Annotated in this window: 52 protein-coding genes and 1 pseudogene (2 of these 53 running past the window's edge); 31 read left to right on the top strand and 22 right to left on the bottom strand. The window is 62.8% G+C overall.

The genetic code is table 11. The features are described from left to right. The 3 genes from J2Y41_RS14720 to J2Y41_RS14710 all read left to right on the top strand — a co-directional run. Nucleotides 1–1,382 carry the 3' portion of an aldehyde dehydrogenase family protein gene (locus J2Y41_RS14720; RefSeq protein WP_309929547.1) on the top strand. Its footprint begins 130 nt before the window's first position, so only the last 1,382 of its 1,512 coding nucleotides appear in the window; the start codon falls outside the window, past its left edge; its stop codon occupies nt 1,380–1,382. Beyond that, entirely contained in the window at nt 1,383–3,023 is a 1,641-nt protein-coding gene (locus tag J2Y41_RS14715; RefSeq protein ID WP_224166205.1) for a GMC family oxidoreductase, read from the top strand. A gap of 379 nt (nt 3,024–3,402) precedes the next feature. Then, nucleotides 3,403–5,022 carry an APC family permease gene (locus J2Y41_RS14710; protein WP_309929543.1) on the top strand — a complete coding sequence of 540 codons (1,620 nt, stop codon included), beginning with the start codon at nt 3,403–3,405 and terminating at the stop codon, nt 5,020–5,022. A 69-nt stretch (nt 5,023–5,091) separates the two neighbouring features. Here J2Y41_RS14710 and J2Y41_RS14705 read toward each other — a convergent pair whose 3' ends face one another. Then, complete coding sequence (locus J2Y41_RS14705) at nt 5,092–6,312, bottom strand: acyl-CoA dehydrogenase family protein (RefSeq protein ID WP_224095078.1); 1,221 nt, start codon at nt 6,310–6,312, stop codon at nt 5,092–5,094. Between the two features lie 137 nt (nt 6,313–6,449). Here J2Y41_RS14705 and J2Y41_RS14700 point away from each other — a divergent pair, with 137 nt between their 5' ends. From J2Y41_RS14700 to J2Y41_RS14690, 3 genes are all read left to right on the top strand, one after another. After that, complete coding sequence (locus J2Y41_RS14700) at nt 6,450–8,168, top strand: AMP-binding protein (RefSeq protein ID WP_309929539.1); 1,719 nt, start codon at nt 6,450–6,452, stop codon at nt 8,166–8,168. 24 nt (nt 8,169–8,192) lie between these two features. Then, complete coding sequence (locus tag J2Y41_RS14695; protein WP_224095074.1) at nt 8,193–8,702, top strand: MarR family winged helix-turn-helix transcriptional regulator; 510 nt, start codon at nt 8,193–8,195, stop codon at nt 8,700–8,702. Nucleotides 8,703–8,817: 115 nt separating this feature from the next. Then, complete coding sequence (locus tag J2Y41_RS14690) at nt 8,818–9,720, top strand: hypothetical protein (RefSeq protein ID WP_309929536.1); 903 nt, start codon at nt 8,818–8,820, stop codon at nt 9,718–9,720. A gap of 448 nt (nt 9,721–10,168) precedes the next feature. Here J2Y41_RS14690 and J2Y41_RS14685 read toward each other — a convergent pair whose 3' ends face one another. Then, the gene (locus tag J2Y41_RS14685; protein ID WP_309929534.1) at nt 10,169–11,440 is read right to left on the bottom strand and encodes a VCBS repeat-containing protein; all 1,272 of its coding nucleotides are present in this window, start codon (nt 11,438–11,440) and stop codon (nt 10,169–10,171) included. Between the two features lie 255 nt (nt 11,441–11,695). Here J2Y41_RS14685 and J2Y41_RS14680 point away from each other — a divergent pair, with 255 nt between their 5' ends. Continuing rightward, nucleotides 11,696–12,373, top strand: coding sequence for a TenA family protein (locus tag J2Y41_RS14680; RefSeq protein ID WP_224095066.1), 678 nt, complete (start codon nt 11,696–11,698; stop codon nt 12,371–12,373). A gap of 63 nt (nt 12,374–12,436) precedes the next feature. Here the strand turns inward: J2Y41_RS14680 and J2Y41_RS14675 are convergent, their stop codons facing one another. The 8 genes from J2Y41_RS14675 to J2Y41_RS14640 all read right to left on the bottom strand — a co-directional run bounded on the left by J2Y41_RS14675 (nt 12,437) and on the right by J2Y41_RS14640 (nt 19,502). Continuing rightward, nucleotides 12,437–12,604: a hypothetical protein gene (locus J2Y41_RS14675; RefSeq protein WP_224095064.1), complete on the bottom strand. Its 168-nt coding sequence runs from the start codon at nt 12,602–12,604 to the stop codon at nt 12,437–12,439. An 87-nt stretch (nt 12,605–12,691) separates the two neighbouring features. Then, nucleotides 12,692–12,988 (bottom strand): DUF4190 domain-containing protein, encoded by a 297-nt coding sequence (locus tag J2Y41_RS14670; RefSeq protein ID WP_224095062.1) that lies wholly within the window; start codon nt 12,986–12,988, stop codon nt 12,692–12,694. Between the two features lie 129 nt (nt 12,989–13,117). Next, nucleotides 13,118–13,897: an enoyl-CoA hydratase gene (locus tag J2Y41_RS14665; protein ID WP_224095104.1), complete on the bottom strand. Its 780-nt coding sequence runs from the start codon at nt 13,895–13,897 to the stop codon at nt 13,118–13,120. A gap of 39 nt (nt 13,898–13,936) precedes the next feature. Next, nucleotides 13,937–14,860, bottom strand: coding sequence for a 3-hydroxyisobutyrate dehydrogenase (gene mmsB, locus J2Y41_RS14660; protein WP_224095060.1), 924 nt, complete (start codon nt 14,858–14,860; stop codon nt 13,937–13,939). A gap of 71 nt (nt 14,861–14,931) precedes the next feature. Beyond that, on the bottom strand, nt 14,932–16,002 hold the full coding sequence (locus tag J2Y41_RS14655) for an enoyl-CoA hydratase/isomerase family protein (RefSeq protein ID WP_309929530.1): 1,071 nt from the start codon (nt 16,000–16,002) through the stop codon (nt 14,932–14,934). Beyond that, entirely contained in the window at nt 16,002–17,501 is a 1,500-nt protein-coding gene (locus J2Y41_RS14650) for a CoA-acylating methylmalonate-semialdehyde dehydrogenase (RefSeq protein WP_224167443.1), read from the bottom strand. Before J2Y41_RS14650 ends, J2Y41_RS14655 begins: the two co-directional genes overlap by 1 nt. A 168-nt stretch (nt 17,502–17,669) precedes the next feature. Next, nucleotides 17,670–19,067 carry a deoxyribodipyrimidine photo-lyase gene (locus tag J2Y41_RS14645; protein WP_224166196.1) on the bottom strand — a complete coding sequence of 466 codons (1,398 nt, stop codon included), beginning with the start codon at nt 19,065–19,067 and terminating at the stop codon, nt 17,670–17,672. 93 nt (nt 19,068–19,160) lie between these two features. Beyond that, entirely contained in the window at nt 19,161–19,502 is a 342-nt protein-coding gene (locus tag J2Y41_RS14640) for a hypothetical protein (protein WP_224166195.1), read from the bottom strand. Between the two features lie 299 nt (nt 19,503–19,801). On the opposite strand from J2Y41_RS14640, the gene J2Y41_RS14635 reads away from it, so the two are divergent. Continuing rightward, on the top strand, nt 19,802–21,961 hold the full coding sequence (locus tag J2Y41_RS14635) for a glycogen debranching N-terminal domain-containing protein (RefSeq protein WP_224166194.1): 2,160 nt from the start codon (nt 19,802–19,804) through the stop codon (nt 21,959–21,961). Nucleotides 21,962–22,103: 142 nt separating this feature from the next. Here J2Y41_RS14635 and hxlA read toward each other — a convergent pair whose 3' ends face one another. Next, nucleotides 22,104–22,727, bottom strand: coding sequence for a 3-hexulose-6-phosphate synthase (gene hxlA / locus J2Y41_RS14630; RefSeq protein ID WP_224095053.1), 624 nt, complete (start codon nt 22,725–22,727; stop codon nt 22,104–22,106). Between the two features lie 110 nt (nt 22,728–22,837). Next, the gene (hxlB, locus tag J2Y41_RS14625) at nt 22,838–23,428 is read right to left on the bottom strand and encodes a 6-phospho-3-hexuloisomerase (RefSeq protein WP_224095052.1); all 591 of its coding nucleotides are present in this window, start codon (nt 23,426–23,428) and stop codon (nt 22,838–22,840) included. A 148-nt stretch (nt 23,429–23,576) separates the two neighbouring features. Between hxlB and J2Y41_RS14620 the strand changes: the two genes are divergently transcribed. Then, nucleotides 23,577–24,869 (top strand): LuxR C-terminal-related transcriptional regulator, encoded by a 1,293-nt coding sequence (locus tag J2Y41_RS14620; RefSeq protein WP_309929524.1) that lies wholly within the window; start codon nt 23,577–23,579, stop codon nt 24,867–24,869. Between the two features lie 8 nt (nt 24,870–24,877). On the opposite strand, the gene J2Y41_RS14615 is transcribed toward J2Y41_RS14620, so the two are convergent. The 5 genes from J2Y41_RS14615 to J2Y41_RS14595 form a co-directional block, all read right to left on the bottom strand. Continuing rightward, on the bottom strand, nt 24,878–25,501 hold the full coding sequence (locus tag J2Y41_RS14615) for an MBL fold metallo-hydrolase (RefSeq protein WP_224166192.1): 624 nt from the start codon (nt 25,499–25,501) through the stop codon (nt 24,878–24,880). Further along, nucleotides 25,501–26,604, bottom strand: a complete 1,104-nt coding sequence (locus tag J2Y41_RS14610) for an S-(hydroxymethyl)mycothiol dehydrogenase (protein ID WP_309929523.1) — start codon at nt 26,602–26,604, stop codon at nt 25,501–25,503. Before J2Y41_RS14610 ends, J2Y41_RS14615 begins: the two co-directional genes overlap by 1 nt. Before the next feature lie 65 nt (nt 26,605–26,669). Beyond that, nucleotides 26,670–26,894: a hypothetical protein gene (locus tag J2Y41_RS14605; RefSeq protein ID WP_216922220.1), complete on the bottom strand. Its 225-nt coding sequence runs from the start codon at nt 26,892–26,894 to the stop codon at nt 26,670–26,672. A gap of 6 nt (nt 26,895–26,900) precedes the next feature. Next, nucleotides 26,901–27,815: a pyridoxal 5'-phosphate synthase lyase subunit PdxS gene (gene pdxS, locus J2Y41_RS14600; protein WP_309929518.1), complete on the bottom strand. Its 915-nt coding sequence runs from the start codon at nt 27,813–27,815 to the stop codon at nt 26,901–26,903. A 165-nt stretch (nt 27,816–27,980) separates the two neighbouring features. Further along, the gene (locus J2Y41_RS14595; protein ID WP_224095049.1) at nt 27,981–28,661 is read right to left on the bottom strand and encodes a GntR family transcriptional regulator; all 681 of its coding nucleotides are present in this window, start codon (nt 28,659–28,661) and stop codon (nt 27,981–27,983) included. A 120-nt stretch (nt 28,662–28,781) separates the two neighbouring features. On the opposite strand from J2Y41_RS14595, the gene purU reads away from it, so the two are divergent. From purU to J2Y41_RS14525, 14 genes are all read left to right on the top strand, one after another. Continuing rightward, nucleotides 28,782–29,696, top strand: a complete 915-nt coding sequence (gene purU / locus J2Y41_RS14590) for a formyltetrahydrofolate deformylase (RefSeq protein WP_224095047.1) — start codon at nt 28,782–28,784, stop codon at nt 29,694–29,696. Nucleotides 29,697–29,746: 50 nt separating this feature from the next. Continuing rightward, complete coding sequence (locus tag J2Y41_RS14585; RefSeq protein WP_224166190.1) at nt 29,747–32,239, top strand: FAD-dependent oxidoreductase; 2,493 nt, start codon at nt 29,747–29,749, stop codon at nt 32,237–32,239. Between the two features lie 124 nt (nt 32,240–32,363). Then, complete coding sequence (locus J2Y41_RS14580; RefSeq protein ID WP_309929513.1) at nt 32,364–32,990, top strand: cyclodeaminase/cyclohydrolase family protein; 627 nt, start codon at nt 32,364–32,366, stop codon at nt 32,988–32,990. Continuing rightward, nucleotides 32,987–33,877, top strand: coding sequence for a bifunctional 5,10-methylenetetrahydrofolate dehydrogenase/5,10-methenyltetrahydrofolate cyclohydrolase (locus J2Y41_RS14575; protein ID WP_224166189.1), 891 nt, complete (start codon nt 32,987–32,989; stop codon nt 33,875–33,877). Before J2Y41_RS14580 ends, J2Y41_RS14575 begins: the two co-directional genes overlap by 4 nt. 2 nt (nt 33,878–33,879) lie before the next feature. Beyond that, nucleotides 33,880–34,719, top strand: coding sequence for a methylenetetrahydrofolate reductase (locus J2Y41_RS14570; RefSeq protein ID WP_224166188.1), 840 nt, complete (start codon nt 33,880–33,882; stop codon nt 34,717–34,719). Beyond that, on the top strand, nt 34,674–36,992 hold the full coding sequence (locus J2Y41_RS14565; RefSeq protein ID WP_224166187.1) for an FdhF/YdeP family oxidoreductase: 2,319 nt from the start codon (nt 34,674–34,676) through the stop codon (nt 36,990–36,992). The genes J2Y41_RS14570 and J2Y41_RS14565 overlap by 46 nt, the downstream gene beginning before the upstream one ends. A gap of 148 nt (nt 36,993–37,140) precedes the next feature. After that, nucleotides 37,141–37,563, top strand: a complete 423-nt coding sequence (locus tag J2Y41_RS14560; protein WP_223947734.1) for a heme-binding protein — start codon at nt 37,141–37,143, stop codon at nt 37,561–37,563. A gap of 142 nt (nt 37,564–37,705) precedes the next feature. Then, nucleotides 37,706–38,923 carry a formaldehyde dehydrogenase, glutathione-independent gene (gene fdhA / locus J2Y41_RS14555; protein WP_224095036.1) on the top strand — a complete coding sequence of 406 codons (1,218 nt, stop codon included), beginning with the start codon at nt 37,706–37,708 and terminating at the stop codon, nt 38,921–38,923. A gap of 26 nt (nt 38,924–38,949) precedes the next feature. Then, entirely contained in the window at nt 38,950–40,284 is a 1,335-nt protein-coding gene (locus tag J2Y41_RS14550) for a molybdopterin molybdotransferase MoeA (protein ID WP_396133544.1), read from the top strand. Continuing rightward, nucleotides 40,272–41,153, top strand: coding sequence for a formate dehydrogenase accessory sulfurtransferase FdhD (gene fdhD, locus J2Y41_RS14545; protein WP_224166186.1), 882 nt, complete (start codon nt 40,272–40,274; stop codon nt 41,151–41,153). The genes J2Y41_RS14550 and fdhD overlap by 13 nt, the downstream gene beginning before the upstream one ends. 191 nt (nt 41,154–41,344) lie before the next feature. Next, nucleotides 41,345–42,151 carry an IclR family transcriptional regulator gene (locus tag J2Y41_RS14540; protein ID WP_224095032.1) on the top strand — a complete coding sequence of 269 codons (807 nt, stop codon included), beginning with the start codon at nt 41,345–41,347 and terminating at the stop codon, nt 42,149–42,151. Nucleotides 42,152–42,435: 284 nt separating this feature from the next. Further along, entirely contained in the window at nt 42,436–42,573 is a 138-nt protein-coding gene (locus J2Y41_RS14535) for a hypothetical protein (RefSeq protein WP_224166185.1), read from the top strand. A 37-nt stretch (nt 42,574–42,610) separates the two neighbouring features. After that, nucleotides 42,611–44,632: a BCCT family transporter gene (locus J2Y41_RS14530; RefSeq protein WP_224095027.1), complete on the top strand. Its 2,022-nt coding sequence runs from the start codon at nt 42,611–42,613 to the stop codon at nt 44,630–44,632. Nucleotides 44,633–44,643: 11 nt separating this feature from the next. Continuing rightward, nucleotides 44,644–44,829 carry a hypothetical protein gene (locus tag J2Y41_RS14525; protein ID WP_309929503.1) on the top strand — a complete coding sequence of 62 codons (186 nt, stop codon included), beginning with the start codon at nt 44,644–44,646 and terminating at the stop codon, nt 44,827–44,829. A 103-nt stretch (nt 44,830–44,932) separates the two neighbouring features. On the opposite strand, the gene J2Y41_RS14520 is transcribed toward J2Y41_RS14525, so the two are convergent. After that, nucleotides 44,933–45,610: a fasciclin domain-containing protein gene (locus J2Y41_RS14520; protein ID WP_224095024.1), complete on the bottom strand. Its 678-nt coding sequence runs from the start codon at nt 45,608–45,610 to the stop codon at nt 44,933–44,935. A gap of 245 nt (nt 45,611–45,855) precedes the next feature. Between J2Y41_RS14520 and J2Y41_RS14515 the strand changes: the two genes are divergently transcribed. Next, a complete protein-coding gene (locus J2Y41_RS14515; protein WP_224166183.1) occupies nt 45,856–47,628 on the top strand; it encodes a cytochrome c biogenesis protein DipZ in 1,773 nt (590 codons plus the stop codon). A 93-nt stretch (nt 47,629–47,721) separates the two neighbouring features. Here J2Y41_RS14515 and J2Y41_RS14510 read toward each other — a convergent pair whose 3' ends face one another. Next, the gene (locus tag J2Y41_RS14510) at nt 47,722–48,096 is read right to left on the bottom strand and encodes a VOC family protein (protein WP_309929500.1); all 375 of its coding nucleotides are present in this window, start codon (nt 48,094–48,096) and stop codon (nt 47,722–47,724) included. Nucleotides 48,097–48,300: 204 nt separating this feature from the next. Between J2Y41_RS14510 and J2Y41_RS14505 the strand changes: the two genes are divergently transcribed. Next, nucleotides 48,301–48,873 (top strand): GNAT family N-acetyltransferase, encoded by a 573-nt coding sequence (locus tag J2Y41_RS14505; RefSeq protein ID WP_309929498.1) that lies wholly within the window; start codon nt 48,301–48,303, stop codon nt 48,871–48,873. 66 nt (nt 48,874–48,939) lie between these two features. Here J2Y41_RS14505 and J2Y41_RS14500 read toward each other — a convergent pair whose 3' ends face one another. Further along, nucleotides 48,940–49,725 carry an IclR family transcriptional regulator gene (locus tag J2Y41_RS14500; RefSeq protein WP_309929495.1) on the bottom strand — a complete coding sequence of 262 codons (786 nt, stop codon included), beginning with the start codon at nt 49,723–49,725 and terminating at the stop codon, nt 48,940–48,942. A 176-nt stretch (nt 49,726–49,901) separates the two neighbouring features. Between J2Y41_RS14500 and J2Y41_RS14495 the strand changes: the two genes are divergently transcribed. From J2Y41_RS14495 to J2Y41_RS14485, 3 genes and pseudogenes are all read left to right on the top strand, one after another. Next, nucleotides 49,902–50,618, top strand: a complete 717-nt coding sequence (locus J2Y41_RS14495; protein ID WP_309929493.1) for a CoA transferase subunit A — start codon at nt 49,902–49,904, stop codon at nt 50,616–50,618. Nucleotides 50,619–50,655: 37 nt separating this feature from the next. Then, nucleotides 50,656–51,354 (top strand): CoA transferase subunit B, encoded by a 699-nt coding sequence (locus J2Y41_RS14490; protein WP_309929491.1) that lies wholly within the window; start codon nt 50,656–50,658, stop codon nt 51,352–51,354. Next, a pseudogene (locus tag J2Y41_RS14485) lies at nt 51,351–52,564 on the top strand (acetyl-CoA acetyltransferase). The gene J2Y41_RS14490 and the pseudogene J2Y41_RS14485 overlap by 4 nt, the downstream one beginning before the upstream one ends. A 96-nt stretch (nt 52,565–52,660) precedes the next feature. Here the strand turns inward: J2Y41_RS14485 and J2Y41_RS14480 are convergent. Then, nucleotides 52,661–53,401, bottom strand: coding sequence for an ankyrin repeat domain-containing protein (locus J2Y41_RS14480; protein ID WP_309929489.1), 741 nt, complete (start codon nt 53,399–53,401; stop codon nt 52,661–52,663). Nucleotides 53,402–53,411: 10 nt separating this feature from the next. Continuing rightward, on the bottom strand, nt 53,412–53,990 hold the full coding sequence (locus tag J2Y41_RS14475) for a heme-binding protein (protein ID WP_309929487.1): 579 nt from the start codon (nt 53,988–53,990) through the stop codon (nt 53,412–53,414). 208 nt (nt 53,991–54,198) lie between these two features. Here J2Y41_RS14475 and J2Y41_RS14470 point away from each other — a divergent pair, with 208 nt between their 5' ends. The 3 genes from J2Y41_RS14470 to J2Y41_RS14460 form a co-directional block, all read left to right on the top strand. Beyond that, nucleotides 54,199–55,530 carry a sensor histidine kinase gene (locus J2Y41_RS14470; RefSeq protein ID WP_309929485.1) on the top strand — a complete coding sequence of 444 codons (1,332 nt, stop codon included), beginning with the start codon at nt 54,199–54,201 and terminating at the stop codon, nt 55,528–55,530. Next, entirely contained in the window at nt 55,527–56,153 is a 627-nt protein-coding gene (locus tag J2Y41_RS14465; protein WP_224166174.1) for a response regulator transcription factor, read from the top strand. Before J2Y41_RS14470 ends, J2Y41_RS14465 begins: the two co-directional genes overlap by 4 nt. A gap of 70 nt (nt 56,154–56,223) precedes the next feature. Then, on the top strand, nt 56,224–56,605 hold the 5' portion of the coding sequence (locus J2Y41_RS14460; RefSeq protein WP_224095008.1) for an HdeD family acid-resistance protein. The gene runs 185 nt beyond the window's last position; only the first 382 of its 567 coding nucleotides appear in the window; its start codon is at nt 56,224–56,226; its stop codon lies off the right edge, out of view.

Here is a 56,605-nt window from a genome sequence, read left to right as displayed (position 1 = left end):
AGGCTGGCCGCGAAGATGCTGAGCGCGCCATCTCGGCAGCCCGTGCAGCCTTTGACTCCGGCGTCTGGTCCTCTGTTCCGGCGCCCGATCGCGGTGCATTTCTGCTGAAGGTCGCCGCGGAACTGCGCGAACGCCGGGAGAAGTTCGCCCGCGCTGAATCGCTGGACACGGGCAAGCGGATCATCGAAAGCCGTATCGACATCGATGACATCGCTGCCTGCTTCGAATATTTCGGAAGGCTCGCCGGGCAGTCGGCAGGCCGCATAGTCGATGCTGGGGACAACGCCGTCGTCAGCAAAATCGTCTACGAGCCCGTTGGTGTCTGCGGCTTGATCACGCCGTGGAACTACCCGCTGCTGCAGGCTGCATGGAAGATCGCTCCCGCGTTGGCCGCTGGCTGCACCTTCGTCCTCAAACCCGCCGAGCTGACTCCTTCCACGGCAATCCTTGCCATGCAGTTGCTTAAGGACCTTGGCCTGCCCGACGGCGTCGCCAACCTCCTGACAGGCCCCGGTTCCAAAGCGGGCGCACCCCTTTCAGAACACCCCGACATTGACCTGGTCTCCTTTACCGGCGGCCTGGAAACCGGCAAACGCATCGCAGCGGCGGCCGCCGGAACCGTCAAGAAGGTCGCCCTGGAGCTTGGCGGCAAGAACCCCAATGTCGTATTTGCCGACGCTGACTTCGACGCCGCCGTCGACAATGCGTTGAACGGCGCGTTTGTGCACTCGGGCCAGGTCTGCTCTGCGGGGGCGCGGTTGGTTGTGGAGGAATCCATCGCCGAGCGCTTCGTCGACGAGCTGGTCCGCAGGGCAAAGGACATCCGCCTCGGCGGCCCCTTCGACGATGACGCCGAAACCGGACCACTCATCTCTGCAGAGCACCGCGACAAGGTCCACGAGTACGTCCAGCGCGGCATTGAAGAAGGCGCGCGACTGCGGACCGGCGGTGCCGCGCCTGAAGGGGAGAAGTACGACGCCGGTTTCTACTACCAGCCGACCATCCTGGACCGCGTCCAACGAGGAATGTCGGTTGTGGTTGACGAAGCCTTCGGCCCGGTAGTGACCGTGGAGACCTTCCGCACCGAAGACGAAGCCGTAGCCACCGCGAACGACACCATTTACGGACTGGCCGGCGCCGTCTGGACCCAGGACGCCGGCAAGGCGCAGCGGGTAGCAGGCCGTCTGCGGCACGGCACCGTTTGGATCAACGACTACCACCCTTACCTTCCGCAGGCTGAATGGGGCGGCTTCGGCCAGTCCGGCGTCGGCCGCGAGCTCGGTCCCACCGGCCTCGCTGAATACCAGGAAGCAAAGCACATCTACCAGAACACCAACCCGCAGGTAACCGGCTGGTTCGCTGACCGCAGCAAGGAGAAATAGATGCACACCGAGAACATCGAGAACCTCAAGGACCAGGGGTTCGACTACGTCGTCATTGGCGGCGGCTCGGCCGGGGCCGCTGTAGCCGCACGCCTGAGCGAGGATCCTTCCGTTTCCGTGGCACTTGTTGAAGCCGGTCCGGATGACCGCGGCCTCCCCGAGATTCTGCAGCTTGACCGCTGGATGGAACTGCTGGAGTCGGGATATGACTGGGACTACCCGGTGGAACCGCAGGAGAACGGCAACTCCTTCATGCGCCACGCCCGCGCCAAGGTCATGGGCGGCTGCTCCAGCCACAACTCCTGCATCGCTTTCTGGGCGCCCCGCGAAGACCTGGACGAGTGGGAGTCAAAGTACGGGGCCACCGGCTGGAACGCTGCGGCCGCCTGGCCGTTGTACCAGCGGCTGGAAACCAATGAGGATGCGGGCCCGGACGCTCCCCACCATGGCGACTCGGGGCCCGTGCACCTGATGAACGTTCCCCCGGCGGATCCCACCGGCGTCGCGCTCCTTGATGCCTGCGAGCAGGCCGGCATCCCCCGCGCTAAGTTCAATGACGGCAGCACTGTGATCAACGGGGCAAATTTCTTCCAGATCAACCGCCGTGCGGACGGGACGCGTTCCTCCAGCTCCGTCTCCTACATCCACCCCATCATCGAACGTGAAAACTTCACGCTGCTGACCGGCCTGCGGGCGCGCCAACTGGTGTTCGACGCGGACAAGCGCTGCACCGGCGTCGACGTCGTTGACTCGGCTTTCGGCCGGACCCACCGGCTCACAGCGCATCGCGAGGTGATCCTCTCAACCGGAGCCATCGACTCGCCCAAGCTCCTCATGCTGTCCGGCATCGGCCCGGCCGCGCATCTGGCCGCACACGGCATCGACGTGGTGGTCGATTCCCCCGGCGTCGGCGAGCACCTCCAGGACCACCCGGAAGGCGTGGTGCAGTTCGAGGCCAAGCAGCCCATGGTGCAGACCTCCACCCAGTGGTGGGAGATTGGCATCTTCACCCCCACTGAAGAGGGCTTGGATCGTCCGGACCTGATGATGCATTACGGCTCTGTCCCGTTCGACATGAACACCCTTCGGCACGGCTACCCCACCACGGAAAATGGCTTCAGCCTCACCCCGAACGTCACCCACGCCCGTTCCCGCGGAACCGTCCGGCTGCGCAGCCGGGACTTCCGCGACAAGCCGATGGTAGACCCCCGTTACTTCACGGATCCGGAGGGCCACGACATGCGGGTCATGGTTGCCGGCATCCGCAAGGCACGGGAAATCGCTGCGCAGCCTGCCATGGCCGAGTGGGCCGGCCGGGAGCTCTCCCCTGGTATCGAGGCACAGACGGACGAGGAACTGCAGGATTACATCCGCAAAACGCACAACACGGTGTACCACCCGGTCGGTACTGTCCGGATGGGTCCCGTGGACGATGACATGTCACCGCTGGATCCCGAGTTGCGGGTCAAGGGCGTTACCGGCCTTCGCGTTGCCGACGCCTCCGTCATGCCGGAACACGTCACTGTCAACCCCAACATCACCGTCATGATGATTGGTGAGCGGTGCGCGGACCTCATCAAGGCCAGCCGGACGGTTGAATCAACGACGGCGGAGGCGGACTTCAGCTTGACCCCCGCCTGAGGCGCGATTGCCAGTGAAAGCACCGGTGGAGGGTGCGTTCAGCGCCCCCACCGGCGTTTTCCATGCCCACGTTTCAGCGCCCGCGAGCACTTACGCCTTGAATGGGCGCCCGCATTATCTTGAACATTTGTTCATAGACAAGTCTTGAACGCCTGTTCAATCTGAACTAACCTCTTCTTATGACCCACGCCACACCTATACGGTCGCGGCTTGGCGGGCAGGCCTGGACTTCGACCACCTCGAAGGCCCAGCCAGCCCCGTTACAACCATGGGGGAACAGCCGGAGGCACATAGTGGTGCCCGGCCTATTGATTTCGACTGCGACCAATGGCGGCCGCAGGTCATCACCATTCGGTGCACGTCTGAGTTAGGAGTTCGAATGTCAGAACCCAGCAAATTAGGACCCTGCAAGAGCGATGCAAGCGGCATGGACGAGTTTGGCTATGCGCAAACCCTTGACCGCAGCATCGGTAAGTTCGCCAGCTTCGCCGCCGGCGTCAGCTACATCTCCATCCTCACCGGCGTTTTTCAACTCTTTTACTTCGGCTTTTCCACGGCTGGGCCTGCCTATGCGTGGTCATGGCCCATCGTCTTCGTCGGCCAGCTGATGGTGGCACTGTGCTTTGCGGAACTGGCCGGCCGCTACCCGGTGGCTGGATCTGTCTACAACTGGGCCAAACGGCTCTCAAGCGGAACATGGGCCTGGCTGGCGGGCTGGTTGCTCCTGCTTTCCTCGATCATGGCGCTGGGATCAGTTGCCTTGGCCCTTCAAATTACCCTGCCGCAGATCTGGAGCGGCTTCCAGCTCGTGGGCGATGGAACCGGGCCTTACGACTTCGCCGTCAACGGCGTCATCCTTGCCAGCATCATGATCGGCATTTCCACACTCATCAACGCTTTCGGTGTGAAACTCATGACCATGATCAACAGCGTGGGCGTATTCGTGGAGCTGGTTGCGGCCGTCCTGCTGATAGCGGCGCTGATTTGGCATTCAGTGCGCGGACCGGAAGTCCTCCTGGATACGGCCGGATTCGGCGAAGAACATCCCCTGGGCTTCTTCGGGGTGTTCATGATTGCCGCCATGGCCTCCGGCTACGTCATGTACGGGTTCGACACCGCCAGCTCCCTGGGCGAGGAAACCAAGGACCCCAAGCGCACGGCTCCCAAGGCTATCCTGCGTGCCGTTACGGCGTCCTTCCTCTTGGGAGGCCTGCTCCTCCTTGGCGGGATCCTGGCTGCGCCCGACCTGTCCGATCCCAAGCTGGGAGCTGCAGACGGCGGACTCCAGTACATCGTTCTTTCGGTGCTGGGAGGCCCCTTCGGCAAGGCCTTCCTGGTTTGCATCGTGGTGGCCGTAGTGGTCTGCACGCTGGCCGTGCATGCAGCAGCTATCCGCATGATGTTCGCCATGGCCAGGGACAACAACCTTCCCTTCAGCCGCCAGCTCAGCAAAGTGCACCCCACCCGGAAAACCCCCACAGTGGCCGCCATCGTCATCGGTGCAGTGGCAGTGATCCCGCTGATCGTCAACATCTCCCAGCCGGCCATCTTCACCATTCTTTCCAGCATCAGCATCGTCCTGATCTACCTCTCCTACCTGCTGGTCACCGTTCCGATGCTGCGGCGCCGGTTCCTTAAGAAGTGGCCCCTGAAGGACGACGGATCAGAACCGGGATTCAGCCTAGGCAAATGGGGCCTGCCCGTGAACATCCTGGCAGTGCTCTGGGGCGGCGCGATGACGGTGAACCTGATCTGGCCACGGCCGGAGATCTACAACTCAGTACCGCCCTTCGAGTGGTACCTGCAGTGGGGCGGCGTCATGTTCGTTGCTGCGGTGATCATCGGCGGAACGCTCCTTTACCGCCTCCGTATCAGGCACCGGACAGGGGTTTTGGCCGAGCACGCCGCTGCGGCCCCCTCTCCCGAACCAGCCTCCGCGCAGCCAAACTCCGCCGAGCCAAATTCCCCCGAACCTGTCCAGGTCCTAACCCAAAGTTGATAGCAGTCTGACACTGAGGGCATCTCTTCGCTTGCGTTCCAGGAGCGAAGAGATGCCCTCAGTGTCGTTCTAGACGAATGCCGACTTTCCCGTGACGGCCCTGGCCACGATCATGGAGTTGATCTCGTAGCTGCCTTCGTAGGTGTACAGGATTTCGGCGTCGCCGAAGAGCTTGCCCATCTCGTAATCCGTGGTGATGCCGTTCCCGCCCATCAGGGACCGCCCCATAGCCACCGACGAGCGCGCCAAACGCGTTGTGGTCGCCTTGCACATCGCGGCCTGCACCATTTCCAGCTTCCCCGCCTGCTGGATGCGGGCCAGTTCCACCATCAAGGACAGGGAGGCATTGGCGTTGCCCAAAATGTCCGCGAGTTGCTGCTGGATGAGCTGGAACCGGGCCAATTCCTTGCCGAACTGTTTACGTTCCAAGGCGTAGGACCTGGCAATATCGAAGGCCGCCAATTGGATGCCCGCCGCCTGCCACCCCACCCAGGCCCGCGAGTCCCGCAGCAGGTCATTGGCCCGCGAGAATGCCGTGGCGCCGGGCAGCAGGTTATCCGCAGGAATCCGGACGTCGTCCAGCGTGATGTCCGCATTCTGCATGATGCGGAGGCCGATCTTATTGGTGATCTTGGTGGCCGAGTATCCTGCCCGGTCCGTCTCCACAATGAAGCCCTTGATCTGGTGATCAGACACGTCACGGGCCCACACCAAGGCGAAGTCGGCGATTGTCCCCGCTCCGATCCAACGCTTGGCACCGTTGATGACCCATTCGCCGCCGTCGCGTCGCGCCGTCGTCGAGAGTCCTCCGGCGATGTCCGAACCGTGATCCGGTTCCGTGAGCGCGAAGGCGCCCAACTGCGTGAAGGCCTCCAGCCCGGGCAGCCACTTCCGCTTTTGTTCGGGAGAGCCGAGTTCATGGATCATGCCGACGATGAGTTCGTTATGGATGCCTACGAGCGCGGACAGCGACACGTCTGCCCGGGCAATCTCGGTGTACATGAGGCCCTTGAACAGCTTGGAGGAGCCGTCGGTCTGCAGCCCGCCGAGCCCGTACTTTGCCATCTCGGCCAGGAGCCCGAACGGGAACTCTTCGCGGTTCCAATATTCGATGCTGGCAGCGCGGATCCGCGTTTGGAGGAACTCCCGCACCTCCGCGTACCGCTCCTGCTCCCCCGCAGGAAGCAGGTCCACTACATGCATCAGGTCCGCCTCCGGATAAGGAGGGAGGACTTTCCGTGTCGGTTCGCCGCTGGTAACGGTGCCGGCAGCTGCTTTTTCGTCGAGCATTTGACCCCTTCGTCATGTCCAACGCAGGCTCTTCCAAACCCTTGGATGTCCTAGTATATTGCAAGGTGATGTGGACCACTAGGCGGGGTGCTCCGGCGACGGCGCCGAGGCACTAATCCCCCAGCGAAAGGCGGACTATGACAGTCACAGAAGACTTCCGTGCGGCCCGTGACCGGCTGCTGGAACTGCGCGAGGATTACAGGCAGGCCCACAGGGAATTCGAATGGCCACGTTTTGACGAATTCAACTTCGCCCTCGATTGGTTCGACCAGATCGCTGCGGATCCGGAACGGGGAAACAAACCGGCACTGGTCATCGTGGAGCAGGACGGCAGTTCCACACGTCGCACATTTGCGGACCTTTCGCGACGGTCCTCCCAACTCGCCAAGTGGCTGCGCAGCGAGGGCGTCAAACGCGGGGACCACATGATCATCATGCTTGGCAACCAGGTGGAGCTTTGGGAGCTCATGCTTGCCGGCATCAAGCTGGGCATCGTCATGATCCCCACCACCACCCTCATGGGCGCCCGGGATCTCCAAGACCGCGTAGAACGGGGCGGGGCCAACTGGGTGGCCGTGGGTAGCGCCAACATTGGGAAGTTCGCGGACGTGGCGGGCGATTACACGCTCATCGAGGTCGGCGCGGACCACGCCAACGCCCAGGCGCTGCAGTACGCGGATTCGTACGACGCCGGCACGGACTTCACGCCGGACGCCCCCACCAAAGCGGACGAGACACTGCTCCTCTACTTCACGTCCGGCACCACTTCGAGGGCCAAGCTCGTGGAGCACACCCACACCTCCTACCCCGTGGGCCACCTTTCCACGATGTACTGGATCGGCCTTGAACCCGGCGACGTGCACCTCAATGTCGCCTCCCCCGGCTGGGCCAAGCACGCCTGGTCCAACGTCTTCACACCCTGGATCGCCGAGGCCTGCGTCTTCATCTACAATTACGAACGCTTCAATGCGGCCGCCCTCATGGACCAAATGGGTCGCGAAGGAGTCACAAGCTTCTGCGCGCCGCCCACCGTCTGGCGCATGCTCATCCAGGCGGACCTCACTCAGCTGGCCTCGCCGCCCCGGAAGGTGGTGTCCGCCGGCGAACCGCTGAATGCGGAAGTCATCGGCCAGGTGGAGGAAGCGTGGGGCGTCACCATCCGCGACGGTTTCGGCCAGACCGAATCCACCGTCCAGATCGCGAACACGCCAGCACAGCCGGTGAAGATCGGTTCCATGGGCCGGCCGCTGCCCGGATATGACGTCGTCCTGGTCGATCCGCTCACCGGCAAGGAAGCCGACGACGGCGAACTCTGCCTGCGCTTGGACCCCCGGCCCGTGGGGCTCATGAAAAGCTACTTCGGTGACGAAGCGAAAACAGCAGAGGCGTTCCGCGACGGCTACTACCACACCGGCGATATGGCCAGCCGGGACACCGACGGCGTCATCACCTATGTGGGCCGGGACGACGACGTCTTCAAATCCTCCGACTACCGTTTGTCCCCCTTCGAACTCGAAAGCGTACTGATCGAACACCCCGCCGTGGCGGAGGCCGCCGTCGTACCTTCGCCCGACCCGGTGAAGCTGTCGGTGCCGAAAGCGTTTGTGGTGCTCGCCGCCGGCTACGAACCCGGACCCGCCGTTGCCGAGGACATCCTGCGATACTGTCGCGAGCACCTGGCGCCCTTCAAACGGATCCGGCGTCTCGAATTCGGCGAACTGCCCAAGACCATTTCAGGCAAGATCAGGCGTGTGGAACTTCGCGGCACGGAAGTGGCGCGGCACGGACGCGGACCGTTGCCGGCAGGCCTCGGCCTGGAATACACCGAGGAAGAGTTCCCGAATCTGAAAGACTAGCCACCCGAGCAACGAAGGAGGCCCATGGGCACCCCACTCCCCCGCGACCCCATCGCCGACGCCCAACGCAACTGGGAACGGCACGGTTGGGGCGATGTCGCCGCGCCCATGGCAGCCATCACCGCGATCATGCGCACCCAGCAGATCCTGCTCGCGCGCATCGAGACGGTCCTCAAACCGTTCGGCCTGACCTTCGCACGCTACGAACTCCTCGCGCTGCTGAGTTTCGCCCGCAGCGGCGCGCTCCCCATGAACAAGGCGAGTGCGCTGCTGCAGGTGCATCCCACCTCGGTGACCAACGCCGTCGACCGTCTCGAAAAGGCCGGCCTGGTGGCCCGCTCCCCGCACCCCACCGACGGCCGCACCACCCTGATCGAGCTCACTGCCGAGGGCCGCACCCTCGCCAAGAAGGCGACGGCGGCACTCAATTCCGAGGTTTTCGGCAAGTCAGGCTTCGGGGCCGACGACGTCGATCACCTTATCCGCGTCCTTGGCACCTTCCGCAGGGATGCCGGCGACTTTACGGAGGAGTGACTCGACGCGCCAACGGGCGTATCCTAAAGCTCCATTGCCGCAGTGGGGGGTGGAGCGTTTGGCCAAGAACCCGGGACAACGCCGCAGCATACTTCTGCGCCCTTTCCTCCTTGCCATGCTTGCCTCATCTGCATGGATGCTGTGGTTGACCGGCCCTTCAGCAGCCGCCGCGGATATCCTTCCCGTCATACCTCCGCTACCCAGCAGCACCACGCCGCTAACGCAGACTCTGCAGGCGCCCTCGGTCACATCGTTGGCCGATTCTGTGGACCCAGCGGCTCCCGATCTTGATCCGCTCGCCGAGGCTTCCGCAGTTCCCGTGCTGCCTGCGGCTCCCGAGCTGCCTGAGGCTCCCGCGCTCCCTACGGTAACCGTCCCCCAGGTTCCGGATATCTCTCAGGTTCCGGTCGTCGGCCAGCTTCCCGAGGTACAGAAACTTCCTGTGGTGGAGGGAGTCCTGGAGCTCCTGCCCGAAGTCTCAGACGTACTTCCCGTGCCCGCGGTGCCCGCGCTGCCGGAAGTGCCTGGCTTGCCCGATGTGCCGGACTTGCCCGGGCTTGCCGACCCTCCGCTTCCTCCAACGCCGGCGCCCGCGCCCAACCCGCTCGACGGCGTCGCCCCGCCTGAGGTTTCGACCTCCCCGGCAGCCACAACCTCACCGTCGGGCGCTCCGACGCTGCCACTCGCCGTCGTACTCCAAACCACGCAAGCAGCGGCGCCCTTGCTCGGAGGCCCCAGCCTCCCGCAGCCCATACCGACCTTTGATCCAGCAGGGGTTCCGCCCGCCGCGATGCTCGCACCCGGCAGCCCGGTTCCCGGCGCACCGCTTTATCCGGTACCGGCGCCAAGCACCGCAGGCGTGTCCGGAGCGGGCGGCTCAAGCACGTCCGCCCCCGGGGCGTCCGACATCCCGGAGGTCCTCTCGCCGCTGCCGCCTCCGAGAGCCGGTCCAGTGACGGACCCGCAGCGAACGGCATCACCACAACCCTCGTTCGATCCCGGGTCCCGACCTGACTGATGCGGTGGCTCCTGCTTTGGCAGGCACCACCACCTGCGCCAACCGACGCAGGCATAAGACATCAGTCAGGAGGCACCCATGCTTCGCAAAATCCAGGTCCCTGTCCGCAATCACGCAAAGGCATCCGCCAGCCGACGTATCGGTTTTTGGCCCGACTTGGTCGGCAACTGGCCGGACCCGATGCACGCGGAAAGGAGCCGGATAGTCTGCTGAGGGGCGGCACACCGCCCAGGAAATAACGACGCCGGCCGGATGGTCAGTCTGACTGTCCGGCCGGCGTCGTGCTGTCCGAAGGCGCACGTTTCCGACAAGGCTTCATGGGCTCCCGGGACCACCTTCCCCATATTGATGGGCTTGCTGACCGAACTAATTACCGGACGGGTGCGGGCTCGGGATGACGGTTAGGACGGCGAGCCATTTCTCTCGGGCATCCCTTTCGAGTGGGCTATCAGATCAAGGAGCGGAAGATGTCCCAGCCGGTGCCGATGGTTTCGGCGGTGGGAACGAAGCCGGTGTACTTGAGCAGGTCTCCGTTCGGGTTGATGGCGATGGTGTCGTTCCGTGTCACCGTGTGCCCCCAATGTATTGCCTCGCCCAGGTTGTGGGTGAAGCTGCCGGCGCCGATGATTTCCGACATGACCTCCCAGCCGGGACCCCAGGTATTAGCCCCTTGCCAGCCTCCTTGGCCGTCTGATCTGTAGTGGTGCATGTAGCCGGCGTGGTCACGTCCGAGGATGTCCACGGCACCGTCGCCGCTTAGGTCGCCGGAGGCAATGATCTTGTCGAAGACCTGCCAGCCGGTGCCCACAACGTCCGGCTGCTTCCAGCCGCCTTCACCGTCGCCGGGGTACAAGTGGAGATCGCCCCGTGCATCGCGGGCGAGGACATCGTTGTTGCCGTCCCCGTCAAAGTCACCCGGACCCACGATCGTGTCGAACATGTTCCAGCCCGTACCGACGACAGATCTGTCCAGCCAGCCTCCGTGGCCATCGCCCGGGTATTGGTAGAGGTCGCCCTCCGCGTCGCGGGCAAGGATGTCGTTGTTGCCGTCCCCATCGAAATCGCCAGGTGAGAAAACGATGTTGAAGATGTTCCATCCGGTGCCCACGAGCCTGGGCTGGTCCCAGTGCGCAGTCTCGTAGCTGGGGCACACTCCGGCGTCGCACGATCCGAGGGTGTAAGTGTAGGTCCGGGGATACAGGACCAGTTCCCCGGTGTCCGTGCGGCCCAACAGCTCGAAGTTTCCTCGCCCGGTCCAGCCCATGGCCCGGTTGGACGCCGCAATGGGCTCTGTCTCCTTGCTGTGCAGCAGCGTGTTCTCATCGCCCCTTAGGGAGTCGCCGCACTGTTGCTTCTCCGGAGTCGTCGCGTAGACGTTGAAGGAGAGGCGGTTCCCGCGGTCTTCCGGCAGAATTTTTAGGGGTTCCACTTGGCGTTCCGCCGGAAGGGGTGTGCCGTTGCTCAGCCATTCAATCGTGTAACCATCCGGCGCTGCCCCGGTCTTGTCGCAGCCCGAGAATTCCCCCGGCGCACCCATCCTCAGCTCTGATCCCACGAACGGCATTCCCACCATGGACACAACTCCGTCCATATCAATATGGTGGAGCGGTTGGGCGCCTGCCGCCGTCGCCGGGACACCGCCGCTGCTTGCCAAACCGATCACGAGAAGCGCAGCCACGGCACTCCGCCGTGCTACACGCTTGAAACCGTTTGCGATCATATTTCCCCCTTGAAGACCTGTCGCAGACCTTCCGCCTGAACGGCATGTTTCCGCCAAGGCTACATGAGCGCCCGGGACCCTTTTCGGAAGCGAGCCATGGCTTAGGAATCGGATTATGGGCAGACGCTAAGAATTGGAGCACTACCCCCTCTGGCCTTTGAGCCGTGTGGGCGACGCCTGTCGCGCCGCGTCATTCAGCCGTAACCACCACCGTCGGCTGCTAGCGTGCAGTCCTGACACTTCAGGAGGAAACACGTGGGCTTTGCCGAAGAACTCAAGAAGGACTGCATCAACAATTGGGACGCCGCAATCAACCATCCGTTTGTGGATCAGTTGCTCGGCGGGAGTCTTTCCGACGACGACCTTCGGCGCTACCTTGTGCAGGACTACCAGTTCTGCGATGCCTTCATAGCGCTCCTCGGGCAGGCTGTGGCGTCTGCTCCATCCTTGTCCTCACGGTTGGTGTTCGCGCGGGTCCTGGGAGCATTCGCATCGGACGAGAACACGTACTTCCAAGACTGCTTCGATGAACTGGACGTTGCGGACGCTGACCGGATCGGGCCTGTTTTGGGAGCCGTGACCCGGGACTTTGATTCCCTCATGCGCAGCGCCCTGGCTACCCGCTCCTATCCGGACGTCCTGGCTGTCCTCCTTGTTGCCGAGTGGCTTTACGGGGACTGGGCCGCGCGGGCCCGAGATCCTGAACTGTGGCCAGCCGCGCCAAAGCACTCGGAGTGGATCCGCCTCCACAATAATCCCGAGTACAACGCCTGGGTGACGTGGCTACGGGAGGAGTTCAACGCCGTCGAGCCTGTAGATCCGGAAGTTCGCGACCGCGTTACGGAGACGTTCCGCGAGGCTGTGCGTTTGGAGCTCGCGTTCTTTGATGCCGCCGTTGTCCCGTCAGGCGCCCCGTCATCCGTCCCGGCTTAGAGAGCAACAAGTGGCTGTCCCTATGAAAGAGGCGGCAACTGCAGTGGCGTGACGCGAAAAGAGTTAGTGAATGTGGGATGCGAACGCAGAGCTGAGGGCGAAATATGAGACCACAGCCCCCTCCGGCTCAACTTGCTCGCGCGCGTAGGAGCATGCCACAGCGATGTCGTCCAGGTCGGTCCAGTGCCAGCTGTCCGGGCAGTGGTGGTTATCGCAGAATTGCCACGTCATTTCGTTCCTCAGTCATCGCCCTGTTTGTCCTTATATAGGACCGCTCCGGGGCGGGATCGTGACGAGGAAAGTATGGTGACCTGCGTCCTACTGGCGGGTCACTGAAAACGAAAAGATGAGAGCCGACACGAGGGCCAGGGCGGCAATACCGTAACCGACAACCAAGGCTGCAATCGCGAAGGGCCGTCCGCGTTCTCCACGTTGCTGGATCTGGTTGAGGGCGACGTGGCCTGCGCCCACAACGAAGACTGCGATGACGGCCATCCCGGCGAAGAACAGACCCACGAGGGCCAGCACTGCCATCGCTGCTGCCACGATGGCTTGGCGGTTGATCGGTTGGACGGATGCTTCCGTTTGGCCGGTTTGAACGATCTCCGTTGACATGTTCTCTCCCCATTTGTCGGTGCCAACGAGTCTATCCTCGCGCATGCCATAACTGCGTTGCGGGGCCCACTCTGCGCGCTTCGCGTCGGATTTGAAGCGCAGAGCAGGCCCCGCAACGTAAAGAAACTCCTAGCGGTGCTTGAACTCGGGCTCCCGCTTCCCGCTGAATGCGGCCATGCCTTCCTTCTGGTCCTCGGTGGCGAACAGCGAGTGGAATACCCGCCGTTCGAAGAGCACTCCCTGGGCCAGACCCATTTCAAAGGCGGCATTGACGGCTTCCTTGGCCACCATGGCCGTGGGCTTGGACTTGGAAGCGATGACCTCGGCGGCTTTCACAGCTTCGTCAATGACTTCAGCTGCGGGGACAATCCTGGACACAAGGCCTGAGCGTTCAGCTTCCTCGGCGTCCATGAAACGGCCTGTCAGGACCATGTCCATCGCTTTGGCCTTCCCCACGGCACGGGTGAGCCGCTGGGAGCCGCCCATGCCGGGGATGACACCCAGGTTGATTTCCGGTTGGCCGAACTTGGCGTTGTCCCCGGCAATGATGAAGTCCGCCATCATCGCCAGTTCGCAGCCACCACCCAGGGCAAAGCCGGAGACGGCAGCAATGACGGGGATCCGGAGCCGGGTGAGGTCCTCCCAGCGGCGGAACCAGTCCGCCGCATACATTTCCATGTAGCTCTTGGAGGACATCTCCTTGATGTCGGCGCCTGCCGCGAACGCCTTGGCGGATCCCGTGATGACCACGGCGCCGATGCCAGGATCGGTGTCCATTGCGGTGACTGCGTCCACAAGTTCGTTCATGAGTGCTGTATTCAGCGCATTCAACGCTTCCGGCCGGTTCAACGTCACCAAACCCACGCGGCCCCGACGTTCCACCAGGATGTTCCCGTACTGCTCCGTCATGCTCTCCCTCTCACTCAACGTCGTCATGTACAGAATCTCTCACACAGACTTGTCGCGTATGTCCGTGATGATGCCTGAGAAGTCGCGTCCGGCACCCTCGCCCGCGGCGTAGGCATCGTAGATCCGGGATGCCAACGGTCCCATTTCCGCTGCAACTCCAGTGCTTTCCAACGCATTGACGGCCAGCCGAAGATCCTTGGCCATCAGTGCCCCCGCAAAACCGGGCTGGTAGTCGCGGTTGGCGGGGCTGGTGGGGACAGGACCGGGAACAGGACAGTTGGTGGTCAGGGCCCAGCACTGTCCGGAGGCGTTGGAAGCGACGTCGAACAGTGCCTGGTGGGTGAGTCCAAGTTTCTCCCCGAGCACGAAGGCCTCTGCGACGGCAATCATGGAAACGCCCAGGATCATGTTGTTGCAGACCTTGGCCGCCTGCCCTGCACCGTGGTCGCCGCAGTGCACGATCCTCTTGCCCATGAGTTCCAGGATGGGTTTGACGGTCTCAAAATCCTCAGGCAAAGCGCCCACCATGAAAGTCAGGGTGCCGGCCTCGGCGCCCACCACGCCACCGGAAACCGGCGCATCCACGGAACGGTGGCCAGCGTCAACAGCAATGACGGCCGCCTCCCGCGCCTCGTCAACGTTGATGGTGGAACAATCCAGGAACAAGGTATCCGGTGCGGCTACTGACAGCAGCCCGGGCCCGTCAACCCCGCGGTACGCATCCAACACGTGCTTGCCGCTAGGCAACATGGTCAACACCACGGCCGCGCCGTCCACGGCTTCCTGCGCCGTGGATGCCATGGGAATTCCGTGGGCCTTGGCGGCCTCGACGGCGGCCGGCACAGGGTCATAACCGATCACATCGTGTCCGGCTTTGATCAGGTTGGCCGCCATAGGCCCGCCCATATGGCCGAGTCCGAGGAAAGCGATGAGTCCCGTTGCCGATGCTGCGTTCTCTGTCATGTCGTCTCCTTCAACTGGCTAACAAACTGGCTGGACAAGCGGCTGGACATGCGGGCTGCACAACCCGGCGGTCACGTGGCGTCAGCGCCCAAGGCGGCGAGCCCCAGCTCGCGGTCGCCGAGCGGCGCAAAGTAGCCCTCGACGTCGGACTCGCGCACCTCAGCCAAAGTGGGAGGCTTCCACTGCGGGTTCCGGTCCTTGTCCACCACCTGTGCACGGATCCCCTCCCGGAAATCAGGCCCGGCCAGGCAGCGCAGTCCCACCCGGTATTCCTGGTCCAGCGCTTCCTCCAGCGACATCCCCGGCACACGCCGCAAGGATGCCAAAGTGACCTTCACAGATGTGGGCGACTTCGTCTCAATGGTGTCGGCCGCAGAAGCTGCCTCGGGCGAAGATTCCCCCAACGAGCGCAAACTCCGTACGATCTCCTCCGCGTCGTCATAGGCGTAGGCGGCATCGATCCACTCCCGCTGGCCAGCGATGGCCGAGTCCGGCGCCGCTTGGGCAAAACGCCCGACGGCGGCCTCCGCCGTCGAGCTTTCCAGCGCCTCTGCCAGCGCCGCGAGGTTTTCGGACGGCACAAAGTGATCCGCGAGGCCAAGGAACAAGGCATCGGCCCCGGAGAGGTGCGCGCCCGTCAGCGCGGCGTGGGTTCCCGTTTCCCCCGGCGAGCGCGACAACAAAAAGGTGCCGCCGACGTCGGGCACGAACCCAATGGTGGTCTCGGGCATGCCTGTACGCGTCCGCTCAGTAACAATGCGCACCGAGCCGTGCGCCGAAACCCCCACGCCGCCGCCCAGCACCAACCCGTCCATGAAGGCGACATAGGGCTTGGGGTAACGGGCAATGAGCGAGTTCAGCCGGTACTCGTCGGCCCAGAACTCCGCCGTTTCCGTTCCGCCGTGCAGCATGTCCTTGTAGATGGCAACAATGTCTCCGCCGGCGCATAGCCCGCGGTCGCCAGCGCCGCGCACCAGGACGGTTGCTACGGCGTCGTCGTCAGCCCAGGCAGCCAACTGCTGGAGCATGGCTTTCACCATTCCCGCGCTGAGGGCGTTGACTGCCCGGGGCCGGTTGAGCGTTACGATGCCAAGATGGCCGCGGCGCTCAAAGAGAACTTCGTCTGTGTCCAAAGCCCCCATCAGCTACCTGCCGGCATGATGAAGCTGGCGCCCTGTCGAATGCCGGAAGGCCACCGCGACGTCACCGTCTTGGTCTTGGTGTAGAAGCGGAAGGCGTCGGCGCCGTGCTGGTTGAGGTCGCCGAAACCGGATGCCTTCCAGCCGCCGAAGGTGTAGTACGCGATCGGTACAGGAATGGGGACGTTGATGCCCACCATGCCCACTTCGACGCGGCTGGCGAAGTCGCGGGCGGAGTCGCCGTCGCGGGTGAAAATTGCGACGCCGTTGCCAAACTCGTGCTCACTGCAGAGCCTTAGCGCTTCGTCGTAGTCAGCCGCGCGCAGCACGCTGAGGACGGGGCCGAAGATCTCTTCCTTGTAGATCTTCATGTCCTTGGTGACGTTGTCGAAGAGCGTGGGACCAACCCAGAAGCCGCCGTCGTAGCCTTCCACTGTGAGTCCACGGCCATCGGTGACCAGGGTTGCGCCTTCGTCAACGCCGGACTGGATGTAGCCTTCGATTCTTTCCTTCGCGGAGGCAGCAACCACAGGCCCGAAGTCCGAGTCCTTGTCCAGGCTGTGGCCGACTTTGAGGTGTTTGACGCGCTCGGTCAGCTTGGCCACCAGGGCATCGGCAGTCTGCTGGCCAACGGGAACCGCAACGGAAATCGCCATGCAACGTTCACCGGCGGAACCGTAGCCCGCGCCAATCAGGGCGTCGGCGGCCATGTCCAGGTCTGCGTCGGGCATGATCACCATGTGGTTCTTTGCCCCGCCGAAGCATTGTGCGCGCTTGCCGTGCGCAGCCGCGGTGGCGTAGATGTACTGGGCGATCGGCGTGGAACCAACGAAGCCAATGGCCTTGACGCGCGGATCCTCAAGCAGGGCGTCGACGGCTTCTTTATCACCGTTGATCACGTTGAAAACGCCGTTGGGAACACCGGCTTCGCTGTACAGCTCGGCAAGCCGCAACGGAACGGAGGGATCCCGTTCGGAGGGCTTGAGGATGAAAGCGTTGCCGGCTGCGAGCGCGGGGCCCGACTTCCAGAGGGGGATCATGGCTGGGAAGTTGAACGGCGTAATACCGGCAACCACGCCAAGCGGTTGGCGCAGAGAGTGCACGTCAATGCCCTGCCCCGCGTTGTCCGAGAACTCGCCCTTGAGCAGGTGCGGCGCCCCTGCGGAGAATTCGACTACCTCGATGCCGCGCTGGATGTCTCCCTTGGCGTCGGCGAACGTTTTGCCGTGTTCGGAGGACAGGAGCTTTGCGAGCTCGTCAATGTTCTCGTTGACCAAGTCAACAAACTTCAGCAGGATGCGTCCCCGGCGTTGCGGGTTCATCGCCGCCCATTCGAGCTGGCCCTTCTCGGCATTTGCAATCGCGTTGCGGACCTCGTCCGCGCTGGCCAGCGGAAGCCGCGCCTGCACTTCGCCCGTGCAGGGATCGAAGACATCGCTGAACCGTCCGGACGTGCCGTCGATCCTCTGGCCGTCTACGTAGTGTGAAAGCTCGCGCACCATGGTGGAATGCTCCTTTGCATCGTGAATGACTGCCGTGCGGCTGGTTCCAGTAATCGGCAGGAACGCCTCAGCGACTGTGAGCCAGGTCATCTCTGAACCGAATATACTCGGACTTCCTACTAATTTCCAGAGGCGGTTTTTCGGACCCTGTCCAACAGCGCACAGTAGCTAGTGCACCTCTTTGAGTCCCTTGTAGGCGTCCAGCGCATCCTGCCGGGTGGTCTTGAGATCCACGATTTCCTCCGGGTAATCCGGTGTGCCGAACTCCTCGATCCAGCGGGCTATGTACTTGCCCTGGGGATCGAATTTGGTGCGTTGCGCCTGCGGATTGAAGATCCTGAAAAACGGCGAAGCGTCCGCCCCTGAGCCCGCCACCCACTGCCAATTCGCAGGGTTGGATGCCGGGTCAGCGTCCACCAAGGTGTCCCAGAACCACTGCTCGCCGAGTTGCCAATGTATGCCCAGGTTCTTCACCAGGAAGCTGGCCGCGACCATCCTCACCCGGTTGTGCATCCACCCTGTCTGCCAGAGTTGCCGCTGCCCGGCGTCCACCAAGGGGAAACCCGTGCGGCCCTGCTGCCAGGCCCGAAGCTCCTCTGCTGCAGACTCGTGACCTTCTTGAGCATTCGCGGGGCGGGAGCCATCGCCATCCGGCCAAGCCCACGGGAAGTGGTCGAACTCTTTGCGCAGGTTCGCTGTGGCCAGGTCCGGGTTATGGAAGTACTGGTGCCAACAGAACTCACGCCAGCCGAGTTCGGAGGCGAAAATACCTCTGCTTTCCGAGCTATTGGAAGCCAGGGCATGCCACACCTCGAACGGGCTGAGCTCACCCCAACGCAGGTATGGCGAAAGACAACTGCTGCCATCGACGTCCGGTCGATTACGGCCTTCGCTGTAATTTGCGAGTCCGTCCGCCACGAATTGCCTAAGCCGCTGGTGTCCGGCAGCAGATCCCGGCGTCCATGCCTCCCCCAACCCTGTGGACCAGTCAGGGTTGGTAGGCAACAGGTGCCACGATTCCAACGAATCACAGCCTGTCAGTTCGCCCGCGTAGCCGTGGCCGGACGCCGGCACAGCCAACGGGTCCCGGAAGTCCTGCGCTGAAACGGTCCGCCAAAAAGGAGTGAAAACCTTGTACTGCCCGCCGGTCTTGGTGGTGACTTCCCACGGCTCATGAAGCAGGGACGCTTGAAAACTCTCCACATGCATGCCGGCCTCACGAGCCCACGTCTTGATCCCGGCGTCCACCATCCGCTCAGCGGGGCCGTACCGGCGGTTCCAGAACAGCGCGCCGGCGCCGACCGCCGTCGTGATCTCCTGAACAACCGCGGCAGCCGGTCCCCGACGCAACAACAGCGGTATTCCGAGCGCCGCGAGATTGTCCTTCAGCGCGGCCAACGAGTGGTGGAGCCACCAGCGTGCGGCACCGCCGTGCGGCCGGATGCCGGGCGATTCTTCGTCCAGGACGTAGAGTGCCACCGCCGCGCCATCATCGACGGCGGCACGCAAGGCGGGGTTGTCCCTGACCCTCAGGTCGTCGCGGAACCAGACGATGGATGGCCTCAAATTACTACCCTCTTCCGAATCGGCATACAGCTGATGCCCCTGGGAAGGCATCCTAAGGGCATCAGCTGAACAACAAACCCGGAACTCAGGGGGTTACCTCAATGAGGGAACCGAGTCCTCATTTATTTGGCTGAATTCGGGGGCGCTGGTGTCGGTTTCACTCCAGACGGGGACACTGTTCATCACGTAGTCCCTGGCTGCGGGACCCACCATGTTCAGGCCGGAGTAGATGCGCTGGCCATGATTCTTCCTGGCGCGCAAGCCTTCAAGTTCAAGGGCGGTCCTGAAAGCGGAATCGGGAATGGGCACTTTGCGTCCGAGGACGCACCAACTGATGTAGAGGCCGTAGAGGGTGTCGAAATCCAGACCCTGCTCGGTGTCGTCGTCAAACACCACACAGTCACTGAGGAAACTACTGATTTGGGTGTCGGTCATTGCGGGGCCTCCGGTGGCGGAAGTAAAAACGGGCCGCCGGGCTGCATCAGCGAATGTCCTGTTCACCCACTATAGTCCTCCTGGGGTTCGCCTGTACCGGAAAGTAGGTTAACTCTGGATGCATTCTCTGCGGCGACACCGTCAAACGAACCTTCAACCCTCTGGTGCCCACCGCCGCATCGGCGTAGCTTCGGATACGTCCACACATGCGGCTGCACACCGGCCCCTCGGGCGAGCCAGGCAACGGTTTGCGTGGGCACTGTGGCTGATTGACTGTTCCGCTGATTGGAGGCACAGACGTGGCTGGATGGAATGCCGATACTGCCGCCGGGCCCCTTGGTTCCGGCACGGTCACTCTGGTGGAAGGCTCGTCATTCTGCATTTCTGCCGCCAACGGAGACATCCGCCCTGAGCTACCGCAGGGTGTCTTCCATCTGGACACCCGGATCCTCTCCAAGTGGGAACTGACGGTCAACGGACAACCACTTGAGCCACTGGCCGCGGAGACCAAGGAACCTTACCGGGCGCTCTTTGCCTCCCGGGTGCCCCGTTCCGATGGATACGCGGACAGTCCGCTGCTGGTGGAGCGGCTGCGCGAGGTCGGGGCCGGAATCCTGGAGAAGATCACAGTCCGGAACTACTCCACCAAAGCGGCGGATTGCCGGATCCTGTTGACGGTCGAGTCTGACTTCGCGGACCTTTTTGAGGTGAAGGAGGCCAGGATTACCCGCCACTGGACCGAGACCCGGCTTCCTGAAGGCAATTCACTGGAAATTCGCGGCAAATGGGAGGGTTTCCGAAAAAGCGTCGTCATCCAGGCTGAAGGTGCGGGTGCCGGAGCAAAGGCGTTGGGCTTCACCGCGAAAATTCCCCCTTTTGGGAGCTGGAGTACCCGCGTGAGCGTGGTGCCCACCGTTGATGGAGCCGGCACGCCGGTGCCGTTCACCCATCCAGCCCAGGGTGAGCTCTCCCCCAGCGACAGGCGCAGGCAGGAGTGGGTAGCCAGGATCCCTGCCTTGCAAATCAGCAACCACTCCATCGAGAGCACGCTCCGCCGCAGCTATGAGGACCTGGGCGCCCTCCGGATCCAGGACCCGGAACATCCGGACAGGGTGGTGGTTGCTGCCGGCGCGCCGTGGTTCATGACGTTGTTTGGCCGCGACTCGCTGTGGGCTTCGGAAATGGCCCTGCCGGTGGACCCGTCACTGGCCTTGGGCACGCTGCGAACGTTGGCCGACCGCCAGGGAACGGTGGTGGATCCGGTCAGTGAGGAAGAACCGGGCAAGATCCTCCACGAGGTGAGGCTCGACGTCTCCAGCGGCCTCGCTCTCGGCGGAAAGTCCGCGTACTACGGCAGCGTTGATGCAACCCCACTCTTCGTGGTTGTCCTGGGATCGGTCAGCCGCTGGGGATTCTCTAAGGACACTATCGCCGCCCTCCTGCCGAACGCCGACCGCGCCCTTGAGTGGATCCGTGATTACGGCGACCGGGACGGCGATGGCTTCGTGGAGTACGCGCGGCCCAACGAGCACGGGCTCATCAACCAAGGATGGAAGGACTCCTGGGACGGCATCAACTTTGCCGATGGCACCCTCGCTGAACCGCCCCTGGCGCTATGCGAAGTCCAGGCGTACGTGCACGGCGCCTATACGTCCCGGGCCTGGATGGCGTACGACGCCGGCGACCTCACCTTGGCTGCCGAACTTCAGGAACGCGCTGATCGCCTCAAGCAGAAGTTCAACGAAGAGTTTTGGCTTCCGGACAAGGGCTATTATGCCGTTGCATTGGACCGCGACAAGCGGCCTGTGGACGCATGCGCCTCCAACATGGGCCACACCATGTGGTTTGGCTTGATGGATGAGGACAAGGCCCCCTCTGTTGTGGAGCACCTGATGTCCCCGGAGATGTTCAGTGGTTGGGGAATCCGGACGTTGGCAAGCAACATGGGCGCCTACAACCCGGCCAGTTACCACAACGGCTCAGTCTGGCCGCACGACAATGCGCTGATTGTCCAAGGACTGCTGCGATACGGATTTGTGGAGGAAGCACAACGGATTGCCACAGCCTTGCTGGAAGCCGCCGAGTATTCAGGCGGCCGGCTCCCGGAACTCTTCTGCGGATTCGACCGGAAACAATTCAGCGAACCAGTTCCGTATCCAACCGCCTGCTCACCCCAGGCATGGGCTGCCACAACGCCCATTCAGCTGGTGATGGGCCTCATGCGCTACGACGCCCACATATCGTTGGGCGGCGTCTGGCTGGATCCTGTTTTGCCGTCGTCCTTCGGAGACCTCCACATCGGCAACGCCCCCATGGGAAGCGACCGCATCACCATCGACATTGTCGGATCGAAGCCCACGGTCCAAGGCCTGCCGGATGGCTTGACGTTCCGCCATGCGCAGCGGCCTTGGCTCACGGAGCTACTGGAACAAGCACACCTACGGGGCCCGGAAACCTGAGGTCCGACAAAACTGAGGGCCGGAAAAGTGGGGCCCATGTGGGGCCCATGTGGGGCCCAAAAAAGCGAGCCGCCCGGAAAGTCCCTTTCAAAGGATACTTCCCGGGCGGCTTCAAGCGGGGTCAGTGAGTGGGCAACAGGCCTTACTGGATGGCTGCTTTGAGTTCCTTGGCGGCCAGTTCCGGATCAAGGGCGCTGTAGATGGCGCTACCGGCCACGGCTACGTCGGCACCGGCCAACTGCACGGCCTGGATGGTGGAGAGGTTGACGCCGCCTGCAACCGAGAACGGTACACGGGCTTCTTCACCGGCGTTAAGGAGTCCGCGAAGATCGAAGCCAGGCTGGGCTTGCTCGTCCAGGCCAGCGTGGAATTCGATGAACTTGGCCCCGAGAGCGCGGGCTTCCTTCGCACGGGTGACCTTGTCGGCAACGCCGATCAGGTCAACCACGATGCCCTTGTTGTGCGTCTGGGCTGCCTTGACGGCGCCTGCAATGGTGGAGTCGTCTGCCGTTCCGAGCACTGAGACGAGGTCGGCGCCGGCCTTGAAGGCGATGTCGGCTTCGAGTTCGCCAGCGTCCATGGTCTTCATGTCGGCGAAGACGATCTTGGTGGGGTGTGCTTCCTTGATCGCGGTCACTGCGGAGAGGCCCTCTGCCTTGATCAGCGGCGTGCCCAGTTCGATGATGTCAACGTGCTCGGCGACTTTGCCGGCCAGGTCCAGGGCTGCCTCGGTGGTGAGGAGGTCAAGTGCGACTTGGAGTTTCATAGTGTTCTTACTTTCTTTGTGGGTTGTGTTGAGTTGGTGCGGTCCCAAGTAGGTAGCAGCAGAGCCCCTTTTGAGCGTCCATAACGGCCTCTGCTGCTACTTAGTTGGGCTTACTCGAGGTTGGCGTGACGCAGCCAGAGCTGTTCAGCGGGTTCGTCGGCGGCGTCCCAGAGGGTCTGGAAAACCGACTCCGTGGCGAGGAACAGCGCCTGCTCGAAAAGGCTGCCGGAGTACTGGCGCGAAATGTTTGAACCGTGGTCCGTCTTTTGGGCCGCCGGGATAATCACCAAAGCGTCGGCCAGCCCGGCCAAGGGCGAGTCTGCATTGGTGGTGATGGCTGCAACCTGTGCACCTGCTTCAAGTGCGGTCTGGGCGGCTTTGACCACACCGGACGTCGTACCTGAACCGGATGCAACCACCAGGAGGTCTCCGGAACTGATGGCTGGCGTGGTGGTGTCACCGGCGACATGGACGGTCAGGCCGAGGTGCATCAGCCTCATGGCCGCCATCCTGAGGACCAGGCCGCTGCGCCCTGCTCCTGCAAGGAACACACGTCCGGCACCCTTGATCCTGTCCGCAAGATGGGCCAACTGGGCGTAGTCAATGCCGGAGGTAGTGTCAGCGACTTCGCCCAGGATCAGGGATACATTGCCGGCTACGTCCGCGCTCGTGGCAGTTGCTGTTTCTGCGGTGACGTTCACATTCACTCCTTCGTGGATAGGTGCTCAAGCCTTTCGGGCCTATAGACAAGTCTTCCGGGCAGTTCGGGTAGGGGGAACGCCGAAAACGAGCAGTTCATACCACCCTTTTGGGTAGTTAACGTGGCTCCTCTTCGTTTAGGCTGCATCCATGACCCAGCTGGCAGAGACCAAACGCCGCCCGGATAGCGGATCCCTTCCGTGGCAACTTCTGGACGCCATCGCAGATATTGCGCAAGCACCCCTGATGCGTATTGCAGAGACCCTGCGTGGCGCCCTTGCACCCTTCATCAAATGCAGCGCCCTGGTGATCTTTACCGAGGACTGCACGGGCCGGCCGCAAAAGAAGGCGGGCGAGGAAAGCATTGTCAGCAGGGTTTCCATCCCGGAACTGGACCGTGTAAGGGCCGTGATTCCAGGCGGTGGCCCCTGGCGGGGCAAGGCTGTTGTTGCCGGGAAAGAGCGGGAGGTTTTGGCCTTGGGCTATGCGCCCAGCAACGCCCTCCTGGTCCTCACGGATCCTCTGGAAGGCCAGGCAGAAGATGCCGGGCGTGTCCTCTCCTACCTTTGGCGGCTCACTGCGGCCCGTATCCAGGAGAAGGTCTCTGACGCGCCGCCGTCGTACCTTCTGGAATCCCGCGCCGCATCAGCGGAGCGGATCCGCGTAACTGCCGAGCTGGTGGATCAACACTCCACCACATTGGAAACCGTGCTCGCGGCGTTGAGGTCCAACTCCATGGACGACCACGCGGCCCGAACAGCCGTCACAGACATGACCGTCAAGGCCCTGATCAGCCTGCGGACGTTGAACGACCGCACCAGCGATCTTGTGGAGGAGCCGGTCAGCACGGCGTTCGAAAGGCTTCGCGATGACCTCCGGCCGCTGATGCACTTCAGCAACATCGATATCCAGTTCATCGAACCGCCTGCGAACGGCAGGGCGTTGCCGGGGGAAGTAGCCCACGCCGCCCGCGCCGTGGTTCGAGGCCTGGTCCTGGCTATCGCCGAGCAACCTGACGTGCATCGTGTCCGGGCACAGTGGGACTGCGACGGCGAGAACCTGCTCATCAACGTCCGTGACGATGGCAGGGGCGAGCTATCCCCCGAGGCTCCCAATATCGAACGCCTGCGCCAACGCGTGCAAGCCGTTAACGGCAGGATGAGCCTGGACGTCATGCAGGGCTGGGGAGCCGACATCTCGGTTGTGTTGCCGTTGGATGCACCATCAGCTCCGGCAGGGGATGTCGCGGCTTGGGGCCTTGCGGCGAGGGAGTTGGAAGTCCTGCAATTACTGGCGGCCGGCCAACGTAACCGGGCCATCGCCGCTGAACTCAATGTCAGCGAAAATACTGTGAAATTTCATATCCGGAATCTCTTCCGGAAGCTCGACGTCCGGTCCCGCACTGAGGCCATCGCTTTGGCGCACAGTGCGGGACTCCGGTAGTCGGCCGCTTAGTCCTGCTTTAGGAGGGCCAGCGTCCCGCGCTCGGCTCCGATGGTGGTGTTGTCCCCATGCCCGGTACGCACTACCGTGTGGGCGGGCAGGGTCAGGAGCCGTTCCCGGATGGATGCCAGGATGGTGGGGTAATCGCTGTAAGACCGCCCGGTTGCGCCCGGACCACCGTTAAACAGGGTGTCTCCGGTGAAGACCGTGTCCTGTTCCTCCAGCAGGAAGCACGTGGACCCGGGAGAGTGGCCGGGCGTGTGGATGGCCCGCAATTCAGCTCCAGCGACCGTGAAAACGTCGCCGTCGCTGAGGTACTTGTCCGGCGTGGTGTCCGGATAGACCTGCTCCCACAACACCAGATCCTCGGGATGCAGGTAGATGGGCGCTTGAACGGCGTCAGCGACCTCCCGCACGGCCCCAATATGGTCGTTGTGGGCGTGGGTCAGCAGGATGGCCAGGACTTTGCGGCCCTGCACCTGCTCGATGATGGCCTGGGCATCGTGCGGGGCATCGATGATGACGCATTCCTGCTCATCCCCCACAATCCAGACGTTGTTGTCCACGTCCCAGGTGCCGCCGTCGAGCGAAAACGTTCCGGAAGTGACGCGGTTCTCTACGGTGACGGCCATCAGAGCGCCACCGCCGGTTCGATTTCCACTACGGAGCGAAGGACTTTGCCCTCCTGCATCCGGGCGAAGGCTTCCTCCACCTGGTCGATCGTGATGCGTTCGGTCACGAAGGCGTCCAGGTTCAGGTTGCCTTGCTTGTAGTGCTCCACCAGCATCGGGAAGTCGCGCGAAGGCAGGCAGTCGCCGTACCAGGAGGACTTCAAGGAACCGCCGCGGCCGAAGACATCCAGCAGCGGCAACTCCAGTGTGGCGGTGGGCGAAGGAACGCCAACCAGGACAACGCGGCCTGCGAGGTCGCGGGCATAGAAAGCCTGCTTGTACGTCTCGGGACGTCCGACGGCGTCAATCACCAGGTCTGCGCCGTTGCCTCCCGTCAGGGCCCGGATAGCTTCTACCGGGTCCTCGATGCTGGAGTTCACTCCGTGGGTGGCTCCCAGGGACTTGGCCATGTCCACCTTGTTGGCATCGATATCCACGGCAATGATGGTGGTGGCACCGGCCAACCTGGCGCCGGCGATCGCGGCAATGCCTACGCCGCCGCACCCGATGACGGCCACGGACTCACCACGCTTGACCTCACCGGTATTGATGGCCGCACCGATGCCGGCCATCACGCCGCATCCCAGCAGACCCACTGCGGCAGGATCAACCGAATCATCTACCTTGGTGCATTGACCCGCAGCCACGAGGGTCTTCTCGGCGAAGGCGCCGATTCCCAGAGCGGGCGAAAGCTCAGTGCCGTCCTCCAGCGTCATCTTCTGGGTAGCGTTGTGGGTGTTGAAGCAGTACTGCGGCTGGCCCTTGGCGCAGGCACGACATTGACCGCACACCGCACGCCAGTTCAGGATGACCCTGTCTCCGGGGGCAACATCCGTGACATCCGGGCCCACCGCGCTGACCACGCCTGTGGCCTCGTGGCCCAGAAGGAACGGGAAATCGTCCGAGATGCCACCCTGCTGGTAGTGCAGATCGGTGTGGCACACACCGCAGGTGAGGATATCCACCAATGCCTCACCCGGCCCTGGATCCGGCACCAGGATGGTCTCCAACGTGACGGGAGCGTTCTTTTCCTTGGCGATGACAGCTTTTACTTTGTGAACCACGATCGGTTCCTTTCTCGGGTCGCGGAGAACTGGCAGTAGTTTGGATCAGGCACGGACGACAATCATCACACCCACACCTGATAACCGGTTGACTTATCGAACAGCCTCCTTGTGGATGCCCCGGCAGCTGCGATCCAAAGGACGGAGTCGTCGTCGGACGCCTGCTCAACCACGCCGGTCATGACAAGGTCGTCCGAGAGCCAGACCTCCACAGTATGGCCTGTTAACTGTGCCCAGTCCTTGCGCAGGCCGCGCCCGGTGATTGTCCTGTCCGGTTTCGCCCCCAACATCGCACGTCACCAGCCGCGTTCTGCCAGGCGGTGGGGCTGCGGGATTTCGTCGACGTTGATGCCGACCATCGCTTCGCCCAGGCCGCGGGAGACCTTGGCGATCACATCGGGATCGTCATAGTAGGCGGTGGCCTTCACGACGGCGGCAGCGCGCTCGGCAGGGTTGCCGGACTTGAAAATGCCGGAGCCAACGAACACACCGTCGGCGCCGAGCTGCATCATCATCGCAGCATCGGCCGGGGTCGCGATGCCACCAGCGGTGAACAGGACCACCGGAAGCTTGCCCGTGGCAGCCACTTCCTTGACCAGTTCGTACGGGGCCTGCAGTTCCTTGGCCGCAACATACAGCTCGTCCTCGGGAAGGGCTGCGAGCTTGGCGATCTCGGAACGGATCTTGCGCATGTGCCCGGTGGCGTTGGAAACATCCCCGGTGCCGGCTTCGCCCTTGGAACGGATCATCGCCGCGCCCTCGTTGATGCGGCGCAGGGCCTCACCAAGGTTGGTGGCGCCACAGACGAAGGGAACGGTGAAGTTCCACTTGTCGATGTGGTTGATGTAGTCGGCCGGGGTCAGGACCTCGGACTCGTCGATGTAGTCCACGCCGAGGGACTGCAGGACCTGGGCTTCGACGAAGTGGCCGATGCGGGCCTTGGCCATGACCGGGATGGACACGGCGGCGATGATCTGATCGATCATGTCGGGATCGGACATGCGGGACACGCCACCCTGGGCGCGGATGTCGGCGGGTACGCGCTCGAGCGCCATGACGGCGACGGCACCGGCGTCCTCGGCGATACGGGCCTGCTCGACGTTAACGACGTCCATGATGACGCCGCCCTTGAGCATCTCAGCCATGCCCCGCTTGACGCGGCCCGAGCCAGTGAGCGTGATGTGTTCGAACGGGCGTGGTGTAAAGGTCACGTGATACTCCAAGGGACTGAAGCCTGCGATTCATCACAAGCTCCCGGAACTGCACGCCCGGCCAAGAGCCAGGAGAACACCTGATATCCGGGTGATATATTAGTTAGAGTTCAGTATGCAATCGCCGAAGCCGGGAGTCAATCCCGGATCGCGCCAGGCAAATTTCTATGCTGCGAAAAGTGCCGTGCGGACGGCGTGCTCAAAGCCCGTGACGTGCGCCTTTGCAAGCTCTGCGGCCTTCTCCTCATCACCATCGATGACCGCGCGCAAGAGGTCCAGGTGTTCGCGCACGTGATGCTCAAGGTCCGGTAGCCGATCCAGGACCATGCACCAAATTCGGGTGGCCAGGTTGTCATAGCGGATCAGGACATCCTCGAGATGTGGATTCGCCGCGGCTGCGTAAATGCCCTGGTGGACGCTGGCATCCAGGCGCAGGGTCTCCACTACGGAGGCGCCGGCAACATCGAAGTCCTCCACGGCCTTCATGACGTCCCGCAGATGCTGCCTCGTAGCCGCAGAAGCCACGCGCGCCGCGCGTGCCGCGGCCAGTGGTTCCAGTTGGGTGCGGATCTCTGAGATAAAGGCCAGGTCAGTCACGTCCACGCGGGTGGCAAAGGTGCCCCGGCGCGGATAAGTGACCACCAGGCGGTCCAGTTCCAACCGCTTCAAGGCTTCGCGCACGGGGGTGCGCCCAATCCCGAGGTCCTTCGCCAACTGGTCATCATTGAGGAGATCCCCGGGCTTGATGTCCAGCATCAGGAGCCGGTCGCGCAAACGCTCATACGCGACGTCGGCCAAGGATTTCCTGCTGGTATCGTCCGAGATTGCCAGAGTTCCAAATGCCACAGTGCCAGCCCTTTCCGCAGTTCCCGAAAACCTATTGACCTGTCCTTGAGACCAGTATACGCTGATTCCCAATCCTAATATATCAGTACGGGACTCAAGAATATATCTAAAGGAGGAGACATGACCCTCGTGGCGACAGACTCACCAACAAGCATCCTGCCCCAGCCAGCAGCGCTCAATGACGAGCAGGCTCAGAAGTTCGTACTCACATTGTCGTGCGTCGAACGCGCCGGAATCGTGCAGGCGGTCACAACCTTCCTGTTTGAGCGCGGCTTCAACATTGACGAACACCAGCAGTTCGACGACGGCATCCGCCAGACGCTGCACCTTCGCACCGCCTTTTCCGGCTCCCCCGAATATTCGGCGGACCGGCTTGAGGAAGAGTTCAGTGCAATCGCTGACCGCTTCGACATGAAATTCAGCTTCCATGACCAGACCAAGAAGCGCGTGCTGGTCATGGTGTCCAAGTTTGGACACTGCCTTAACGATCTCATCTTCCGCTGGCGCGGCGGCAGCCTGGGCGGAGACCTCGTAGCTGTTGTTTCCAACCACGAGACCCACCGCGCCATGGCCGAGGCAGCCGGACTGCCCTTCATCCACATCCCGGTTACGCCTGACACCAAGGCCGAGGCGGAGCAGAAGCTCCTGGAACTCGTGGATGAGTACAAGGCCGACCTGGTGGTGCTCGCCCGCTACATGCAGGTACTCTCCGATAACCTGTGCCGCTCCCTCGAGGGCCGGGCCATCAATATCCACCACTCGTTCCTGCCTGGATTCAAGGGCGCCCGCCCCTACCACCAGGCCTATGATCGTGGCGTGAAGCTTGTTGGAGCAACCGCGCACTATGTCACGGCAGACCTCGACGAGGGCCCGATCATCGAGCAGGAAGTCATCCGCGTGGACCACAGCTACGGCCCCAACGCGCTCTCAACGGTGGGCCAGGATGCTGAAGCACTGGCACTGTCCAGGGCTGTCCGCTGGCACTGCGAACACCGCGTGCTGCTGGACCAGACCAGCACAGTCGTCTTCCGGTAAGACACCCTCCCCACCGTCCACACACACGAACTTCAGCAGGAGAAACTTTCATGACATCGACGCCTCGCATTGTCATCATCGGCGCTGGGATTGTCGGCACCAACCTCGCCGACGAACTGGTCAGCCGCGGTTGGAACAACATCACCGTCCTGGACCAGGGGCCGCTGAACATGCCCGGAGGGTCCACGTCCCACGCACCCGGCCTGGTCTTCCAGACGAACCCTTCCAAGTCCATGGCACTGTTCGCCAAGTACACGGTGGAAAAGCTGCTCTCACTCACCGAAGACGGCCAGAGCTGCTTCAACCAGGTGGGAGGCCTTGAAGTCGCCACCACGGAGACCCGCCTTGCTGACCTGAAGCGCAAGCTCGGCTACGCACAGTCATGGGGCATCGACGGCAAGATCCTCTCCCGCGAGGAATGCAAGGAGCTCTACCCCCTGATCAACGAGGAAGACATCCTTGGTGGCCTTCACGTTCCCACCGACGGCCTGGCCTTGGCCGCCCGCGCGGTCCAGCTGCTGATCAAGCGGACCGAAGCTGCCGGAGTCAAGTACCTCGGCAACACCGAAGTCACGGGAATTGAGCAGTCCGGCCGACGCGTCACGGGCGTCCAGACCGCCGATGGCGTCATCCCCGCCGACATTGTGGTTTCCTGCGCCGGCTTCTGGGGTGCGAAAATCGGCGAGATGATCGGTATGTCCGTACCGCTCCTCCCGCTTGCCCACCAATATGTAAAAACGACGCCGGTTCCCGCCCAGAAGGGCAAGAACGAACTACCCAACGGCGCCCAGCTGCCCATCCTCCGCCACCAGGACCAGGATCTCTATTACCGCGAGCACGGCGAGCGCTACGGAATCGGCTCCTACGCACACCGCCCCATGCCTGTGGATCTTGACGAGCTGGGCAGCTACGAGCCCAGCAGCATCAGCGAACACAACATGCCTTCGCGCCTTGACTTCACCCTTGAGGACTTCCTCCCCGCGTGGGAAGCAACCAAGCAGATCCTGCCGGCACTGCGCGAAAGTGAGATCGAGGATGGCTTCAACGGCATCTTCTCCTTCACCCCGGACGGCGGCTCCCTGGTGGGCGAATCCAAGGAAGTTGACGGCTTCTTCGTTGCCGAGGCCGTGTGGGTCACCCACTCTGCCGGCATCGCCCGCGCCGTTGCCGAGGTACTGGTTGACGGCAAGTCGCAGATCGACCTTGGAGACTGCGACATCCACCGCTTCGAAGAAGTCCAGCTGACGCCTGAATACGTCAGCGAAACTTCGCAGCAGAACTTCGTGGAAATCTACGATGTCCTGCACCCGCTCCAGCCCAAGCTCTCCCCCCGCAACCTTCGCGTCAGCCCCTTCCATGCCCGGCACAAGCAGTTGGGTGGCTACTTCCTTGAGGGTGGCGGATGGGAGCGCCCGTACTGGTTCGAGGCCAACGCTGAACTTTTGAAGGAAATGCCTGACGAGTGGCAGCCGCCGGCCCGCGACGCCTGGTCCGGAATGTTCAGCTCCCCCATCGCCGCAGCCGAGGCGTGGAAGACCCGTACCGCAGTTGCCATGTATGACATGACTCCCCTCAAGCGCCTTGAGGTATCCGGTCCCGGTGCCCTGAAGTTGCTGCAGGAACTGACCACGGGTGATCTGGCCAAGAAGCCCGGCGCGGTCACCTACACGCTGCTCCTGGATGAGGCCGGTGGAATCCGAAGCGATATCACCGTGGCCCGCCTGAGTGAGGACACGTTCCAGTTGGGTGCCAATGGCAACATTGACACCGCCTACTTTGAGCGCGCTGCCCGTCACCAGACTGAAAACGGCAGCGCCGGCGATTGGGTCCAGGTTCGGGACACCACCGGTGGCACTTGCTGCATCGGCCTGTGGGGTCCGCTGGCCCGCGACCTCATGAGCAACGCCAGCAGCGACGACTTCACTAATGACGGCCTGAAGTACTTCCGCTCCAAGCAGGTCACCATCGGCGGCGTCACCGTTACCGCCATGCGGCTTTCCTACGTTGGTGAACTGGGCTGGGAGCTTTACACCAGCGCGGACAACGGCCAGCGCCTGTGGGATGCGCTCTGGAAGGCCGGCCAGCCGTTCGGCGTCATTGCCGCAGGACGCGCCGCCTTTAGCGCACTGCGCCTCGAAAAGGGCTACCGCTCGTGGGGCAGCGACATGACCACGGAGCACGACCCCTTCGAAGCAGGCCTCGGCTTCGCCGTAAAGATGGCCAAGGAGAACTTCGTCGGCAAGGCCGCCCTTGAGGGACGCACGGAGGAAAGCTCGGCACGGCGCTTGCGCTGCTTGACGGTCGACGACGGCCGTAGCCTGGTGCTGGGCAAGGAACCTGTGTTCTACAAGGACCAGGCAGTTGGTTACGTCACCAGCGCCGCCTACGGCTATTCGGTGAAGAAGCCAATTGCCTACGCCTACCTTCCTGCCGCCGTTTCAATTGGTGATTCCGTGGAGATCGAATACTTCGGACGCCGCATCCAGGCGACAGTCACCCAGGACCCGCTGTACGACCCCACCATGAGCAGGCTCCGCGGCTAAGGCCTGGCGGACGCTTCAGTTGGCCAGCGGCCCGGACTCATCCCCTCGCAACGGGGTCCGGGCCGCTGTCTTACCCGTTCTACTTCAGCCCGGCCTTACTTCGTCAACCAGCCCAGGAAGACACATGATCAGTTCAGAAACCATCAACGACTACCTTGCCAGGCTCGCTTCGCGGCAGCCCACCCCCGGCGGAGGTGCCGCCGCCGCCCTTCACGCCGCCCAGGGCGCCGCCTTGGTGGCCATGGTGGCCAGGTACACCACGGGTGAAAAGTATGCGCAGCATGCAGAACCCGTTGCCCGTATCACCAGCGCCGCGGACCATTTAATTGTTGAAGCGCTGCGCCTCGCAGACGCCGATGAGCACGCCTTCCAACGAGTAATTGATTCGTACAAACTCCCGTCCGGGACCGGGGAACTCAAGGCCGCGCGCGCTGCCGGCATCCAGGATGCCCTGGTCCAGGCGGCACACACACCTGCCCAGCTGATCAACCTGGCCGGTGAGGTGGTGGAACTCGCCACGGAACTCTTTGACATGGCCAACCCCAATGTCATCAGCGACGTCGCGGCAGCAGCAGATGCTGCCCGTGCCGCAGCCACAACCGCACGTGTCAACATCGACATCAACATAGTGGCCATCAAGGATGGCGAAGCCCGCTCGCGCCTGGCAGAACAGACCGACGGCCTTGAGGAAAAAGTGGTCCTCGCAGCTGACTCCCTCGTCAAGCGCGTACGCGAAAGGATCCTCGCATGAGTACTGAAGTGCTTTCCGGAAAGGGGCTGGCCGCCCTCATCCAGCAGCGTGCGCAGGATGAGGCCCGCCTCCTTGAATATGAGGGCCAGCGCCCTTCACTGGCCGTGGTGGTGGCAACGGACGACGAGTCCACGCACTGGTACGTCCGCTCCATTGAGCGCGCCGCGGAGCGCGCCGGAATAGGCTGCCGGATCCTGGACCTTGGGCATGATGCCACGGAACAGGTGCTGGCGAGCGTGTTGAAAGACCTCAGCGCTGAGCAATCGGTCAACGGCATTATTCTTCAAACCCCGTTGCCCGCGGGTGTTCGAACAGACGCTCTCGTGGGGCTGATCGCTCCGGAAAAGGACATTGACGGCGCCAACCCGCTCAGCCTGGGCCGCCTGGCCGTGGGTCAGCCCGCCTTCGCCCCTGCAACCGCACAGGCCGTGGTGGAACTGCTTGAGCATTTCCAGGTTCCGCTCGCAGGACGGAGCGTCGCCGTCGTCGGGCGTTCCGCTGTGGTGGGAAAGCCGCTGTCCCTGCTGCTGCTCGAAAAGGACGCCACCGTCACCATCTGCCACTCCAAATCAGGGGCGCTTGAGCGCTATACCCGGCCCGCCGACGTCGTGGTTGTAGCCGCAGGGCGGACCGGGCTGCTGACGGGCAGCCACGTTTCGCCGGCGTCGGTAGTGATCGACGTCGGAACGAACGTCCTTCCCGACGGTTCCCTGGTGGGAGACGTGGACGAGGCCAGTGTCACTGGTGTGGCGGCTGCCCTGACGCCGGTACCCGGCGGGGTGGGCTCAGTGACCACCGCGTTGCTGCTCCTCCACACCGCTGAAGCTGCCCGGGCACAAGCACGGCTGCTGGAGAAGACGGCCCTGGTTTCTGGAACCGCTGGATAGCCATGGAAACGCCGATCCGCTTGGAGGTTAGTCCCTCCGCTGACCTTGCCCGGCAACTGCCTCCCGCCTACGAGGCGCCGGGGATGATCAGCGTGACCTGCCTGCCGCATCACGGTCCGGCCAGGACGGTCGCTGCGTCGATTGAACTTGCCCGGCTGGGCTACCACGTCGTCCCGCACCTGGCAGCCCGGAGCATCGCCAGCCAGGCAGAGCTGCACCTGTTCCTACGTCAATTGCATGACGAGGGCGTCCGGGAACTTTTCCTCATTGCCGGAGACCGCAGCGTACCTGCCGGCCCTTATTCCTGGAGCGGCCAGCTGATGGAGGACATCAAGGCCTTCCCGGAAGATTTCTCCCTTGGCATCGCCGGCTACCCGGAAGGCCACCCTCAACTGAGCGCAGAACAGTTGCGGAGCAGCCTGGCCGGCAAGTCACCCCTGGCGTCGTCCATGGTCACGCAAATGTGCTTTTCGGCGGAATCCATCAGCTCATACCTGCAGGAGTTGCACCGGGCCGGATCACGGCTTCCAGTCTGGGTGGGCGTCCCCGGGCCGGTGTCCGTGCAGAAGCTGCTGGCCATGGGTGCGCGATTGGGTGTGGGACGCTCACTCAAGCTGGCCCGCGGCACAGGAATGGCCAAGGCACTCCTGCGCGGTGGTGACGTCATGCGCTATGACAGCTCCGGGCTGATCCGGGAAGTTCATCAGGCCCTCGACGGCCATCCGCTGTTTGCCGGCATCCACGTCTACAGCTTCAACGACCTCAGCCGCCCACCCAGATTTGAAGGGAAGATCGCATGGCTTCCAAAGCCCCACGTGAAAACATCGACGAGTCAAAGCTGACCGTCACCAAACCCAAGACAAAGGCTGTCGGCATTCCAGCCGTTGCCAACGCACTGAAAATCTCCCTGGAACAAATGGGCCCGGTGCGAAGCGTACAAACGCTGCTGGCAGTCAACCAGATCGATGGATTCGACTGCATGGGCTGCGCTTGGCCGGAACACGAGAAGCGCAACGCGGCAGAGTTCTGCGAGAACGGGGCCAAGGCCGTCGCCGAGGAAGCCACCCGGCGCCGTGTCACGCCAGAGTTCTTTGCCCAGCACTCCGTTGCTGAACTGAAGACCCGCGATGACTACTGGCTCGGCCAGCAGGGCCGGCTGACCCACCCTATGTTCCTCGATGAAGGCGCCACCCACTACACGCCCATCGAATGGGACAAGGCCTATGACCTCATGGCCGAGGAACTCCGGGGCATGGACCATCCCGATCAGGCAGTCTTCTATACATCCGGCCGAACCTCCAACGAGGCTGCCTTCGTCTACCAACTCCTGGTGCGCGGCCTTGGCACGAACAACCTGCCGGACTGCTCCAACATGTGCCACGAGTCCTCAGGCTCCGCGCTGGTGGAAACCATCGGAATCGGCAAGGGTTCGGTCAGCCTGACCGACCTGGAGACGGCATCACTCATCTTCGTAGCCGGGCAGAACCCAGGCACCAACCATCCGCGCATGCTCAGCGCCCTGGAGAAGGCCAAGAAGAACGGCGCGGTCATCGTGTCCGTCAATCCACTTCCCGAAGCCGGACTCCTGCACTTTGAAAACCCCCAACACGTAGCAGGCATGGTGGTGGGAACCCAGCTGACGGATGACTTCCTGCAAATCCGTGCCGGCGGCGATCAAGCCCTCTTCCAGGGCCTCGGTAAATACCTCCTGGAAGCCGAAGCCGCGGGCCGCAATACCCCGGGCCTGGAAACCGTCCTTGACCACAGGTTCATCGAGGACCACACCGTGGGCATCGACGAATACCTGCGCTTCCTGGAAAAGGTGGAGTGGGACGACATCGTGGAAGCAACAGGCCTCACCCTGGAGCAGATCCACTCCACAGGCGAACGGCTCCTGGCCTCGAACGCCACCATCGTCTGCTGGGCCATGGGATTGACCCAGCACAAACACTCAGTACCTACCCTCCGCGACGTCGTTAACGTCCTGCTGCTTCAGGGGAACATCGGCAAGCCCGGCGCCGGAGTTTGCCCGGTGCGTGGCCACTCAAACGTCCAGGGCGACCGCACCATGGGCATCTTCGAGAAGATGCCGGAAAAGTTCCATGACCGGCTGGACAACGAGTTCGAGTTCCTGTCACCACGGGAGCACGGCTATGACACTGTTGCCGCCATCCGCGCCATGAGGGACGGAAAGGTCCGCTTCTTCATGGGGATGGGTGGAAACTTTGTTCGTGCCGCCCCTGACTCGGAGGTTACCGAACAAGCGCTCGCCAACACACGGTTGAGTGTCCAGATCTCCACAAAGCTGAACCACTCGCATCTGTCCACGGGTAAGCGGGCTTTGATTCTCCCAACACTTGGACGCACGGAGAAGGACACGCAGCGGACCGGTGACCAGAGGGTTACCGTGGAAGACTCCATGAGCGCGGTCCATGCATCCCGGGGACGCCTCAAGCCTGCGAGCGAGCACCTCCACTCGGAAGTTGCCATTGTGTGCAATCTTGCCCACCGGCTCTTCACCGACGGCGCCGTGCGCCTGCCCAACGCCCCCAAGGCCGCATGGCTGTCGATGCGTGATGACTACTCGCTGATCCGCAAACACATCGAGGCCGTCTTCGATGGCTTTGAGAACTTCGAAGAGCGGATCCAGCACCCGGGCGGCTTCGTGCTGCCGCACCCGCCGCGCGATGCCCGGAAGTTCGATACCGCTTCAGGCAAAGCACACTTCACAGGCAACGAGCTTGAATACATCAAGGTCCCGCCCGGCAGGCTGGTGCTCCAAACGCTGCGGTCACACGACCAGTACAACACCACAATCTACGGCAAGGACGACCGCTACCGCGGCATCCATGGTGGGCGGAGGGTGGTCCTCATCAACGAGTCCGATATCGCGGAGCTGGGATTTGCTGATGGCGAGATGGTCCACCTGATTTCAGAATTCCAGGGAACTGAACGCCGCGCAGAAGACTTCCGCATCGTTTCGTACTCCACCCCCAAGGGGTGTGCCGCTGCGTATTACCCGGAAACCAACGTCCTTGTACCGCTGGACTCTGTTGCCGATACCAGTGGGACGCCGACGTCCAAGTCCGTCATCGTCCGGCTCGAACGGGCCTGAATGAGTCTGGACACAGTGTGATACATGCCATAGTATGTGACTGATATATCTTTCCTATTGGATCAAAGATATTAGGAGACCAGGCGCCGGAGCCCGCGCCCACCAAGAGCAATTTGCCCTCATGAAGACATCTATCAATGGAGAAACAATGTCTGATATCACCCAAGTCCAAGCAGATGCTGTACTAGCTGCGGCGCGCGACGCCGCGCGCGGAACCGAAACAGCAATGAACATCGCCGTGGTGGACGCCGGCGGCAACCTCAAGGCCTTCACCCGCATGGACGGGGCGTGGCTCGGCAGCATCGACATCTCCATCAAGAAGGCACGCACCGCCCGCTACTTCGACATGCCCACGGGCGCAATCGGCGAGCTTTCGCAGCCGGGGGGACCGTTGTACAACATCGAGGTCTCCAACGGCGGACTCATTACGTTCCCGGGTGGCATCCCCCTGCGAGGGGAGGACGGCACTGTAATCGGGGCGATCGGCGTCAGTGGCAGCACGGTAGAGAACGACCACACCGTGGCGTCCGCAGGAGCAGCAGTAGAGCTTCAGGGCGCGGCCCGGCCGTAAGCAAAGAAAAAAACTGTCCAATTGTCCGTGAATGGTGCTTCGGTGGCCTGAAACCTGGGGAGGTATTTCCTCATCGAAGCACCGCTCTCGGGCAATTGGGCAGCATTCATTTTCCGTATCACCACATGCCCAAGGAGTGTCCATGTCTGGAAACCGAGCAGTCGCCTACAAGGAACCCGGTGTCGTCGAAATCATCAACACTGACTACCCGACGTTCGAACTCAAGGACGGACCGGGCGTCAACCCGGCCAACGTCGGCCGGAAGGTACCGCATGGCGCGATCCTCCGCACGGTGACAACCAACATCTGCGGTTCCGACCAGCACATGGTCCGCGGCCGCACCACAGCCCCGCAGGACCTGGTCCTCGGCCACGAAATCACCGGCGAAGTGGTGGAGGTGGGTCCCGACGTCGAGTTCATCAAGGTGGGCGACATCGTCTCGGTGCCGTTCAACATTTCCTGCGGCCGGTGCCGGAACTGCAAAGAGCAAAAGACCGGGATCTGCCTCAACGTCAACCCTGACCGCCCGGGCAGCGCTTACGGCTATGTGGATATGGGCGGCTGGGTAGGCGGACAGGCCGAATACGTGCTGGTTCCCTATGCCGACTGGAACCTGCTGCGCTTCCCGGACCGCGACCAGGCCCTGGAAAAGATCATGGACCTGACCATGCTCTCGGACATCTTCCCCACAGGCTTCCACGGCGCCGTTACGGCCGGCGTGGGCGTAGGGTCCACGGTGTACGTCGCCGGTGCCGGCCCTGTGGGTCTGGCTGCCGCCGTCGGCGCCCAGTTGCTTGGCGCCGCCGTCGTGATTGTGGGCGACATGAACGAAGACCGGCTGGCACAGGCGCGCTCGTTCGGCTGTGAAACCGTCAACGTCTCCAACGGTGACCCGAAGGAGCAGATCGCGCAGATCCTCGGAGTGCCGGAAGTGGATTGCGGCGTGGACGCGGTTGGTTTCGAAGCCCGGGGCCACGGAAGGGACGCCTCGCACGAGGCTCCAGCCACCGTGCTGAACTCCCTTATGGACATCACCGCAGCCGGCGGCTCCCTTGGTATCCCGGGCCTCTACGTCACGGGCGATCCGGGCGGAATCGATGAAGCAGCCAAGCACGGCTCCCTCTCGCTCTCACTGGGCACCGGCTGGGCAAAGTCCCTGTCCTTCACCACGGGCCAGTGCCCGGTGATGAAGTACAACCGCCAATTGATGATGGCCATCCTCCACGACAAGGTCCAGATCGCCAAGGCAGTCAATGCCCAAGCCATCCCCCTCGAGGACGCTCCCCGCGGCTACGCCGAGTTCGACGCCGGTGCGGCAACAAAGTTCGTACTGAACCCGAACGGCTACGTGAAGGCTTAGCACGCAAACACCAGGAAGGGGGCATCATGCTCGCGCAGGAAATTCTCTGCGGCACTTCGCCAACATCCCACGTGCCCTGCGAGCGGATGCCTGCCCCAACGTGGTCCCAAGCCAGGCAGATGGCCTTCGATTGCGCTGTTCCGCTTGCGTCAGCGTCTGTACCACTGGCAGACGCGATCGGAAACGTGCTGACCACTGATGTGACGGCGTGCCAGGACCTTCCGCACTACGCGTCCTCTGCCATGGATGGCTGGGCCATTCATGGCGGAGGACCGTGGGAGATCACGACGCCGGGGCTGCCGCTGGCACCGGGACAAGCCAGCGTTATTGCCACCGGTGGCCTGGTTCCGGAAGGTGCCGTGGCGGTACTTCAGAAGGAGAGCGGACACGCCTTCGACGCCGGATACGGGCTGCAGCTCTCACTGAGACCCGACGCGAAACCCGGCGAGACGCTCCCCGGCCGGCATATACGGCCAGCCGGTGAAGAAGCCCGGGCCGGCGACGTCCTCGTGCCCTCCGGCACACTCCTTAATCCTGCCCACATTGCCCTTGCTGCCGTAGCAGGCCACGACGAACTGCAGGTGCAACGCAAGCCGCGGGTCGCCGTCGTGCTTACCGGCTCCGAAGTGGTGACCTCGGGTGTGCCGGCAGCGGGGCAGGTTCGCGACACCTTCGGCCCGCAACTCGGCGCAGTGATTTCCCAGCTGGGCGGAATTCCAGGCGGCCAGCAACGGATCGGCGACTCATACGAAGAGTGGCTGTCCGCACTTGACTCTCCGCCCGGAGGTGAACACCCGGATGTCACGATCACCACCGGCGGCACCGGCAAATCCGGAACTGACCACTTCCGCGCCGCAGTGGCCGCGCTCGGTGGGCGCCTACTGCTCGACGGCGTCGCTATGCGCCCCGGTCATCCTGCAGTATTGGCTGAACTCCCGGACGGCCGCTTCATCATCGGCCTCCCAGGCAACCCCCTGGCCGCAATGATGGCCCTCATGACCATCGGCGAACCACTGCTCGCTGCCCTCCAAAACAGGCCTTTCCGGACACCTGGCCACCTCACGTCCGCGGCGGACGTCGATCCGGGTCCCGGCCGGACACAACTCATCCCCTGCACCTTCGTCCACGGGCTCGCTTTTCCTGCTTCGCACACGGGTCCCGGCATGATGCGCGGGCTGGCTTGGGCCGACGGTTTCATGGCCGTTCCCCCTGGCGGAGTTGAAGCAGGCGAACCCGTCCCGGTCATGCCGCTGCCCTGGGCAAGCGCCTGGACAAGCGGCTGGGCAAGCGCCTGGTCACCGGCGCAAGCAACCACAGATTTCCCCAACCTGTCAGGAAGGTACGCACCATGGCACGGATGACACAGCGCCGGAAGATACACCGCTTCCATCTGGACGGGACAGGTACCGAATATCCGGTGCGGTTCAAGGAAGACGTCCTCGCCGCCGAGGAGCCCTTGGAAATCAGGATCGGCGGCCGCTCCTTCGCCGTGACCATGAGGACTCCAGGAGACGACTTTGACCTCGTAGCCGGATTCCTGGTGTCCGAGGGCATCATCCGCAGCCAGTCCGAGCTGATCTCCCTGCGTTTTTGTGCCGGCGAGAAGGACGGAACGCAAACCTTCAACGTTGTGGAGGCCCAGCTTCGCTCCGACGTGCAGATGCCGGACACCATGCGGCACGTCTACACCTCCAGCTCGTGCGGCATCTGTGGAACGGACTCCATCGAAGCCGTCCGCAAGACCCTTCATTTCGATCCCTCCCAGGACCCGCTGCGGGTTCCCGTCGACATCCTGGCCGAACTGCCTGAGCGCCTCCGGGAAGCCCAGGCGGTGTTCGACAGGACCGGTGGCGTCCACGCCGCCGGGCTCTTCAGGGTGGACGGCGCCACCCCCGAGCTCCTCTGTTTGCGGGAGGACGTGGGCCGCCACAACGCCGTGGACAAAGTAGTGGGCTGGGCACTGCGCCAGGATCTGCTGCCCCTGACGGGCTTGGTCCTGCAGGTTTCAGGACGTGCATCGTTCGAGCTGGTCCAGAAGGCTGCCCTCGCCGGCATCCCCGTCCTGTCAGCCGTGAGCGCACCCTCCAGCCTTGCCGCGGACCTCGCTACTGAGACCGGCGTGACCCTGGTTGGCTTCAGCCGTGGTCACAGCCTCAACGTCTACGCCGGACGCGACAGATTGATCCGCCCCCGCAAAGCAGCACGTGAGGAGGTCTACGCCGGGCTCTGACCGCCCGTTTTCCGCGTTTGCACGCAGCTAAAGCCCTGTTGATGCCGATAGGGTGCGTTTGCTGTGCACAAACTCCCCGCGTGTTTCAAGGCCCGTGTCCGTGTCGGACTAGGATGAGGAAAAGACGAGGAGCATGCCGGGCAGGGCTTTACAGCCCCGGCCGCCTGCTTGGGACAACGACACGAGGCATCATGGCCCCACGCAACAATCCAGACATCGAGAAGGACGCAGACGCCCAAGGCGGCGGCGTCCAATCAGTGGACCGCGCGCTGCAAATCCTGGAAATCCTTGCACGCGAAGGGGATGCCGGCGTCAGTGAAATCGCTGACGAAATGGGCGTCCATAAATCCACGGTGTCCAGGCTTGTGGGCTCGCTGGTAAACCGCGAGCTTGTCCGGCAGAACAGCGAGAGGGGCAAGTACCAGCTGGGCTTCGGAATCCTTCGGCTGGCGACCTCCATCCCCGGCAGGCTGAGCGTCGTGCACGAGGCCAGGGAAGTACTGGAAGCACTTGCGGGTGAGTACAAGGAAACGGTCAACCTTGCCGTGCTTCGGTCCAACTACGCAGTCAACGTGGATCAGGCCATGGGCCCCTCAACGCTTGCCACCTACGACTGGGTGGGCAGCCTGACCCCGCTGCATGCGACGTCCAGCGGCAAAGTGCTTTTGGCCGCGCTGACGGCCGATGAGCGGAACCAGGTCCTCAAGACAGTCGGCCTGCCTGCCCGCACACCCCGCACCATCACCAATCGCGCGGAGCTGGAGAAGCAGCTGCTCGACGTCGCACGGAACGGCTACGCAGTCGTGCATGAAGAGTTCGAGATCGGCCTGACGGCGGTAGCCGTGCCCATCTTTAACCACATGGGCAATGTCATCGCTGCGGTGAGTATCTCCGGCCCCGCCTTCCGCTTTGCCCCGGAGGAGCACCCAGGGCTCATAGACGCCCTCCGTGAGGCTGGCTTCACCATCAGCGCCAAAATGGGCTACCGACGCCGCTAGGCGCTGCCAGGCCGCTTCTCGACGCTTCAAACCGCTGGCATCAGCATGCCCATTTTTGGGTGGGAAAATCGCTTGTTACGCAACAGTAGGCACGATATGCAACAGACTGCGCATGTCGGCGGCGCTGTCAAGGTGCCGCGAAATGGAACAGAAACACCTTGACATTGCCCTGTGACGGGGCGCACTCTGTTGCTTAGCGCGAGAACTGTTGATTCTTGCGAAACGCACGAAGGCGATTCAGCCAAAGCGACCAGAAACCCGTTCCCCGACTAAAAGAGGTGCACATGCGCAAGGCCTGCCCCACTGGTGAACCCGCTCCCGGGGAGGCGCTGCGGCTCGATACTGCTCCAACCATCATGGTCATCCAACCGGAGGAAGCCCCCAACCTTCCATCCGGCCCCACCCTCCAGGGCCATGTATAAACCCAAGCCCATGACTCGCCGAGCAAAGGACCCGCTCATGGCTATAAATAGCGATTTAAAGCCTTTAACTCCCGAGGAATTGCCCGCCAACGATAACCTGGCTGACACTCCCTCATCACGTAAGACAAACCGTCTGGAGAACCCTGGAGACGTCATCAGCGTCTCCCCAGATGAAACCAACCCCGCAGTCCTCGACGATGAGGGCGAAGGCGCAGAAGCACTCCCGGATACTGAGGAATACGCACAGATCCTGGAAGAACTGCGCCATGCCAGGACCGAGCAGGCAGTCAGCGCCCGCCGGAACCGCAAACTTACGCTGGACAAAGTCACCTTCGGAATCACGGGCGCCATCGCCGTCGCCTTCGTGGTCTGGGGCTTCGTCGGCCGGGACAGCCTTTCCGAATCTTCCAAAGGCGCCCTGAACTGGGTCATGGAATACACCGGCTGGCTCTTCATGGTTCTTGCCTCTTTGTTCGTCGTCTTCGTCCTCTGGCTCGCGCTGGGCAAGTTCGGCAACATCCCACTGGGCAAGGACGGCGAGAAGCCGGAATTCCGTACTGTCTCCTGGGTAGCGATGATGTTCGCCGCCGGCATGGGCATCGGGCTCATGTTCTATGGCGTGGCTGAACCGCTCTACCACTACATCTCGCCACCACCAGGCACTGTGGACGGCCGCACCCCTGCTGCCATTCAGACTGCCATGGCCACCTCGATCTTCCACTGGACCCTGCACCCATGGGCCATGTACGCAGTGGTGGGCATTGCCATGGCATACGGCACCTACCGCCTGGGCCGCAGGCAGCTGGTCTCCGCAGCGTTCACATCGCTGTTCGGCATCAGGATGGTGGAAGGCCCCCTCGGGAAATTCATCAACATCCTGGCCATCTTTGCCACGCTGTTCGGTACCGCCGCTTCCCTGGGCCTTGGCGCCCTTCAGATCGGCAGCGGCATGACCTCCAACGGCTGGGTGGGCGAGATCGGCACCCCGGTACTCGTGGTCATCGTGGCCATCCTCACCTTCTGCTTCGTCGCATCAGCAGTCTCCGGAATCAGCCGTGGTATCCAGTGGCTTTCCAACATCAACATGGTGCTGGCAGTCGTCCTGGCAATCATCGTCTTTGTTGCCGGCCCTACCCTGTTCATCCTCAACCTGATCCCTTCCGCAATCGGCGACTACGCCAGGGACCTGGCAGAAATGTCGTCCCGGACCGAAGCGGTCGGGGACGAAGCATTGCGTAGCTGGATGACCAGTTGGACCATCTTCTACTGGGCCTGGTGGATCTCCTGGACGCCCTTCGTCGGCATGTTCATTGCGCGCATCAGCCGCGGCCGGACCATCCGCCAGTTCGTCACCGGCGTCCTGCTGGTGCCAAGCATCGTCAGCGTTATCTGGTTCGGTATCTTCGGTGGAGCTGCCTTCCATGTCCAGCAGGAAGCTGACAAGGCCGGCACACCCGGCCTGGTGACCATGACCAACGGCGTGCCTTCCGTCAATTTCGACGGCGCACTCTTCGATCTCGTCAAGAACCTGGGCATGCCCGGCTGGGCCACCGCAGCAGTGATCGTGCTGGCCATGGTGCTGGTGGCAATCTTCTTCATCACTGGTGCCGACGCAGCCTCCATCGTCATGGGGTCGCTCAGCTCCAACGGAGCCGAACATCCCCGCCGCGGAGTAGTGATCTTCTGGGGAAGCCTTACCGGTGCAGTAGCAGCGGTTATGCTCCTGGCCGGCGGCGACGAACCATCCGAGGCATTGGCCGGGCTCCAAAGAGTCACGATTGTTGCCGCCCTGCCGTTCGTCATTGTCATGCTGCTCCTCTGTTTCGCCCTGACGAAGGATCTGCGCCGTGATCCTCTGTCACTGCGGAAGCGCTTGGCGACATCCGTTGTTGAACGTGCGATTCGTACGGGCGTGGAACAACATCGGGGCGTTCAATTCGATCTGGTCACCAGGCACGAGTGTGCGGAAGACTGCCCGGATTCCGACTGTCCCGGGGGAACTCCGACCGGAACCATCCCCACGGTTCAGCCTCCCCGCACCCAGCCGACCGACAAGTAAGGTATCCCGCCATGTCGCAAACCCATGAACACCAAAGCACCCTGCGTGTCTCCAGCGATTCCGGGGACAGCGTGAGCTTCACCCTGGATGCAACGAAACCCGTAACGGTCAAGCTCCAGGTCGACGGTGGTTGCACTTGTGGAACCACCGCCACGGTCCAGGGCTCCTACGTCGATAGCGACCTGGGCAAGCGCTAACCATTCACTTCCAGACTCAAAAAAGCAGGCGCCGGAATCTGAGCAGTTCAGATTCCGGCGCCTGCTTTTTGTTTGCGGATTGGCGGGTTACTTGGGCATCGGGTTACTTGGGCATCAGCACGGAGTCGATCAGGTAAACCGTTGCGTTGGCCGTGTGGACGCCGCCACAGATCACGTTGGCTCCGTCAACTGTGAGGGCATCTTTGCTACCGCCAACCGTCACTTCGCCACCCTGGACCGTCTTGTGCGTTCCGACCACCTGGTCCGGAGTCAGCTGGCCTGGGACTACGTGGTAGGTGAGGATCTTGCTCAGCAGGGCATCGTCCGTCTTGAGCGTTTCAATCGTGGCGGGGTCGATCTTTGCGAAAGCATCGTCAACAGGTGCAAAGACTGTGAATTCACTGCCGTTCAGGGTGGAGACCAGGTCCACTTTCGGGTTGAGCTTGCCGGAAACAGCGGCAGTGAGGGTCTTAAGCAGCGGGTTGTTCGAAGCGGCAACGGCCACCGGGTCCTGGGCCATTCCCACTACCGAACCGGCACCATCCGGAACCTGTGCGGCGTAACCGGCGCAGCCGGGGCCAACAAGATCACGCGCGGGATCCATGGCGGCACTGGTCATGGATGAAGCCGACGGCGACGGTGCCGCGGACGTCATCTCCGGGGCGGCGGACGACGACGAAGGTGTGCTGGAACTGCTTGAACCACCACAAGCGGTGAGTCCGAGAAGGGCGGCGGCAGTGAGGCCAACGAAGGCGAGGGCGGGGCGCTTTGTGGACAACATGTCATTCTCCTTGTTCGTGGAACCAGGGCATTGGGTCCATTGGGTGTGGGCACTGGCTCCCCGGCGCTGCATCTGCGTTGCCGGCGGTTTGTGCCTCACCAGCTATTCGGAGGTCGCACCGGCGTGGATGGGTGCGGATTGAAAAAGTTTTTAAACCAAGCCATCGCGGCTGCGGCTCCGAACTGCCTACAGATATCCGGAGCCGGCACCCTTAAGGGCCGGTCCGGCGAACGTTGGGAGACGCAATGCTGCAACTAGCACTTATCGGCCTGTTGGGCGGGTTGATTACAGGTATCTCGCCCTGCATCCTGCCCGTCCTGCCCGTCATCTTTCTTTCCGGAGGTGTTCAGGGTGCACGCAAAGGCTCTCCAACCAGCTCCGCGGTAACAGAGGTGCCGCCATCCGCCGTCGATCTTAAGACCCGGTCCAGGCAGCGACGGCGGGCGGGCCTGCGCCCGTACCTGGTGATCCTGGGCCTGGTCATCAGCTTCAGCACCTTTACGCTGGTTGGTTCGTTCCTGCTGACCCTGGTGAACCTGCCGCAGGACCTGCTTCGATGGATCGGGCTGGTGGTGCTGGTGCTGATTGGTTGCGGCCTGATTTTCGATCGCTTCCAGCACATCCTGGAGAAGCCGTTCTCCTGGATCCCGCAGCGAAAGGTTGGTACTGAGAACGGTGGGCTGGTGCTGGGACTGGCGCTCGGCGTCGTCTATGTCCCCTGTGCAGGACCAGTGCTTGCCGCCATTGCCGTGGCCGGTGCCACGGGACAAGTGGGCCCCGAAACTATCGTCCTCACGTTGACATTTGCCGTGGGGGCGGCCGTTCCGCTGTTGGTGTTCGCGCTGGCTGGGCGTCGCGTCGCAGAGCGGGTCAAGGCGTTTCGCAAGAACCAGCGCAAGATCCGCATAGCCGGTGGCATCATGATGATCGCCCTGGCAATCGGGTTGGTGTTCAACCTTCCCCAGCTCCTGCAGAAACTAGTGCCCGACTACACCTCCACACTCCAAGAACAGGTTCAGGACAACGAGGCCGTGAAGAAGGCCCTCGATCTTGGTGGACTGGTAAATGACCAAAACCGTGAACTGGACAAGTGCAGCAACGGTGCCACCGAGCTCGAATCGTGCGGCATAGCGCCGGATATCAAGGGCATCCAGGAATGGTTCAACACCCCTGGCGGCCAGGCCGTGAACTTGAAGGACCTTAAGGGCAAGGTGGTCCTGGTGGATTTCTGGGCCTACTCCTGCATCAACTGCCAGCGCTCCGTTCCGCACCTCACGGACTGGTACAGCAAGTACAAGGACTCCGGCTTGGAAATCATCGGGATCCACTCCCCCGAGTACGCGTTCGAGAAAGAGACCCGCAACGTCATGTCCGGCGCGATGGACCTGGGCATCACATACCCCGTAGCCATCGACAACACGCTGTCCACGTGGACCAACTACCGCAACCGTTACTGGCCGGCCCACTACCTGATCGACTCCGAGGGAACAGTCCGGCACATCAAATTCGGCGAGGGCGGCTACCAGACCACTGAGAAACTGATCCGCAAACTCCTGCAAGAGGCCAACCCTTCAGCGGCGCTCCCCGCGCCCATTGAAGCGTCCGACGACGGCCCGGTAGCAGGTGCCACCACTCCGGAGACGTACTTGGGCACCACCAAGAAGGTCAACTATGCGGGCACGGAACCCTATAAAGCCGGGGTTGGGCTGTATACAGTACCGGCAGACCAGCCCGGTGACAGCTTTTCCTTGAAAGGTTCGTGGGATCTCGGAACACAATCCATAACTCCTGCCGGCGCCGGCTCCTCTATTGCCCTGAACTACCACGCCAAACAGGTGTACATCGTGGTCAGTGGTGAAGGCATGATCGATGTTGTCCGCGATGGCAAGACCACGTCCGTGGCGGTCTCAGGGACGCCCACGCTACATCAGATCGTGGACGACCCCGAAATCCGCGAGGGCAAGCTCGAGGTCAAGGTCCCGCAGGGCATCCAGGCGTACTCCTTCACGTTCGGATAGGGTGCGCCTCGAAGGTGGAAGCTTGATAGGGGGCCGTGCCCGCTTCGCGATGCCCTCCACGCCGCGGCCCCCTATCCAGCTTCCGCTTCATCGTTAGAAATACGGCTTCGTGATCAGCTCCAGCGCGTGGCCAGAGGGGTCCTTGAAATAGACACCGCGGCCACCGTGCTCCGTATTGGTCTCGCCTGGACGGGTCATCTGAGGATCCGCCCAATGCTCGACGCCGGCACTCACCAGCCGCTGGTAGGCACGGTCAAAATGCTGGTCGTCAACGAGGAAGGCATAATGCTGCATCTGGATCTCGACCGGGGGCTGAGCGAATTGGAGCATTACGCCGCCAGCCAAGGTCAGGTTGGTGAAGGGTCCCCAACCGGGTGCTTCGTCCGCTTCGAGGATGGACCTGTAGAACCCGGCCGAGACGGCGCGATCGATGGACGCGATGATGGTGTGGTTGAAATGTGCGGGCATGCATGACTCCTGGAAATGGGTTTAAAATCGATGGGCTGAAATTCATCGACCCACAGGGAGGAGCGCGCGGGACACCATCGCTCTGGCTGACAGAGGGCGTCAGAGCTCGGCCGGGTAGCCAATCCGTGCAGGGCAGGTGCCCGATCCGGTCATCACGTCCGCCAGTCTAGCGAAGAGTTGGGCGGCGGTGACAGGATGGGCGGCATGGCAATCGAGGTTCGCCCGGCAACGGTATTCGAGGACGTGAAAACCATCGTCGGCCCCAAACGTCCGGACGCCAACGTGTGCTGGTGCCTGAGCTACCGGATTCCCTCGAAACAAAATCTTGCGCTCCAGCGCGAGGAACGGGGAAAGTTCGTGGAAAAGCTGGTGGCGGAGGATCCGCCGCCAGGCGTTCTCGCTTACGACGGCGGCGAAGTAGTTGGGTGGGCTGCCGTTCACCCCCGGGCCGACACCAGCTTCGCAACGAACCGGAAGATTCCACATGTGGACGACGCCGCCGTCTGGTCTGTCTGGTGCATCAGGGTGCGACCCGGGCATCGAGGCAAGGGCATCTCCCATCATCTGTTGGAGGGTGCCATCGAGATGGCCCGCGAGTACGGCGCGCCAGCCATTGAGGGCTATCCCGTGGACAACAAGGGCAGAAAGGTGGACTTGACCATGGCGTACGTGGGGACCCGCGGACTGTTCGAGAAAGCCGGCTTCACAAAGGTGGCAGAGACAACGTCTGTCCTCAACGGTTTCCCCAGGGTACTCATGCGCCTGGACCTGCGCTGACCCAACTGAGTCGCATTAGAGCACGTTTAGAGCCGTCAAAACGCGCACAAATGCGACTCAGTTGGGTCAGCTTTGCAGTTTCGCGGTCATCCGGTGAGCTTCCTCAAGCAGCAATTTGCCGAGGAATTCCTGTCGATCAGGACGGAACCGGGGTTCGATCCCCGTCAAGGAAAGGGCCCATGCGGGGCGCCCCTGTTGGTCAAAGACGGCTGCGCCCATCCCCCAGCTTCCTTCAAGGATCAGCCCCGGATTTACCGAGTAGCCCGTGAGCCGGGTGCGTTCAAGGTTGTCCCGAACCACGTCGACCGGGTGTCCCACGGCAAAGTCGCCAGCGTGCGCCGGCCAGTCGTTCAGCAGGGTTTCCTGCTCATCGGCGGGCAGGAAAGCCATGATCGCAGTCCCTGCCGACGCAACTCCCAATGGAAAACGTACGCCTTCATGCAGCACGAAGGATCTCACCGGGAACGAGCCTTCCTCGCGCAACACGCAGACGGTTTCGTTGCCGCGACGGATGGAGAAGAACGCGCTCTCGCCAGTCTCCGCGGCGAGCCGGCGCAGGCTGGGCCGGGCAATATCCTCCATGGGGAAGCGCGCCGCCGCTACCGATCCAAGGAGGAAGATCTCCGGCCCCAGAACCCACTTCCCGGCGGCTGAATCGTGCTCCAGCAAACCCTCCGCGGCAAGGGACGTCAGCAGCCGGTGCACTGTTGGCCGCGTCAGCCCTGATTCCCGAACCAACCCGGCCAACGATGTCCCCTCGGGTTTGCGCCCAACAAGCCTCAGCAGCAGGGCAACCCGGCCTACGACCTGGGCGCCCTGGACTGGGTTTTGCGTGGATTTCTGTTCCGGCACAGGTGCTCCTTTGAAGATTCATCCACAATATGGACACCATTGAGCCTACAGTCCACACCGTGAGTAGCCAAGCAGTCTGGTCGTTGACCCTAGGTGGAATGAAACCTAGGCTCCTCTACAGGTCACAAGTCCACAAAGTGGATACGTCCACCACGAACACTCAAAGAGGAGTTCCCATGTCGAAGATGCACGCCAGCGCAACCCAAGCGCTCCAGGACTTGATGGCAGACGGCCTGACGATCGCCGTCGGGGGTTTTGGCCTGAGTGGCATCCCCGCCGACCTGATCGATGCGGTCCGTGAGTCGGGCGCCAAGGATCTCACCATCGTCTCCAACAACATGGGCGTGGATGGCAAGGGGCTCGGTGTGCTGATCGAGGCAGGCCAGGTCAGGAAAGTCATCGCTTCCTACGTCGGCGAGAACAAGCTTTTCGCCGAGCAGTACCTCGCCGGCAAGCTCGACGTCGAGTTCACTCCCCAAGGCACCCTTGCCGAACGCCTCCGTGCGGGCGGCGCCGGCATCCCTGCCTTCTACACGCGGACCGGCGTGGGCACGCTGGTTGCCGAGGGCAAGCCGTTGGAGGAGTTCGACGGCGTGACTTACGTCCGCGAGCGCGCCATCACCGCCGACGTCGCGCTGGTTCATGCGCACACCGCGGACACTGATGGAAACCTGATCTACCGCTACACGGCGAGGAACTTCAACCCGGTGGTGGCAACAGCCGGCGCCGTCACCATCGCTGAGGCGGAGGTCATTGTGCAGCCCGGCGGGCTCGACCCCAATCACATCGTCACTCCAGGCGTCTACGTCCAGCGACTGGTGCAGGCCAGCGCACGGGTTAAGGACATCGAACAGCGCACAGTCCGCCCCCGGCGCGAAACGGTAACGGTCTAAAGAAGCGCTAACGGTTTAAGGAACAAGGAGCACAATCATGGCTTGGACACGAGACCAGATGGCCGCCATTGCGGCTGAAGAATTGAACGACGGCGACTACGTCAACCTCGGCATCGGCATCCCCACGCTGGTTGCCAATAACCTGCCCGATGGCGTGCGGGTTGTCCTCCAGAGCGAGAACGGCCTGCTCGGCATGGGCCCGTTTCCGTACGAGGGCGAGGAAGACGCCGACCTCATCAACGCAGGCAAGCAGACCGTGACCATCACCCCGGGAGGCAGCATCTTCGATTCCGCTACCTCGTTCGGCATGATCCGTGGCGGGCATGTAAAGGTGGCCATCCTGGGCGCGATGCAGGTGTCCGGCAGCGGCGACCTCGCCAACTGGACCATCCCCGGCAAGATGGTCAAGGGCATGGGCGGTGCGATGGACCTGGTGGCCGGGACGCCGCGGGTGGTGGTCCTCACCGAGCACAACGCCAAGGACGGCTCGGCCAAGATCGTCACCGAATGCACACTGCCGCTCACGGGGCTCAAGTGCGTTGACCGGATCATCACGGACCTCGCCGTCTTCGACATAGCGCCGGACCCGGAAAACCACGACGGCGGCACGCGACTTCTGCTGACCCGCCTCGCCCCGGGCGTCACCGTGGAAGAGATACGCAGTAAGACCGAAGCCGAGTTCGCTGTTGCGCTCGAGTCTGAAGAAGAAAGCACCCTCGAAGGAGTAAACGCATGAGCCTGAAAGACCAGTTCGGCAAGGACATCCTGCTCACCGGGTGGGGCCATAGCAAGTTTGGCAAACTCACGGACGAGACTTTGGAGTCCCTGATCGTCCAGGTAGCCGGTGAAGCAATCCGCAATTCGGGGCTGGAACCGAAGGACATCGACGAGATCTACCTCGGCCAGTTCAACTCGGGCATGCAACCGCTGGGTTTCACGTCGTCCTTGGCCCTCCAGCTCTCCGCAGACCTGGCCAATGTCCCTGCAACGCGCACGGAGAACGCTTGCGCCTCCGGTTCCGCGGCGTTCCAGCAAGGCGTGAAGGCTGTGCTCGCTGGAACTGCCCGCAATGTCTTGGTGATCGGCGCGGAAAAAATGACCGACGCCGGAGCGGACGTCGTGGGGGCGGCTTTGCTTGGTGCGTCGTACGAGATGGCGGGCAAGGCCTCCACCACAGGGTTCACGGGGTTGTTCGCCGAGGTGGCGAAGCACTACGGGAAGCGGTACGGCACGGGCATTGACGCCGCCAACTACCCCGGGGCCTGGGCGATGTCCTCGGTTCCATTGCAGCCAAGAACCACCACAATGGCATGGACAATCCTTACGCCCAGATGCACCGGGACTTTGGCGAGGAATTCTGCCGCACCATCTCGGACAAGAACCCGATGGTTGCCGAACCCTTGCGCCGCACGGACTGTTCGCCGGTCTCGGACGGTGCGGCCGCCGTCGTGATTTCAGCTACGGCTACCGGCGGCACAACCGCCCCGGTGCGGCTGGCTGGCTTCGGTCATGCGAACGATTTCTTCCCCGCGGAGAAGCGCGATCCCACCGAATTCGCTGCCACCCGAGCATCGTGGGAGCGCGCGCTGGGCATGGCGGGCGTAGGCATCGATGGACTGGACTTCGCCGAAGTCCACGACTGCTTCACCATCGCCGAGCTCATCATGTACGAGGCCATGGGCCTGACTCCCCGCGGCGAGGGCTCGCGCGCTGTTCAGGAGGGCTGGGTATACAAGGACGGCAAACTTCCCGTGAACGTATCTGGAGGCCTTAAGGCGAAGGGGCATCCTGTGGGCGCAACTGGAGTGTCGCAGCATGTCATTGCGGCCATGCAGCTCACGGGGACCGCCGGCGACATGCAGCTTCCCAATGCGCGGCGGGGCGCCGTCCAGAACATGGGCGGAGTGGGCATCGCCAACTACGTCAGCATCCTTGAGTCCCTTTAGCCCATCTGAGTCGCAGTAGTGCGCGTTTAGAGCCGTCAAAACGCGCACTAATGCGACCTAGTTGGGCCGGCGGGGGCGGGCACGGGCGGGGACCGGTCAGCGGTTCCGGATCAGAGCCGCGATCTCCGTGAACCCGAGCCGCTCTGCGTTCTGCAGGGCGGTTCGGCCTTGGGGATCACGGATATCCGGATTGGCGCCGGCTGCGAGGAGTTGCCGGACCACGTCCTGCTGGTTGGGGCCGCCGTTGTTGAGCAGGATGGCTTCCTGCATGGCCGTCCAGCCCAGGTTGTTCACGTGGTTCACAGGCACGCCCGCGGCGATGAGGATCCGTACAGTTTCGGTGTGCCCATGCTCGCTCGCGGGAATCAGGGCTGTGCCGCCGTATCGGTTGATGCTACGGACATCGGCCCCGGCAGCCAGGGTCAGCTGCAGCACCTCGTTGAAGCCTTCGGCCCCTGCGTACAAGAACGCCGAGTCCTGGATGTCGTCCTTGGCATTGACGTTGCCACCTGCCGCGATCAGTTCCCGCACCCGGACGGGATCGTTGGCTTTCGCGGCGAGGATCAGGAGCCTGTCGGTTTCCATTTGGGCCTCCGGTGACAGCTTGGGCGGCAAGGCAACGGACGACGTCGGGACCGGACTGACACTCGACGGCGTCACTTGGGTGGGTGCCGGGCTGTCAGGTGAGGCGGCCGCCGTCGTACTCGCTGTTTGCGAACCGGACGTCTGTGAGTCCACAGGCGAGGACGGCGCGCAGCCAGCCAGAAGCCCGGCGACCACTAAACCGGCGCCGATTGCCGAGCCCAGAGCCAGCCGGCGCGCCTTGAGGGAACCCATACCTTCGAGGCTACTTCGCAGCTGTGGCCAAAGCCTCGGCACCCGCGGTCGCGCACGCCTCGTCCATGGCGCCGTCGGGAGCACCGCCGACGCCGATGCCAGCCACGGATACGCCGTTGACCTTCAACGGGACACCGCCAGCCAGGAAAAGCGTGCCGGGAAGGTCCGCGATAGAAGGCCCGGTGCCGTTGATGCGCTTGGCCAGTTCGCTGGTGGGGGCACCAAAGGCAGCCGCCGTGTAAGCCTTCTGCTTGGCGGCTTCGATGGTGTGCTCGGCGGCGTTGTCGCCGCGGAGAAGGGCCTGGACCGTACCGAAGCGATCTACAAGGGCGACGGTCACGAACGGAAGCTTGTCCGCCTGGCACTTGGCAAGCGCCGCATTTACCGCCGCACTCGACGCTCCGACCGTGATTCGGTTCTGCGCAACCACATTCTCAGGAGCAGGCTGGACTTCCCCAGCTAGCGGTGCGGCAGGTGCGGTAACAGGCGCGGCCCCGGGGGCCACAGCATTGGCTACTGCCGTAACCCCGCCTGTGAGCAACAGCGCTCCAGCAGCGGCGGCAGCGATCATCTTGTTGGACTTCTTCATGGAGTTCTCCTCGTGGCACGCATCGGCAATTTCGGGTACATATCCATGCTTCCGGGGCAGCTCCGGGCAGGCATCGGCCGTGAGCCGGTTCCAAGGTCAGCCTTTCCGCCAGCCGTATCAGCCAAAAGGTGGAGAGACCAGCAATCACACGGGATCTAGCATGGAAAGAGCGCCTACTACCGACCGGAACGGAAACGGGAACCACCCAATGCCAGAAGCCCTTCAGCGGCCGGATTCCAGCACCCGGCCCGAGCCCAGCAGTATCGAGCCAAGCCGGATCGATACCCGCATCGATGCGGTGGTGCACCTGGGCTTTGCCGTGCTGATAGTCGCCTCTGCTGTCCGTTACGTCATGCGCCACTCCCCCGCGGACAACCTGTGGACTGTGGCCTTGGCGGTCGCCGTGTGTGCTCTGTACGTCGTGACGGCGTTGCTGGCCCAACACCGCCAGCCCACCCAACACCGCCACCTCACCGATCACCGCCAGGCTGGGCAGAGCCAACAAACCCTGAACCGCAAGCTGTGGATGTTTGCCTTGGTGGGGGTTTGGTCGGCTCTGGTGATCGCGGCACCCAGCTTCGCGTGGTGTTCATTCGCCATTTTCTTCCTCAGCCGCACCGCGTTCCGAGGGTGGACCGCGTATCTGGCTGGTGGCGCGACGGCGGCGGCCACCGCCGTCGGGCTTTTCCGTATGAGCGGATGGACGGACGTCGCCATGCTGCTGGGACCGCTCGCTGCCGGCGCGCTGTTGACGCTGGTTTACGACAAGATCGAGCGCGACAGTGCCCTCCAGCGAATGCTCTTCGAAGACGTATCCCAAGCTCAGGAACAGCTGGCGGCGAGTGAACGGACGGCAGGGATCGCGGCGGAGCGCGAGCGTGTTTCACGTGAAATCCACGACACCATCACCCAGGGCCTCGCGAGCGGCTTGCTCCACTTGGAGGCAGCCCAACGTTCCTGGCCTGATCCTGCGGCGCATCACGAGGTCAGCAAAGCAACCAGCCTCCTCCGCGGAAATCTTGCCGACACCCGGAGCCTGGTGCACGAGCTCTCGGCACCTGGCCTGGAGACTGCGCCCCTTCACGAGGCCTTGGAACGCGCCGCCCGGACGTATCTGGACCACGTCCGCGTGCAGGTCACCGGCGAGACCCGTCCCATCCCGGCCGAGGTCCGGCACGCCCTGCTCCGCGTGGCCCAGAGCGCCGTGGCCAACATCAAACTTCATGCCCACGCGGACAACGCCAGCGTGACTCTTGGGTACCTGCCGGACGCAGTCACCCTGGACGTGTTCGACGACGGCCGCGGCTTTGATCCCGGATCGGTACCTCCGCCGTCCGAAACGGGAGGATACGGGTTGCGCGCGATGCGACAACGCATTGAGCAACTGGGCGGAGAATTGTCCGTGGAGAGCACCCCGGGTGAAGGGACGATCATCGCGGCCCAGCTGCCATTGCCGGCTCTGCCCGAAGATACCCCGGCCGAAGAAGATACTCCGACGGAAGATACCTGGCCCGAAGATTCATCGAAGGAGTCCCCGTGACTACCATTTCCGTACTCCTTGTGGACGACCATACGGTGGTCCGGAGCGGGCTGAAGGCGCTGTTGGGCACCCAGGCGGATATCGTCGTCGTCGGCGAAGCGGCATCCGGTGAGGAAGCGTTGGAGGCGGCACAACAGCACTCACCCGCCGTGGTTCTCATGGACCTTGCGATGGGTGCGGGAATGGACGGCATCGAGGCCATCAAACAGTTGCGGCAGCGCAACCCCCGCCAGGCGGTGATCGTGTTCACCACCTACGATTCCGACGCCGACATCGTCCGCGCCGTCGATGCCGGCGCAATGGGGTACCTGCTCAAGGACGCCGCACCGGAAGAGATCTTTGCAGCTGTGCGAGGCGCCGTGCAGGGCAAAAGCGTGATGAGCGCGCCCGTTGCGTCCCGGCTTTTCCAACAGTTGCGAAACCCGGACGAAATCCTTACGCCACGGGAGGCAGAGCTCCTGAGCCTCCTGACGGAGGGCCTCAGCAACCGCGATCTGGGCAAACGCCTCTTCATTTCGGAAGCAACCGTCAAAACCCATCTGGCCCACATTTATGCCAAGCTCGGCGTGGAGACGCGGGCGGCGGCCATCGCAACGGCCATCCGTCGTGAGGGCATGCGGTAGGCCGGCCGCACTTGGCGATTCAAGGCTCATTGCTATATATCCACAGCCCGCCTTCGATTAAGCTGGCACTATGTCCGACGCTTCGGCACGCAAGATGTTCAAACATTCCGGAACCGCCCTGCTGGTCCGCGGAATTCTGGCCGTACTCTTTGCCTTCCTCGTGGCATCTTTGCCGGTAGCCACGGTCTTCGGGCTGGTTATCGTGTTCGGTATCTTCGCAATCGTGGACGGCCTCACCAACGTAGCCCACTACTTTTATGACCCTTCACGCCATTCCGGCTGGACGATGGTGGGCGGCTTCATCTCCATCGCCGCGGGTTTGGTGGCGGTTGCATGGCCGGGAATCACAGCTGCAGCACTTGGCATCCTGATTGGGCTCTGGGCCTTGGTCCTGGGGCTTTCCGAAATCGTCTTCGCCTTTGCTGCAAGGAACTCCGTTAATGGATGGGGGG

This window comes from Arthrobacter sp. 1088, from assembly GCF_031455315.1.
Classification (GTDB): domain Bacteria; phylum Actinomycetota; class Actinomycetes; order Actinomycetales; family Micrococcaceae; genus Arthrobacter.
Note: the sequence above shows the minus strand (reverse complement) of the source record. Positions and strands in the feature narration are given on the sequence as shown.

Bases quoted from the DNA above. Each gene is read 5' to 3' on its own strand.
- J2Y41_RS14560 (WP_223947734.1), top strand. From the start codon at position 37,141: ATGTCTGATATCACCCAAGTCCAAGCAGATGCTGTACTAGCTGCGGCG.
- purU (WP_224095047.1), top strand. From the start codon at position 28,782: ATGACCCTCGTGGCGACAGACTCACCAACAAGCATCCTGCCCCAGCCA.
- J2Y41_RS14570 (WP_224166188.1), top strand. From the start codon at position 33,880: ATGGAAACGCCGATCCGCTTGGAGGTTAGTCCCTCCGCTGACCTTGCC.
- J2Y41_RS14495 (WP_309929493.1), top strand. From the start codon at position 49,902: ATGTCGAAGATGCACGCCAGCGCAACCCAAGCGCTCCAGGACTTGATG.
- J2Y41_RS14695 (WP_224095074.1), top strand. From the start codon at position 8,193: ATGGGCACCCCACTCCCCCGCGACCCCATCGCCGACGCCCAACGCAAC.
- J2Y41_RS14505 (WP_309929498.1), top strand. From the start codon at position 48,301: ATGGCAATCGAGGTTCGCCCGGCAACGGTATTCGAGGACGTGAAAACC.
- J2Y41_RS14475 (WP_309929487.1), bottom strand. From the start codon at position 53,990: ATGAAGAAGTCCAACAAGATGATCGCTGCCGCCGCTGCTGGAGCGCTG.
- J2Y41_RS14575 (WP_224166189.1), top strand. From the start codon at position 32,987: ATGAGTACTGAAGTGCTTTCCGGAAAGGGGCTGGCCGCCCTCATCCAG.
- J2Y41_RS14650 (WP_224167443.1), bottom strand. From the start codon at position 17,501: ATGGTGCGCGAGCTTTCACACTACGTAGACGGCCAGAGGATCGACGGC.
- J2Y41_RS14535 (WP_224166185.1), top strand. From the start codon at position 42,436: ATGCGCAAGGCCTGCCCCACTGGTGAACCCGCTCCCGGGGAGGCGCTG.
- J2Y41_RS14540 (WP_224095032.1), top strand. From the start codon at position 41,345: ATGGCCCCACGCAACAATCCAGACATCGAGAAGGACGCAGACGCCCAA.
- J2Y41_RS14520 (WP_224095024.1), bottom strand. From the start codon at position 45,610: ATGTTGTCCACAAAGCGCCCCGCCCTCGCCTTCGTTGGCCTCACTGCC.
- J2Y41_RS14605 (WP_216922220.1), bottom strand. From the start codon at position 26,894: ATGTTGGGGGCGAAACCGGACAGGACAATCACCGGGCGCGGCCTGCGC.
- J2Y41_RS14620 (WP_309929524.1), top strand. From the start codon at position 23,577: ATGACCCAGCTGGCAGAGACCAAACGCCGCCCGGATAGCGGATCCCTT.
- J2Y41_RS14675 (WP_224095064.1), bottom strand. From the start codon at position 12,604: ATGACGTGGCAATTCTGCGATAACCACCACTGCCCGGACAGCTGGCAC.
- J2Y41_RS14490 (WP_309929491.1), top strand. From the start codon at position 50,656: ATGGCTTGGACACGAGACCAGATGGCCGCCATTGCGGCTGAAGAATTG.
- J2Y41_RS14670 (WP_224095062.1), bottom strand. From the start codon at position 12,988: ATGTCAACGGAGATCGTTCAAACCGGCCAAACGGAAGCATCCGTCCAA.
- J2Y41_RS14710 (WP_309929543.1), top strand. From the start codon at position 3,403: ATGTCAGAACCCAGCAAATTAGGACCCTGCAAGAGCGATGCAAGCGGC.
- J2Y41_RS14655 (WP_309929530.1), bottom strand. From the start codon at position 16,002: ATGGGGGCTTTGGACACAGACGAAGTTCTCTTTGAGCGCCGCGGCCAT.
- J2Y41_RS14615 (WP_224166192.1), bottom strand. From the start codon at position 25,501: ATGGCCGTCACCGTAGAGAACCGCGTCACTTCCGGAACGTTTTCGCTC.
- J2Y41_RS14580 (WP_309929513.1), top strand. From the start codon at position 32,364: ATGATCAGTTCAGAAACCATCAACGACTACCTTGCCAGGCTCGCTTCG.
- fdhA (WP_224095036.1), top strand. From the start codon at position 37,706: ATGTCTGGAAACCGAGCAGTCGCCTACAAGGAACCCGGTGTCGTCGAA.
- J2Y41_RS14585 (WP_224166190.1), top strand. From the start codon at position 29,747: ATGACATCGACGCCTCGCATTGTCATCATCGGCGCTGGGATTGTCGGC.
- hxlA (WP_224095053.1), bottom strand. From the start codon at position 22,727: ATGAAACTCCAAGTCGCACTTGACCTCCTCACCACCGAGGCAGCCCTG.
- J2Y41_RS14715 (WP_224166205.1), top strand. From the start codon at position 1,383: ATGCACACCGAGAACATCGAGAACCTCAAGGACCAGGGGTTCGACTAC.
- J2Y41_RS14690 (WP_309929536.1), top strand. From the start codon at position 8,818: ATGCTTGCCTCATCTGCATGGATGCTGTGGTTGACCGGCCCTTCAGCA.
- J2Y41_RS14530 (WP_224095027.1), top strand. From the start codon at position 42,611: ATGGCTATAAATAGCGATTTAAAGCCTTTAACTCCCGAGGAATTGCCC.
- J2Y41_RS14515 (WP_224166183.1), top strand. From the start codon at position 45,856: ATGCTGCAACTAGCACTTATCGGCCTGTTGGGCGGGTTGATTACAGGT.
- J2Y41_RS14685 (WP_309929534.1), bottom strand. From the start codon at position 11,440: ATGATCGCAAACGGTTTCAAGCGTGTAGCACGGCGGAGTGCCGTGGCT.
- J2Y41_RS14525 (WP_309929503.1), top strand. From the start codon at position 44,644: ATGTCGCAAACCCATGAACACCAAAGCACCCTGCGTGTCTCCAGCGAT.
- J2Y41_RS14480 (WP_309929489.1), bottom strand. From the start codon at position 53,401: ATGGGTTCCCTCAAGGCGCGCCGGCTGGCTCTGGGCTCGGCAATCGGC.
- J2Y41_RS14665 (WP_224095104.1), bottom strand. From the start codon at position 13,897: ATGACGGAGCAGTACGGGAACATCCTGGTGGAACGTCGGGGCCGCGTG.
- J2Y41_RS14470 (WP_309929485.1), top strand. From the start codon at position 54,199: ATGCCAGAAGCCCTTCAGCGGCCGGATTCCAGCACCCGGCCCGAGCCC.
- J2Y41_RS14700 (WP_309929539.1), top strand. From the start codon at position 6,450: ATGACAGTCACAGAAGACTTCCGTGCGGCCCGTGACCGGCTGCTGGAA.
- J2Y41_RS14705 (WP_224095078.1), bottom strand. From the start codon at position 6,312: ATGCTCGACGAAAAAGCAGCTGCCGGCACCGTTACCAGCGGCGAACCG.
- J2Y41_RS14565 (WP_224166187.1), top strand. From the start codon at position 34,674: ATGGCTTCCAAAGCCCCACGTGAAAACATCGACGAGTCAAAGCTGACC.
- J2Y41_RS14510 (WP_309929500.1), bottom strand. From the start codon at position 48,096: ATGCCCGCACATTTCAACCACACCATCATCGCGTCCATCGATCGCGCC.
- J2Y41_RS14640 (WP_224166195.1), bottom strand. From the start codon at position 19,502: ATGACCGACACCCAAATCAGTAGTTTCCTCAGTGACTGTGTGGTGTTT.
- mmsB (WP_224095060.1), bottom strand. From the start codon at position 14,860: ATGACAGAGAACGCAGCATCGGCAACGGGACTCATCGCTTTCCTCGGA.
- fdhD (WP_224166186.1), top strand. From the start codon at position 40,272: ATGGCACGGATGACACAGCGCCGGAAGATACACCGCTTCCATCTGGAC.
- J2Y41_RS14550 (WP_396133544.1), top strand. From the start codon at position 38,950: ATGCTCGCGCAGGAAATTCTCTGCGGCACTTCGCCAACATCCCACGTG.